Origin of the sequence: Nostoc parmelioides FACHB-3921, assembly GCF_014696625.1 — a bacterium.
Lineage (GTDB): Bacteria > Cyanobacteriota > Cyanobacteriia > Cyanobacteriales > Nostocaceae > Trichormus > Trichormus parmelioides.
In genome coordinates this window covers 1-57,671 of sequence record NZ_JACJQL010000024.1, presented here as the reverse complement: position 1 = coordinate 57,671, position 57,671 = coordinate 1, and the positions used below count along the sequence as shown (strand labels likewise).

Annotated in this window: 58 protein-coding genes and 1 tRNA gene; 27 read left to right on the top strand and 32 right to left on the bottom strand. The window is 40.2% G+C overall.

The features are described from left to right. Positions 1–127: 127 nt before the first annotated feature. A complete protein-coding gene (locus H6G14_RS16790) occupies positions 128–907 on the bottom strand; it encodes an ABC transporter ATP-binding protein (RefSeq protein WP_190568486.1) in 780 nt (259 codons plus the stop codon). Between the two features lie 86 nt (positions 908–993). Beyond that, on the bottom strand, positions 994–2,031 hold the full coding sequence (locus tag H6G14_RS16785) for a FecCD family ABC transporter permease (protein ID WP_190568485.1): 1,038 nt from the start codon (positions 2,029–2,031) through the stop codon (positions 994–996). A 568-nt stretch (positions 2,032–2,599) separates the two neighbouring features. Between H6G14_RS16785 and H6G14_RS16780 the strand changes: the two genes are divergently transcribed. Further along, entirely contained in the window at positions 2,600–3,001 is a 402-nt protein-coding gene (locus tag H6G14_RS16780) for a response regulator (RefSeq protein ID WP_190568484.1), read from the top strand. Here the strand turns inward: H6G14_RS16780 and H6G14_RS16775 are convergent. Both H6G14_RS16775 and H6G14_RS16770 read right to left on the bottom strand, forming a co-directional pair. Next, positions 2,964–3,368 (bottom strand): Na-translocating system protein MpsC family protein, encoded by a 405-nt coding sequence (locus H6G14_RS16775; RefSeq protein ID WP_190568483.1) that lies wholly within the window; start codon positions 3,366–3,368, stop codon positions 2,964–2,966. The genes H6G14_RS16780 and H6G14_RS16775 overlap by 38 nt on opposite strands. A gap of 611 nt (positions 3,369–3,979) precedes the next feature. Next, positions 3,980–4,156, bottom strand: coding sequence for a hypothetical protein (locus tag H6G14_RS16770; protein WP_190568482.1), 177 nt, complete (start codon positions 4,154–4,156; stop codon positions 3,980–3,982). Positions 4,157–4,454: 298 nt separating this feature from the next. On the opposite strand from H6G14_RS16770, the gene H6G14_RS16765 reads away from it, so the two are divergent. Then, on the top strand, positions 4,455–4,925 hold the full coding sequence (locus H6G14_RS16765) for a tetratricopeptide repeat protein (RefSeq protein ID WP_011321551.1): 471 nt from the start codon (positions 4,455–4,457) through the stop codon (positions 4,923–4,925). 244 nt (positions 4,926–5,169) lie between these two features. Here the strand turns inward: H6G14_RS16765 and trpC are convergent, their stop codons facing one another. From trpC to H6G14_RS16750, 3 genes are all read right to left on the bottom strand, one after another. Next, positions 5,170–6,012, bottom strand: coding sequence for an indole-3-glycerol phosphate synthase TrpC (trpC, locus tag H6G14_RS16760; RefSeq protein WP_190568481.1), 843 nt, complete (start codon positions 6,010–6,012; stop codon positions 5,170–5,172). A 279-nt stretch (positions 6,013–6,291) separates the two neighbouring features. Continuing rightward, on the bottom strand, positions 6,292–6,537 hold the full coding sequence (locus tag H6G14_RS16755) for a HetP family heterocyst commitment protein (RefSeq protein ID WP_190568480.1): 246 nt from the start codon (positions 6,535–6,537) through the stop codon (positions 6,292–6,294). Positions 6,538–6,675: 138 nt separating this feature from the next. Next, positions 6,676–8,862, bottom strand: a complete 2,187-nt coding sequence (locus tag H6G14_RS16750) for an anthranilate synthase (protein WP_190568479.1) — start codon at positions 8,860–8,862, stop codon at positions 6,676–6,678. A gap of 1,552 nt (positions 8,863–10,414) precedes the next feature. Here H6G14_RS16750 and H6G14_RS16745 point away from each other — a divergent pair. Continuing rightward, entirely contained in the window at positions 10,415–11,281 is an 867-nt protein-coding gene (locus tag H6G14_RS16745) for a response regulator transcription factor (RefSeq protein ID WP_190568520.1), read from the top strand. A gap of 81 nt (positions 11,282–11,362) precedes the next feature. Here H6G14_RS16745 and H6G14_RS16740 read toward each other — a convergent pair whose 3' ends face one another. The 3 genes from H6G14_RS16740 to rsmA all read right to left on the bottom strand — a co-directional run bounded on the left by H6G14_RS16740 (position 11,363) and on the right by rsmA (position 13,592). Next, complete coding sequence (locus tag H6G14_RS16740) at positions 11,363–11,680, bottom strand: DUF3082 domain-containing protein (RefSeq protein WP_010997382.1); 318 nt, start codon at positions 11,678–11,680, stop codon at positions 11,363–11,365. Positions 11,681–11,683: 3 nt separating this feature from the next. Beyond that, entirely contained in the window at positions 11,684–12,637 is a 954-nt protein-coding gene (gene ispE, locus H6G14_RS16735; RefSeq protein ID WP_190568478.1) for a 4-(cytidine 5'-diphospho)-2-C-methyl-D-erythritol kinase, read from the bottom strand. 139 nt (positions 12,638–12,776) lie between these two features. Beyond that, entirely contained in the window at positions 12,777–13,592 is an 816-nt protein-coding gene (gene rsmA, locus H6G14_RS16730; RefSeq protein ID WP_190568477.1) for a 16S rRNA (adenine(1518)-N(6)/adenine(1519)-N(6))-dimethyltransferase RsmA, read from the bottom strand. 167 nt (positions 13,593–13,759) lie between these two features. On the opposite strand from rsmA, the gene H6G14_RS16725 reads away from it, so the two are divergent. Further along, positions 13,760–14,023: a helix-turn-helix transcriptional regulator gene (locus H6G14_RS16725; protein WP_190568476.1), complete on the top strand. Its 264-nt coding sequence runs from the start codon at positions 13,760–13,762 to the stop codon at positions 14,021–14,023. Here H6G14_RS16725 and H6G14_RS34040 read toward each other — a convergent pair. Beyond that, the gene (locus H6G14_RS34040) at positions 13,995–14,123 is read right to left on the bottom strand and encodes a hypothetical protein (RefSeq protein ID WP_277884319.1); all 129 of its coding nucleotides are present in this window, start codon (positions 14,121–14,123) and stop codon (positions 13,995–13,997) included. The two genes, H6G14_RS16725 and H6G14_RS34040, sit on opposite strands and share 29 nt — an antisense overlap. 156 nt (positions 14,124–14,279) lie before the next feature. Between H6G14_RS34040 and H6G14_RS16720 the strand changes: the two genes are divergently transcribed. The 4 genes from H6G14_RS16720 (at position 14,280) to H6G14_RS16705 (ending at position 17,677) form a co-directional block, all read left to right on the top strand. Continuing rightward, positions 14,280–14,672, top strand: coding sequence for a Pepco domain-containing protein (locus H6G14_RS16720; protein WP_190568475.1), 393 nt, complete (start codon positions 14,280–14,282; stop codon positions 14,670–14,672). 1 nt (position 14,673) lies between these two features. Further along, positions 14,674–16,476 carry an SUMF1/EgtB/PvdO family nonheme iron enzyme gene (locus tag H6G14_RS16715; protein WP_190568474.1) on the top strand — a complete coding sequence of 601 codons (1,803 nt, stop codon included), beginning with the start codon at positions 14,674–14,676 and terminating at the stop codon, positions 16,474–16,476. A 191-nt stretch (positions 16,477–16,667) separates the two neighbouring features. Beyond that, positions 16,668–16,793, top strand: a complete 126-nt coding sequence (locus H6G14_RS16710) for an SUMF1/EgtB/PvdO family nonheme iron enzyme (protein WP_190568519.1) — start codon at positions 16,668–16,670, stop codon at positions 16,791–16,793. A gap of 314 nt (positions 16,794–17,107) precedes the next feature. Further along, positions 17,108–17,677 carry an REP-associated tyrosine transposase gene (locus tag H6G14_RS16705; RefSeq protein ID WP_190568473.1) on the top strand — a complete coding sequence of 190 codons (570 nt, stop codon included), beginning with the start codon at positions 17,108–17,110 and terminating at the stop codon, positions 17,675–17,677. Positions 17,678–17,924: 247 nt separating this feature from the next. On the opposite strand, the gene H6G14_RS16700 is transcribed toward H6G14_RS16705, so the two are convergent. Continuing rightward, a complete protein-coding gene (locus H6G14_RS16700) occupies positions 17,925–18,569 on the bottom strand; it encodes a Uma2 family endonuclease (RefSeq protein WP_190568472.1) in 645 nt (214 codons plus the stop codon). Positions 18,570–18,703: 134 nt separating this feature from the next. On the opposite strand from H6G14_RS16700, the gene H6G14_RS16695 reads away from it, so the two are divergent. Beyond that, positions 18,704–19,279 (top strand): Uma2 family endonuclease, encoded by a 576-nt coding sequence (locus tag H6G14_RS16695; RefSeq protein ID WP_190568471.1) that lies wholly within the window; start codon positions 18,704–18,706, stop codon positions 19,277–19,279. A gap of 15 nt (positions 19,280–19,294) precedes the next feature. Here the strand turns inward: H6G14_RS16695 and H6G14_RS16690 are convergent, their stop codons facing one another. Together H6G14_RS16690 and H6G14_RS16685 are read right to left on the bottom strand one after the other, a co-directional pair. Continuing rightward, positions 19,295–22,210 carry a PAS domain-containing protein gene (locus H6G14_RS16690; RefSeq protein ID WP_190568470.1) on the bottom strand — a complete coding sequence of 972 codons (2,916 nt, stop codon included), beginning with the start codon at positions 22,208–22,210 and terminating at the stop codon, positions 19,295–19,297. Between the two features lie 88 nt (positions 22,211–22,298). Next, positions 22,299–23,753 carry an integrase gene (locus H6G14_RS16685; protein WP_190568469.1) on the bottom strand — a complete coding sequence of 485 codons (1,455 nt, stop codon included), beginning with the start codon at positions 23,751–23,753 and terminating at the stop codon, positions 22,299–22,301. Positions 23,754–23,828: 75 nt separating this feature from the next. On the opposite strand from H6G14_RS16685, the gene H6G14_RS16680 reads away from it, so the two are divergent. Then, on the top strand, positions 23,829–24,002 hold the full coding sequence (locus H6G14_RS16680; protein ID WP_190568468.1) for a hypothetical protein: 174 nt from the start codon (positions 23,829–23,831) through the stop codon (positions 24,000–24,002). Next, the gene (locus tag H6G14_RS16675; RefSeq protein WP_190568467.1) at positions 23,950–24,471 is read left to right on the top strand and encodes a GerMN domain-containing protein; all 522 of its coding nucleotides are present in this window, start codon (positions 23,950–23,952) and stop codon (positions 24,469–24,471) included. Before H6G14_RS16680 ends, H6G14_RS16675 begins: the two co-directional genes overlap by 53 nt. A 142-nt stretch (positions 24,472–24,613) precedes the next feature. Here the strand turns inward: H6G14_RS16675 and H6G14_RS16670 are convergent, their stop codons facing one another. Both H6G14_RS16670 and H6G14_RS16665 read right to left on the bottom strand, forming a co-directional pair. Further along, on the bottom strand, positions 24,614–24,916 hold the full coding sequence (locus H6G14_RS16670; protein ID WP_190568466.1) for a CopG family transcriptional regulator: 303 nt from the start codon (positions 24,914–24,916) through the stop codon (positions 24,614–24,616). A 36-nt stretch (positions 24,917–24,952) separates the two neighbouring features. Further along, positions 24,953–25,543: a ParA family protein gene (locus H6G14_RS16665; protein ID WP_190568518.1), complete on the bottom strand. Its 591-nt coding sequence runs from the start codon at positions 25,541–25,543 to the stop codon at positions 24,953–24,955. Between the two features lie 457 nt (positions 25,544–26,000). On the opposite strand from H6G14_RS16665, the gene H6G14_RS16660 reads away from it, so the two are divergent. Beyond that, entirely contained in the window at positions 26,001–26,459 is a 459-nt protein-coding gene (locus tag H6G14_RS16660) for an orange carotenoid protein N-terminal domain-containing protein (protein ID WP_190568465.1), read from the top strand. Positions 26,460–27,155: 696 nt separating this feature from the next. Continuing rightward, positions 27,156–28,823: an MBL fold metallo-hydrolase gene (locus tag H6G14_RS16655; RefSeq protein WP_190568464.1), complete on the top strand. Its 1,668-nt coding sequence runs from the start codon at positions 27,156–27,158 to the stop codon at positions 28,821–28,823. Positions 28,824–29,173: 350 nt separating this feature from the next. Here the strand turns inward: H6G14_RS16655 and H6G14_RS16650 are convergent, their stop codons facing one another. The 8 genes from H6G14_RS16650 to H6G14_RS16615 form a co-directional block, all read right to left on the bottom strand. After that, positions 29,174–29,485 carry a DUF6679 family protein gene (locus H6G14_RS16650; RefSeq protein ID WP_190568463.1) on the bottom strand — a complete coding sequence of 104 codons (312 nt, stop codon included), beginning with the start codon at positions 29,483–29,485 and terminating at the stop codon, positions 29,174–29,176. A 214-nt stretch (positions 29,486–29,699) separates the two neighbouring features. Continuing rightward, entirely contained in the window at positions 29,700–29,858 is a 159-nt protein-coding gene (locus H6G14_RS16645) for a hypothetical protein (RefSeq protein WP_010997369.1), read from the bottom strand. 325 nt (positions 29,859–30,183) lie between these two features. Beyond that, a complete protein-coding gene (locus tag H6G14_RS16640; protein ID WP_190568462.1) occupies positions 30,184–30,399 on the bottom strand; it encodes a hypothetical protein in 216 nt (71 codons plus the stop codon). 294 nt (positions 30,400–30,693) lie between these two features. Then, positions 30,694–31,485, bottom strand: a complete 792-nt coding sequence (locus H6G14_RS16635; protein WP_190568461.1) for a Nif3-like dinuclear metal center hexameric protein — start codon at positions 31,483–31,485, stop codon at positions 30,694–30,696. Continuing rightward, on the bottom strand, positions 31,485–32,231 hold the full coding sequence (locus H6G14_RS16630) for a hypothetical protein (RefSeq protein WP_190568460.1): 747 nt from the start codon (positions 32,229–32,231) through the stop codon (positions 31,485–31,487). The genes H6G14_RS16635 and H6G14_RS16630 overlap by 1 nt, the downstream gene beginning before the upstream one ends. Before the next feature lie 203 nt (positions 32,232–32,434). Beyond that, positions 32,435–32,848, bottom strand: a complete 414-nt coding sequence (locus H6G14_RS16625; protein WP_190568459.1) for a secondary thiamine-phosphate synthase enzyme YjbQ — start codon at positions 32,846–32,848, stop codon at positions 32,435–32,437. 22 nt (positions 32,849–32,870) lie between these two features. Continuing rightward, positions 32,871–33,944, bottom strand: coding sequence for a glycosyl transferase (locus H6G14_RS16620; protein ID WP_190568458.1), 1,074 nt, complete (start codon positions 33,942–33,944; stop codon positions 32,871–32,873). Between the two features lie 606 nt (positions 33,945–34,550). Further along, positions 34,551–35,843 (bottom strand): lipase family protein, encoded by a 1,293-nt coding sequence (locus tag H6G14_RS16615; RefSeq protein WP_190568457.1) that lies wholly within the window; start codon positions 35,841–35,843, stop codon positions 34,551–34,553. Positions 35,844–36,497: 654 nt separating this feature from the next. On the opposite strand from H6G14_RS16615, the gene H6G14_RS16610 reads away from it, so the two are divergent. After that, positions 36,498–36,728 (top strand): EF-hand domain-containing protein, encoded by a 231-nt coding sequence (locus H6G14_RS16610; RefSeq protein ID WP_190568456.1) that lies wholly within the window; start codon positions 36,498–36,500, stop codon positions 36,726–36,728. A 368-nt stretch (positions 36,729–37,096) separates the two neighbouring features. Here H6G14_RS16610 and H6G14_RS16605 read toward each other — a convergent pair whose 3' ends face one another. Then, positions 37,097–38,275 carry an aminotransferase class V-fold PLP-dependent enzyme gene (locus H6G14_RS16605; RefSeq protein WP_190568455.1) on the bottom strand — a complete coding sequence of 393 codons (1,179 nt, stop codon included), beginning with the start codon at positions 38,273–38,275 and terminating at the stop codon, positions 37,097–37,099. A gap of 84 nt (positions 38,276–38,359) precedes the next feature. On the opposite strand from H6G14_RS16605, the gene H6G14_RS16600 reads away from it, so the two are divergent. The 6 genes from H6G14_RS16600 to gltX all read left to right on the top strand — a co-directional run bounded on the left by H6G14_RS16600 (position 38,360) and on the right by gltX (position 46,725). Then, on the top strand, positions 38,360–39,844 hold the full coding sequence (locus tag H6G14_RS16600; protein ID WP_190568454.1) for a TM0106 family RecB-like putative nuclease: 1,485 nt from the start codon (positions 38,360–38,362) through the stop codon (positions 39,842–39,844). Positions 39,845–40,141: 297 nt separating this feature from the next. After that, positions 40,142–41,320 carry an esterase-like activity of phytase family protein gene (locus H6G14_RS16595; RefSeq protein ID WP_190568453.1) on the top strand — a complete coding sequence of 393 codons (1,179 nt, stop codon included), beginning with the start codon at positions 40,142–40,144 and terminating at the stop codon, positions 41,318–41,320. Between the two features lie 311 nt (positions 41,321–41,631). Continuing rightward, positions 41,632–43,236, top strand: coding sequence for a serine/threonine protein kinase (locus tag H6G14_RS16590; protein ID WP_190568452.1), 1,605 nt, complete (start codon positions 41,632–41,634; stop codon positions 43,234–43,236). Between the two features lie 55 nt (positions 43,237–43,291). Further along, positions 43,292–44,818 carry a protein kinase domain-containing protein gene (locus tag H6G14_RS16585; protein ID WP_190568451.1) on the top strand — a complete coding sequence of 509 codons (1,527 nt, stop codon included), beginning with the start codon at positions 43,292–43,294 and terminating at the stop codon, positions 44,816–44,818. A 228-nt stretch (positions 44,819–45,046) separates the two neighbouring features. Further along, positions 45,047–45,120, top strand: a tRNA-Asp gene (locus H6G14_RS16580). A gap of 162 nt (positions 45,121–45,282) precedes the next feature. Further along, a complete protein-coding gene (gltX, locus tag H6G14_RS16575; protein ID WP_190568450.1) occupies positions 45,283–46,725 on the top strand; it encodes a glutamate--tRNA ligase in 1,443 nt (480 codons plus the stop codon). Positions 46,726–46,858: 133 nt separating this feature from the next. On the opposite strand, the gene H6G14_RS16570 is transcribed toward gltX, so the two are convergent. The 6 genes from H6G14_RS16570 to H6G14_RS16545 all read right to left on the bottom strand — a co-directional run bounded on the left by H6G14_RS16570 (position 46,859) and on the right by H6G14_RS16545 (position 51,675). Next, the gene (locus H6G14_RS16570; protein ID WP_190568449.1) at positions 46,859–47,239 is read right to left on the bottom strand and encodes a DUF423 domain-containing protein; all 381 of its coding nucleotides are present in this window, start codon (positions 47,237–47,239) and stop codon (positions 46,859–46,861) included. A gap of 11 nt (positions 47,240–47,250) precedes the next feature. After that, positions 47,251–47,739 carry a hypothetical protein gene (locus tag H6G14_RS16565; protein ID WP_190568448.1) on the bottom strand — a complete coding sequence of 163 codons (489 nt, stop codon included), beginning with the start codon at positions 47,737–47,739 and terminating at the stop codon, positions 47,251–47,253. A gap of 158 nt (positions 47,740–47,897) precedes the next feature. Beyond that, positions 47,898–48,824: a nucleoside hydrolase gene (locus tag H6G14_RS16560; protein ID WP_190568447.1), complete on the bottom strand. Its 927-nt coding sequence runs from the start codon at positions 48,822–48,824 to the stop codon at positions 47,898–47,900. Positions 48,825–48,955: 131 nt separating this feature from the next. Further along, positions 48,956–49,642: a magnesium protoporphyrin IX methyltransferase gene (gene bchM / locus H6G14_RS16555; RefSeq protein WP_190568446.1), complete on the bottom strand. Its 687-nt coding sequence runs from the start codon at positions 49,640–49,642 to the stop codon at positions 48,956–48,958. Between the two features lie 119 nt (positions 49,643–49,761). Next, positions 49,762–50,367, bottom strand: a complete 606-nt coding sequence (locus H6G14_RS16550) for a Uma2 family endonuclease (RefSeq protein WP_190568445.1) — start codon at positions 50,365–50,367, stop codon at positions 49,762–49,764. Between the two features lie 252 nt (positions 50,368–50,619). After that, positions 50,620–51,675, bottom strand: a complete 1,056-nt coding sequence (locus H6G14_RS16545; RefSeq protein ID WP_190568444.1) for a hemerythrin domain-containing protein — start codon at positions 51,673–51,675, stop codon at positions 50,620–50,622. 259 nt (positions 51,676–51,934) lie between these two features. Between H6G14_RS16545 and H6G14_RS16540 the strand changes: the two genes are divergently transcribed. From H6G14_RS16540 to H6G14_RS16530, 3 genes are all read left to right on the top strand, one after another. After that, the gene (locus H6G14_RS16540) at positions 51,935–52,681 is read left to right on the top strand and encodes an LmeA family phospholipid-binding protein (RefSeq protein ID WP_190568443.1); all 747 of its coding nucleotides are present in this window, start codon (positions 51,935–51,937) and stop codon (positions 52,679–52,681) included. Positions 52,682–52,691: 10 nt separating this feature from the next. Further along, positions 52,692–53,252: a DUF2231 domain-containing protein gene (locus H6G14_RS16535; protein WP_190568442.1), complete on the top strand. Its 561-nt coding sequence runs from the start codon at positions 52,692–52,694 to the stop codon at positions 53,250–53,252. Positions 53,253–53,485: 233 nt separating this feature from the next. Continuing rightward, positions 53,486–53,713: a DUF167 domain-containing protein gene (locus H6G14_RS16530; protein WP_190568441.1), complete on the top strand. Its 228-nt coding sequence runs from the start codon at positions 53,486–53,488 to the stop codon at positions 53,711–53,713. 257 nt (positions 53,714–53,970) lie between these two features. Here H6G14_RS16530 and H6G14_RS16525 read toward each other — a convergent pair whose 3' ends face one another. Then, the gene (locus H6G14_RS16525) at positions 53,971–54,603 is read right to left on the bottom strand and encodes a glutathione S-transferase family protein (protein ID WP_190568440.1); all 633 of its coding nucleotides are present in this window, start codon (positions 54,601–54,603) and stop codon (positions 53,971–53,973) included. 202 nt (positions 54,604–54,805) lie between these two features. Between H6G14_RS16525 and H6G14_RS16520 the strand changes: the two genes are divergently transcribed. The 4 genes from H6G14_RS16520 to H6G14_RS16505 all read left to right on the top strand — a co-directional run bounded on the left by H6G14_RS16520 (position 54,806) and on the right by H6G14_RS16505 (position 57,284). Continuing rightward, positions 54,806–55,507: an SOS response-associated peptidase gene (locus tag H6G14_RS16520; RefSeq protein ID WP_190568439.1), complete on the top strand. Its 702-nt coding sequence runs from the start codon at positions 54,806–54,808 to the stop codon at positions 55,505–55,507. A 70-nt stretch (positions 55,508–55,577) separates the two neighbouring features. After that, positions 55,578–56,099 (top strand): photosystem I assembly protein Ycf3, encoded by a 522-nt coding sequence (locus tag H6G14_RS16515; protein ID WP_190568438.1) that lies wholly within the window; start codon positions 55,578–55,580, stop codon positions 56,097–56,099. A 48-nt stretch (positions 56,100–56,147) separates the two neighbouring features. Continuing rightward, a complete protein-coding gene (gene gatC / locus H6G14_RS16510) occupies positions 56,148–56,438 on the top strand; it encodes an Asp-tRNA(Asn)/Glu-tRNA(Gln) amidotransferase subunit GatC (RefSeq protein WP_190568437.1) in 291 nt (96 codons plus the stop codon). Between the two features lie 321 nt (positions 56,439–56,759). Next, positions 56,760–57,284, top strand: a complete 525-nt coding sequence (locus tag H6G14_RS16505; protein WP_190568436.1) for a DUF937 domain-containing protein — start codon at positions 56,760–56,762, stop codon at positions 57,282–57,284. The last annotated feature ends 387 nt before the right edge of the window (positions 57,285–57,671 follow it).

Sequence of the window (57,671 nt, the reverse complement as noted above, 5' to 3'; positions counted from 1 at the left end):
TTACTTTAGGTAGATGCTTATTTATTATCAATGTTTAGTATACCATTTTTTTGATAATGATTATCATACTTACCGTATAGATATCATTTATATTTACTTACGTATGTATATATTACCGACGAAATTTTTATTGAATTGGAGCTAAGGGACAAATTTGCAATCCTACAGGAGTATTTAAGATGGCAACTTCTACGCCTAACACTTCAGCTAAATTTTCTGGGGTGAGAACAATTTCTGGTTCTCCTAAAGCAAAAATATTACCTTGATAAAGTAGAGCAATCCGAGAACTATATCTAGCAGCTAAGTTGATTTCATGTAAAACGGTTAAAATCGTAATACCTGGCTTTTGATTCAAATTTTTCAATAGTTCTAATAGTTCTAATTGATAGCGAATATCTAAATAAGTTGTGGGTTCATCTAATAACAAAATTTGCGGGTCTTGGGCTAAAGCCAGTGCTAAAAAAGCTCTTTGTCTTTCACCACCAGAAAGTTGCTCTACTAAACGCTCCTGATAGCTTTCCATCTGAGTTAAATGTAAAGCCTCAGCAATTTTTTCTCTATCTTCTACATTTAATTCCCATTGCCACCAAGGTTGGTGTGGAGTACGCCCTAATGATACCAATTGCCTGACTGTTAAACCTGGGGGAATTGCTTGCTGTTGGGGTAATAAGGCTAGTTTTTGAGCGACAATATTGGCGGGTTGAGTATGAATTGCTTTCCCATCTAATAATACAATTCCTGTTTGGGGAACTAATAAACGACTCATGAGTTTTAGTAGGGTAGATTTACCAGAACCATTCGCACCTACTAAACTCAACCATTCACCTTTTTCAATTACTAAGGAGATGTTTTTAACTACAGTTTTCGCTGTATATCCACCCGTTAAGTTTTGCGTTTCTAGAGGCATATTAACAATTCAAGATTCAAAATTCAAAATTCGGAAAGCTTTCCCTAAACCCTTGATTTTCATTTTCATTCGTAATTTCTAGAAGTTCAAATTCCGCTTTTACGCCGATAAAGTAACCAAATAAATAACGGTGAACCTAGCAACGCGGTGACGGAACCAACTGGGAGTTCTACTGCACCCAGGCGGGAAAGTAAGTCTGCAATGGTCATGACTAATGCACCTCCCAAGGCGCTGAGTGGTAAGACGGCGCGATAATCTGTGCCTACTAGTAAGCGGATACCGTGGGGGACAATTAAACCAACAAAACCAATCAAACCGCCAATACTGACGGCACCTGCGGCTAATAGTGTAGCAACTCCGCCGATGAAAATGCGCGATCGCCCCAAGGAAACCCCTAAACTGACGGCTAGTTCATCCCCCAGGTTCAATAAGTTGACAGATCGCGCTAATAAACATCCCAAGACTAATGCCACACTAATATAAGCACCAGCCGTAGTCACTTCTGCCCATCCCCGGCCATTTAAACTGCCAATCAGCCAATTTAAGGCGGACTGTATCCTGCCATCTTCTGTTAATAGCAGCAAAACAGACTGTATCGCCCCAAACATGGCGCTTACTGCCACACCACCCAAAATCAGCCTTTCTACAGAAATACCATCTCCAGTTCTGGCTAAAAAATAGACAATCACTGTCGTCAGTACTCCCCCGACCCAGGCCGCCAAGGGAACCCAAGCTAAGAATACCCCTAAACTAAACATGGCGATCGCTACCAAACCAGCACCCGCAGAAATCCCCAGTAAAAAGGGGTCGGCTAGTCCGTTGCGTAACATTCCCTGGAGTAGGGAACCTGACATTCCTAAAGCTGCACCCACCAAAATCGCTGCTATGGTTCTTGGTAGGCGCAAGTCCCACAGAATGGTTTGATAAATTTGCTCTCCCTGTCGCCAAATCGCTAGCCACAATTGTTCTGGTGTCATGGGGACAGCACCAAAAGATAAAGAAGCGCCTATTGCCAAAACGAGAACAACAACTAAAAATAAGGTAGCTAAAAATACCCGCGCTTCGTTTCTAGAAGCAGCGCTAACATTCTTGAACATTTTTTGCTGTCGCTGCTTTAGTTTCATGGATTAATCTGGACTGCTGATAATAAATACTTGACTTAATAAAAATATAGTGGTAACAGATATCAAATCTACTAAGAATGAGAATAATTCTAATTAAATACCTGTGTCAAGAGACGGGTTGTCGTAGAAGTGATGAAATATTGGCAATTCATACTATTAATATTAGCTCTCCTGAATAGCGATCGCCGAAAACTTGACAGCTGTTGCACTACAGGTTTAGCATATCCAAAAATATAGTATTAAAGCAGCTACTCTGTACTAATGAATAAATTAATACATAGGAAAGTTGCAACTACCATTGACCGGGAAGGAATTTAGAATCAAGATATTACATTGATGTACTTACTAGCTTGTTACCGTTTACCCTCAACACCAGCGTAATATATTCAACCTAGTCGAGAACATACGAGCCAGTCATATCAAGCCGCACTCAGCCGCATGAAGTCAGCCTCGTACATCCATCAAATCACTTACTAAAGAATATGACCACTATTGGGAGTGATTTATAACACTCAACCGAGTAGTGAATTTTGGGTGTATAGCCTTGCATGAAGGGTGACTATTTTTTATGGATAGACGGTCATTGATTTTAATTGTAGAAGAAAATCTGCATAATTTGGAACTGTTAAATTCCCACCTAAAAACTTTAAATTATGATTGTATTTGTGCCAAGCAAGGAGTTAGCGCAATTATTTTGGCACAAACTCAAAAACCGGATCTCATCATACTAGATATGATATTGTCGGATTTAAGTGGTAGCCAAGTAATTAATCACCTCAAACAAGATTCAAAAACAGCAAACATTCCCATTATTGCTGTTATACCTTTTATTTTGGTGCAGAATCAAGACCACCTTTTTCTTACAGGTGCTGATGACTACGTTACCAAACCATATAATTTTGTTCAGTTAAATACTTTGATTACTCATTATGTTACTCGGCTGCATTCTTCCAATTTGCTTTCGGAATAGATTCTGGATTGCGTACTGCGGGTAACTCGTCTAAAATCACGATAATGCCTGTACGACCTGTGGCTAAATTTGTATTGCTCATCACATCAAGAATAGGCTTGCCAATCACTTTCTCGATGAGAATTTGTATTTCTGTTTTAATTATTTTATCTAGCAATAGTCTTATTTGTTCGACTAAAGTTTCATGACCTTCATCCAACAGTGTACGCTCAGTTTGGGTAACTGAATTTTCTAAAGAAATAACCAATTCAGAATCAAAGAAGTGACAAATGATTTGCTTGGGTCTTTGCCCCAGCTTCTCGCTATACAGAGAACTGACACGTTGTGAAATCTCTCTTTCTAATTGTCCAATAGTTGGGTTTCCCATTATTCTTTAAGTGCAATCAACCAATTTTGTTACTGAAGCAATCAATAATTATTCAAGTTACAGGTAAATGAAAAATACTTCATAAATATACATAGCAAGCAGATAGTATACTTAAAAGCTCTGATCCTTCAGTGTTGTGGTCACTTTTTACCTGTACTTATTGGCTAACTGTTATATTTTACTATTGGAATTTAAAATTTATCCCGTGATATCATACCTATATTTTTTAAATTTTTTATATGAAAAATATGTAAACTTGATGAAGATGATGATTCAGTTACGCACTCAAATTGAGTGCCATGATTTGTCCTCTGCACAGCAATTACTTAAATAAATAAGCTACATATATAAAATATTATAAGTACGCCACAGCGTATATTTATCATTTTGCTCAGGTAGGAGAAAAAAGTTATGATTCATCTCATCTTGATATTGACTTAATATCATTAAGTTTATTTGTGTGTTCCTACTTAATATATCAGCTTAATTGACTTGGTGAGTGAGAAATAATGCTTTATGTGCTGAACTTGATAAATTGGTTGTGTCTGCTTATTCACTAATTTTATACTCAAGAGGAACTAGGGTAAGCTATGACGCGTTTAAAATCATCGTCACTTGTAGGCTGCGTTGATTGCTGACGGTTGATAGTTAACTATCAACGCGAAAAGATGTGCAATGGGATCAGCGTATGAAGATGATTCTCCTGTGGAATGTACACTCCGTTGGTTGCGGATAATAGGGATGTAAGTACGATATCGCCCGTTAAAGCTGTTTGGTTTCAGCATCATTACTATCGGTTTGTAATTTTTTTATGAACCATTTATTACTGAGAATGTGTGAATCACTAATAGTCAGTTTTTGTTTTTAAAACTTTGATGTTCTAATTCCTTCCTACTTAAGGGTACATCTGCCCATCTATGGCTCAATAGTATTACTTAATACCAAGAATTCCATATTTATTGCTGAATTTGCCAATATCATCGAAGAATTTTTATGAGGAATTTAAAATTGACTTAAGCAATTTCCGACGAAAGTTGATACCTTGATAAAAGGACACAATTACTGATAAACATCATTCTAAAATTCATGGATTCTTCATCAATCAACTCTTTACTTGAAGATTTGAAACATTCTGATGCTTTAGTTCGGGAACAAGCAACAAAAAAACTCTGGCGGATTTGGTTTCAACAAAAGGGAATGTATGGGTTGGAGAAAATTGATCAGAGTCAAAAATTACTGGATGCTGGGGAAATTACTGAAGCTGAAGTAATGCTCACACAATTAATCCAAGAACAACCAGATTTTGCGGAGGCTTGGAATCGCCGGGCTTTTCTCTATTACAGTATGGGGGAATATCAAAAATCTTTGGCTGATTGTCAAATGGTTATCCAAATCAATCCAGTACATTTTGGCGCACTTCATGGTATTGGTTTATGTTACGCGGCGCTAGGTAAGTATGCTAAAGCCATCAAAGCTTTTAAACGTGCCTTGGAAATTCAGCCATACTCTTTAGTAAATCAAAAATTAATTTTAGAATGTACTTTCCGACTCAGCTAAAACTTGATGAATCGATTCAAAATTCAAACGTCCAAGTGGCATACTACCAGAATCAAGAGTAATGAGTAAAATAAAGACCCCTGGTTTTTCCAGGGGTCAGGGTTTCGCTGAGATAAGTAGTTGATACTACAATTTCTTCCCAGCTATTTCCTGATAATTACAAGAAATTTTTCTCCAGGGTGGTGATGGGTAATAGCTAATTGCTAATTGGTTTTTACTAATCAGAGTTCAACAGGACATGATATTATTTATCCCCTGTTAGCAGGTGACGTACAGCTTGCTCGATATCTTGTTCTTTAATTAAAGATTCTCCGACTATTACGGCATTTGCGCCAGCTTCCGCGACTAAGGATAAGTCGGTATGTGTATACAATCCAGACTCGCTGACAACGGTGATACCCAAGTTTTGTAGATGCGATCGCCTGGCTGTTAATAAGTGTTGGGTGGTACTGATATCTGTGGTAAAATCTTGCAAGCTTTGGTTATTAATTTCGATTAAGCGAATATCGTCTAATTTTAGTATCCTATCTAGTTCAGCTAAACTATGAACTGCGACTAAGGCATTCATCCCCAAAAAGTGAATTATTCGCAAAAAATCTTTCAATTCTCTGTCTGTGAGAATGGCTGCAATTAATAGTACCGCATCGGCTCCTGCTGCTCGTGCTAAATAAATTTGGCAGGGGTCGATAATAAATTCTTTGCATAATATGGGTAGTGGAACCCGTTGGCGGATAGCACGGAGAATTTCAAAACTGCCGTGAAAAAATGAACTATCTGTCACGACTGATAGACAAGCTGCACCACCTCGTTCATAAGCTTTGGCGATCGCTACTGGATCAAAATCAGCACGAATCATACCATGATTGGGTGAGGCTTTTTGTATTTCTGCAATCAGGCTAGGTTGGTAAGGATTTTGCTGCAAGGCTGTCAAGAAATCCCGCACGGTTGGCGCAGCAGTTAATTGGCGTTGTAAAGAAGCCAATGACATCTGTTGGTGTAGTTGTGCAACTTCTTGCTTTTTCTGCCAAACAATTTCTCTAATAATTGGTTGCAGACGGTTGGTATTAATGGCGCTGGGATACAACATTATGAATGGGTATAGGGGTATAGGGGTATAGGGGTATAGGGATGTGTAGATAAAGCCCTAACCTATGTTGACTAATCTCAAAAAATCAGCTTTGTGGTTGTAAGAAATTTAAGATAAATTCCTGACAACCACAATTTAGTTATTCAAAGCCACAGGAAATTAATATTCATAATTATTGTTGAAGTACACCTTTCTCTATCTCTCATTCTCTCGGTGTAGAGCGTGGCTTAATTATGAATTATCAATTGCCGTTGGAGTTGACTTTAATCTGGATTAGTTTCAGATCAAAATTTCTTGATTATCATTTCTGCTTTCCTGATTTTTACCACCCAGACAGTTGTTTTTGAGTAATCTAATATAAGTACGGTACGGGATGTAATCTATGGGGTTATAACCAGAGTAGCGCAGCAATAAAACGCAAGCCCAAGAATACTTTCCGGCAATTATTGATTTAATAATTTGGTCTACTTGTTCATTATTTATTTTCTTAACATTCTGTGAATTGTAAATGTCTTCCTGATACATAACTTCCCCTGATGATTTTATTTGATGGTTTGAAAATTGGTAATTGGTGATTAGTAATTGGTAATTGGTGATGGAGAAGAGAATTCCATTTATTCCCAATTACCGTTCGGCTGACGCTCACAGCGAAGCCAATTACCACTAAGAGCAAATTGATGTTTCTAAAGTTTGGGTATATGTCTGCACTACATTTTTAATGATTGTCTGACCAACTTCTCCTGCTAGGGTCATGATTGACTCCGGGTGAAATTGGACGGCGGCTATAGGTAGTGTTTGGTGTTCAATCGCCATAATTACATTGTCTTCAGAAATCGCGGTGACTTTGAGTTCACCGGGTATAGTTTGGGGTTGGGCAAACAAGGAATGGTATCTACCCACGATGAAGGATGCTGGTAAATTTTGAAACAGGACAGAATCAGGTGCAGTTACTGAAATCCGTGCGGGTTTACCGTGTTGGGGATAATCAAGCACGCCTAATTCTCCACCAAAAGCCTCCACTATGCCTTGTAATCCCAGACAAACGCCAAAAATGGGGATTTCTCGACCTACCAAAGCTGCAACCGTTTGGGGAACTCGGAAGTCACTGGGTCTACCAGGGCCGGGAGACAATACCACTAAGTCTGGGCGTTCTGTATCAAAATATGATTCAGCAAAACCATGACGTAGGGTGGTGACGGTTGCGCCGGTGGTGCGGATGTAATTGGCTAATGTGTGAACAAATGAATCTTCGTAGTCGATGAGGAGGATACGCTTATTGTGGGCGATATCCCCTGGGCGATGACTATCGTTCCCCTTGGTTTTATTTGCATTGCTATGACGGCGAATGGTCTCAAATAATGCAGTCGCTTTAGTAATTGTTTCCTCTTCTTCGGCTGACGGAATGGAGTCGTAAAGGACTGTTGCACCAACTCGCACTTCGGCGATGGAGTCTTGTAAACGAATTGTCCGTAAGGTTAATCCGGTATTCAAGTTACCATTAAAGCCTAAATAACCAACTGCTCCCCCATACCAACGACGGGCGCTGCGTTCATGCTGTTCGATGAACTGCATGGCGGCTCGTTTGGGTGCGCCTGTGACTGTAACTGCCCAAGTATGACTCAAGAAGGCATCTAAAGCGTCAAATTCCGGTCTGAGTATCCCTTCTACATGGTCTACTGTATGAATGAGGTGGCTGTACAGTTCAATCTGGCGACGACCAATCACCCTGACTGAGCCTGGTTCACAAATCCGCGATTTATCGTTGCGGTCTACGTCAGTACACATGGTTAACTCGGCTTCATCTTTATGGGAGTTAAGCAACTGACGAATTTGTACAGCGTCGCCTAAAGCATCTTCTCCCCGTCGAATAGTGCCACTAATGGGACAGGTTTCCACTCGCCTACCATCAACTCGCACAAACATTTCTGGTGATGCACCTATGAGATATTCACCACCCAAATTCAACAGAAATCCATAAGGACTAGGATTAATTCGCCTTAAGGTCTGGAATAGTTGACTGGGTGATTGTTCACAGGCGGTAAAAAAGTTTTGACTAGGAACTACTTCAAATAAGTCACCCCGGCGGAAGTAGTCGAGTGCTTGCTCAACTAGGTTGGCATATTCTCCTGGTTGATGGTCAGCAGTTTGGTTTGGTAGAAGACGTTTACCCTGGTAGTCGATGGACTGGCCTGTCCGTGGAAGATGCTCGGTGTTGCCATGTTCTGTGGCAAATTCATACTGGTGACGATATGCCTTTTGTAGATAGTAATCTACAACTATGAGTTCATCGGGTAGATACAGGACTAAATCCCGTTGGTCTGCGGGACGAGCAATTTTTTGGGGAATTGGTTCAAATTGAAATACTAAGTCGTAACCAAATGCACCATATAAACCTAAATGCTCATCTTCATCACTCGCAAAAATCTGGAGAATTTCGCGGATGACTGTAAAGGCTGACGGTTGTTTACTGCGTTGTTCTTCTGTGAATAACTGTTTTGTGGGTCGAATTTCACCTGTGATGTTGTCATGATTGAGGCTGATTTGTTGTAGTTGCGACTGGGCTGATAGATGCTGGAACAAGGTTGGTAGTAGCACCTGTCCGCGAGGATTGAGTGAAGAGATGGTAAATGCGTTCTCTCTTGTTGTCAGTTGTAATGGGGGATTGATGAATCCAATCGCCCATCTTTTGTATCGCCCTGGATATTCGTAACTACTGGTTAACAAACCTCCACGTACTTGATTTAGGTGAAAGAGAATTTCATCTAGTGCAGTGTCCATCTTCACCTCGGTTGTGCTACGAGATACGCGCACGTTACCAAGGGTTGTGTAAGCAAGTGTATAGTAATTCATTGTCTTTTCTTTTCTGTGTGTTGGAGGGAGTATAGCGCGAACGGTTCGCCCTACTTTTGGCGATCGCTGATTGAGGGGTGTAACCCATCATCCAACAATCAAACCAATTTCACTATCTCCAAAAGAAGATTTTGACACTACAGCATAGGAGAAACAGCACAAAACATTTCCTACAGAAGCCTTTGCAAATGCTCAACCACAGGTAAAAGTTGGACTTTTTCCGGTCGGTTGTAGGCGATCGCTATTTTTGAAAATAGGGGTGAATTTAACCAGTCAGCATTTTTATCTGCTTAATAAATATCTAGTTCAACCCGCCCCTAAAAATGAACCGTTTTGCAGAAGCAACTTCTTTGCTAAGATTACTCAATCTTTGACAGTAGATATATGATCAATTTTTTGATAGACATATCTCTTTTTTCTTTATTTAAATTTACTGGCTTTTTTTTAACTTTATTATATAAATAATGTGCATCGGAGTAAAATAATACCATTTAAACGCCAAATAAAAAATAAAAATTTCTATCTTTTTGTAAATCTGCAATTATTTCTACTTATACAACCAGACTTATATTAGGTTTCATATTCTCCTAGAAAAAAACTTATGCTGTGAGCATCATTATTTACCCTAGCAATCATCAATTATTGATTTTGTTACCAATAATCTAAGACATAAAAATATAGTACTGCTCGAAAAATTTAAACTTGATATATTCTTTTCTTTCTCAGCAAAATTTTTATGCCTGTTGATGCTTGTGAGTCAACTATTGAATATTTAGTACTCGATTAAAGAGATAAATTATACGCTGTTTCCTCTCCAATGAAATTAGAGCATATTGGAGAGGTTACATTTTTTTTGTGAAACTATAATCAGCTTATTAGGATGGTATTAACCTTTCGTAGTAGTTGTCGTACTTGTGGCTAAACAAGGCTAATTCGGGGTTAAATGTATATTTGGTTACAAAATAACTTAACATTTTATACTTCTTTCGAGAGATAAGCGATAACTACTCAGAGAGATGATGGGAAGATAAGGTACTCCTCCAGGCAGATGACTTGGACTGCTATTATATAGTTAAATCCGATATAAATTAAAATAGTAAAATATCCAATTTAGGAGCTAAAAATTTATTTGTTAGATAATAGATTATCTACAGGATTGTAATATTACTACTTGTTATCGACGAAGACAAATTACTTCTAAGCCCTTGAGAAATTTTGTAGGCAACCTATCGTAATTTCAGTTTAATATTAATTTTTCCATCTCTTTAGAGAAATCAAGTAAATATATATGCTAATTGGAGCCTTAAGCGTTTTACGACTATTTAATCGGTGGTTTCTACCTTTGGTTTAGGGAAACACCAAAAAATAAATTATTCCAATTGACGGTTATTAGAGTGCGTCAGTATGAATAATTTCTTGATACAGCTAGGTTTTCTCGCAAGTAGCGCACCCTAAATTTTGGATATTTTTTATCTGGAAGTTCCCAGTTTTTCAATATGGCTGATAGTTGCTATTGGTAACTGAAATGACCACCAATCTTAGTGATGGAAAAATGGCAAACGAATCATCGAAAACAATCCTTCTTATTGAAGATGATAGCGATAGTCGCAATCTCTTTTTAGCGGTGCTTGAAGCTAGAGGTTTTGATGGTATAGCAGCTGAAAACGGTGTGGCTGGTATTCAACAGGCACAAAAATATTTACCAGATTTGATTATCTGCGATATTATGATGCCTGATATGGATGGTTACGATGTTTTAAATGTTCTACGCCAAGATCCTCTGACGGCGATTATTCCCTTCATTTTTCTCACTGGAAACCATGATACAGCCGGTCTTCGCAAGGGTATGGAGTTGGGAGCTGATGACTATATTACTAAGCCTTCTACTATAGAGGATATACTCAAAGCGATCGCTATTCGTTTAGAAAAGCAAGCTTTACTCAGGTATTGGTATGCAACTAAATCTCATCAACTTACCGAATCCCTAGCTGTAGACTCTGAAGCAATTTTTCCCTCTATTCCCCACCTTCAGGAAGTTTTTGATTATATTGAAGCTCATTATCATCAAGGAATTACATTATCAAATGTGGCTGTTGCGGTTGGTTATTCACCGGCTTATCTAACTAGTAGAGTTGCGAGAGAAACGGGGGATACTGTGAACGGCTGGATTTTCAAACGGCGAATGGCCGCAGCGCGCCCTCTACTGAGGAATAGTAACAAAACCATCGAACAGATTGCGACAGCGCTGGGTTATCAAAATGCTTGTCATTTCTCTCGCCAATTCCGTCAACATCACGGTTTACCTCCCAAAGCTTGGAGGAAACAGCAACAATCGCTCCAGTCTGGTAGAAATCTGAAGCCACAACTGATTGCTGCTTGTCCTCAATCGGAAAAATGCTTATTGACTGGCCGGAGTTAATTAGGACTTACGCACCCAGATTGTCTGTTGAGACTGGGTGTAAGGGTATAGGGGTGTAGGGGTTTCAAACATTTATACCCTTTAATTACTTTTAGGTTTTATCAACTGCTGCACTAACAGTTGTACGGCTAATGCTAACAAACCAATTGTCACTATAGCAAATATCCCTGTTCCCAAGGCGACTATCCCAACTACCAAGGTACGCACAGCAGAGGTCAAGCTGATAACTAACTGATTATCAGAGTGGATGGGTTTTTTGGCAAAAGTTGTAGCGATGGATATCATGAGTAAATACAAAGCATATCCCATTCCGCCAGAAATACCTGCTCCTGTTATACAGCGTAACGGCGTAGGCGGAACTTGTCCTGATGTATCTGTTTGTTGAGTTTCGTTGTTCATAAGTTACCCATTACCCACAACTTGAATCCCATGTGTAATTGTGCGAGTTACAAATAATTCTAAATCTTCGTCGGGAATTGTTTGTCTTACTTGCTGCTGAATTTTTTCTGCTTGTTCCTGAGATGTACACAAAGCAAACACTGAAGGCCCGGAACCGGACATCATGGTTCCGATAACTCCTGGTTGAGATGCAAATAATTCTCGGAGGTGTAAAACTTGGGAATAGGAAGGTAATACTACTTTCTCTAAATCATTGTGCAGTTTTTGGGCGATCGCTACAGCATCTTTTTCTACAATCGCCTTAACTATACCACCTGAATGAACTGCGGCGGCGCGGGAGGCTAAGTCATTGGTATCTCTAAGATAAGTACTACCATATTCTTGACGATAGTTTTTATATGCCCAGGCGGTGGAAACTTCCAAGCTGCGATATTTGCCCAATACTATATATATATGATCTAAACTCGGTAAGGGGGAAAGTTGTTCTCCCCTACCTGTGGCGATGACTGTACCACCAGCCACACAAAATGGTACGTCGGAACCAAGAGTAGAGCCTAACTCTTCTATTTCTGTTTGGGTTAGTCCCAAGTTCCAAAGTAAATCTATCCCAACTAACACAGCTGCGGCGTTAGTTGAACCTCCAGCCAAGCCAGCTGCGACAGGAATATGTTTGTGAACGGTAATATCTACACCCCCATGTTTAGTGAAGGCTTCAGGAAATCTTTTCACCATCAGTTCGGCGGCGCGATATACCAAGTTACTTTTGTCTGTGGGAACTTGTGGGTGGTTACAATGAACGTGGATAGTTTCACTGCTGAGGGAATGTATTTCAATCTCGTCGGCTAGGTCGATACTTTGCAATATCATCACTAACTCATGATAACCATCGGATCTGTCGCCGATGATTTCTAGATACAAGTTAATTTTGGCGGGAGCAATTAATTTGTAGGAACGCATGGAATGGGAATTGGGGACTGGGGACAAAAAAGTAAAAAGTAAAAAGTAAAAAGGTAGAAGATTTTTTCTTTTGACTTTTGCTGGGGATTGGGGATTGGGGATTGGGATTTGACTTTTATCTAAAATCCAAAATCTAAAATTACTCTACTCCCAACAAGTTGGTTAATTCTACCCATTGCTGAGTGCTGATGTCTTCAGCTCTGGCTTGGGGGTTTATATTTAATTGTTCCAGCAATTGGCTCAGGCGATCGCGGTCTACCACCGATTGCAAATTATTCCGTAGCATTTTACGTTTCGCACCGAATCCTAACTTTACCAAATTCTCTAGTCGTTTTGGGTCATTAACAGGAATTTCTATCTGTCGAGGACGCAATCTGACAACTGCGGAATCTACTTTTGGTGGTGGATGAAATGCACTCGCAGGGACATCACAGATAAATTCACAATCAGCTAAATATTGTACCCTTACCGATAATGCTCCAAATGTGCGTGACCCAGCTTTAGCATATAACCTTTCGGCTACCTCTTTTTGAATGAGCAATACTATGGAATCAAATGGTTCGAGGTTAGGATTAGCAATTGTTCCTAATAGTTTTTCTATTATCGGCCCGGTAATGTTGTAAGGAATGTTAGCAACTACTTTATTTGGCTTTTGAAACTTCGGAAATGATCCTAAATTTGCGGCTAAATCTATTGTCAGGAAATCTCCCTGTAACAATAAAAAATTTTCTTTCTTTCCTAATTGTTTAGCTAACAGTTCACATAAATCTCTGTCTATTTCTACTGCAACTAAAGACTGTACTGAAGGTAATAAACGGCGAGTCATAATGCCTGTACCGGGGCCGATTTCTAGGATGCGGTCATTTGTACTACACTCTGCCGCCTTCACAATTGCGTCGAGTGCCTTCTCACTTTTGAGCCAATGTTGAGCAAACAGCTTGCGCGGTCGTACCATTAATTTTCCTTGCTATATCTAAATCTGGGCATTTCACAAAAAAATCATTTCTTACTTTTTGCTTACTTTTTTATGCTAGTTTTTCGGGCTTTTCATGGATTTTAATATTGACATTAAGTATTTTATGTGATATTTGATTTGATGCGATCGCCTGAAGCTAACTAGCAATGAGACTACCAAAATATCGTCCTCCTACCCATACCAGGGAAACTTTAGTCAAAGATTTTTTAGAACCTTTGGGAATATTACCAGATGAACTTGCTCAAATAATTAATAGTCCCAATGAGCATATAAATGAACTGGTAAATCAACAGCATAGAATCACACCAAGCACGGTGTTAAAGTTAGCAGAACTATGGGTAAACCTACAAGCAAATAGGGAGATATACCACGCCCTAAAATTTAATAATCTTGAGAACGAGCAACCTTAGTGACGGTAATTAATAAATCCTGTTCTTGGATGTGATAAACAATCCGATATTCATTGATAATAACTAAATATAAATTTTCCCCTGCCGTTGGCTCTTGCATAGTTTTTAGTCAATTGCAGCGATCGCTAATCACTCATCCTACTAGAATACCTCTCACCAGCGATCGCCATTCGCCATCTCTCTCGTTGCGCCTCTGCGTGAGATAATCCCTCTTATACATATATTTATGCGAAGATACTAAAAAACCCAGTGCAATATGACAGACACAACCTCAGACGTTATTTGGATAGTCACAGGCGAAGCACCAGAAACCTCCCCCCCTGGAAATTCTAAAGGCGCAAGTAGTAATACACACGGTTTAGCAGACAAAATGCTCGAAAAAATACTTATCCCTAAAGGCGTAGAAGATGCTTCCCCAGTCAAAGCGCAAGACTTAGAAAAGAACATGACACACTTTCTGCAACTAGTAGGGGGTTTGTTTAATCGTGCAGAACAGCAAGCCAACAACAACCCTGGGTTACAGCTAGAAGAAATTGAGTTATCAGTAGAAATTAGCGGCGAAGGTCAAGTCAAGTTAATTGGTAACGGCGTGAAAGCAGGCTCAAAAGGTGCAATTACACTGACATTTAGGCGACAAGAACCAAGGTAAGATGGCGAAAAATTGGGCGATCGCAATTGGAGTTAACCAGTATGATTGGTTGCAACCCCTAAACTATGCCAAGCGGGATGCAGAGTTAATGCAGGAGTTTCTTCGTAAGGAAGCGGGGTTTGATGAGGTGTTCTTCTACACTGATGGGGTAGAATCAAACCGCCCTAACCGCGCTAACTTACGGCAATTGTTAATAAAGGTATTTGACAAATCCTTTATGGGTGCGGGTGATAACTTCTGGTTTTTCTTTAGTGGTCATGGGATGCGCCATGATGGATGTGATTATCTCATGCCTTCCGATGGTAATCCCGATGACATTCAAGAAACAGCCATTTCCATTAATTTTGTCACTCAACGCCTGCGTCGTTGTGGTGCGGATAATGTGGTGTTAATTTTAGATGCTTGTCGCAATGAAGGTCAAAAAAATGGTCAAGGTATTGGGGGACAGACCGCAGAAACAGCCCGTGAACAAGGGGTTATCAGTATTTTTTCCTGTAATCCTCATGAATATTCTTACGAAATACCAGCCTTACAACAGGGTGCTTTTACCACTGCACTAATAGAAGGGTTAGGGATTAAAGGTAAATGCGCCACCGTGGAAAGGTTGAATCAGTATCTCAAGTCGCGTGTACCGGAAATTGTGCGTCAGCATCAAAATAGAAGACAAACTCCTTATGTGATTGCTGAACCTATAAATAAATCCCATCTGATACTTGTACCTAAATATGCAACTTTAGCTGATATTGCCACACTCAAAATTGATGCTTATCGCGCAAAAGATGAAGGTAATCTAGATTTAGCAGAACAATTATGGATTCGGGTACTAGCTGCGGCTTCAGGACAAGATGCAGATGCAATCGAGGCGATTAAAAAAATTGCGGTTGAGCGTGAACGGTTAGGTCGTGGGGAAACTCCAGTAACATCTTCATCAAATTCTAATTCTGGCAACTCTGGTAAGGGAGTATCTACAGTTGAACCCCCAGTCCCTAAAGTCCCTACTTTTCAATTTGAAGTGGTGACGGTAAACGCACAAGGGAAAATCACCAACCGCCAAAACCGGACAGCAAAATATTTTGCAGAAGACTTGGGGAATGGTGTCACCTTGGAAATGGTGCAGATACCAGGGGGAACATTTACAATGGGTTCACCGGAAAGCGAGAAAGACCGAGACTCAGATGAAAGTCCCCAGCGTCAGGTGACAGTCCCCGGTTTCTTCATGGGGAAATATGCAGTCACCCAGGCGCAGTATCGAGCAATTATGGGGAAAAATCCTGCTAACTTCAAAGGCGATGAAAAACCTGTAGAACAAGTCAGTTGGGATGATGCGGTGGAGTTTTGTAAAAAGTTGAGCCAGAAGACAGGAAGAACCTACAGACTACCAAGCGAGGCGGAATGGGAATATGCTTGTCGTGCAGGGACAACCACACCATTTTATTTTGGCGAAACCATCACCACAGATTTAGTTAACTATGACGGTAACTATCCCTACGGTGCAGCACCAAAAGGTAAATACCGTCAGGAAACAACAAATGTAGGAGAATTTCCGCCGAACTCTTTCGGTTTATACGATATGTGTGGTAATGTATATGAATGGTGCGAAGATGTATATAATAATAATTACCAAAGCGCGCCGATAGATGGAAGTGCGTGGCTTACTGGTAAAGATAATAACATGAGGCTGCTGCGTGGCGGTTCGTGGTTCGCCGATGCCAGATTCTGTCGCTGTGCTGATCGCTTCACCTACGCGCGCGCGAGTCGGTACAGAGATGTTGGTTTTCGTGTTGTCGCGGTGGCTATTCTGTGAGGATTCCTTGCCCTTTTCTCTCTTGCCCTTTTCCACTTTACACTTCTTAATCTTTACCCTTTGTTAGTGTAGCGAAGCGGAACGATCTTTTTTTAAAATTTGCTATTTCTGCCTACTAACCAATATACACTATATACAATCAGATTTCTCAATTAATTAAGAATCTGAGCATGGGATTAGGTTAACGTTAGCTGCTGCGTGGCGGTTCGTGGTTCGCCGATGCCAGGAACTGTCGCTGTGCTAATCGCAACAGAAACGCGCGCGCGAATCGGAACAACAATGTTGGTTTTCGTGTTGTCGCGGTGGCTATTCTGTGAGTACGCCCCAAAGTCAGAGTCGGTAAGTGGGAATTTATCGAGCGCACATTAGGGAGTCCAGACCTGTCCCAGCGAGGAAGGTGACGACCTCCAAATATAAAACCGGGTTGGATAGGTTGGTAGGTTGCAAAACCGAACACTTGTCCGACTCAATAATATTTCACCATTCGTTTAAAGAAACCGGGTTTCTCGTGCTGCAAACTGCTATTTTCGCAGTCAACCTAAAAGAAACCCGGTTTCTCGCTGGGGTTTCGCTGCTAGACGCTCGCTAATTGGCAAAGATATAACTGTAATCAAAAGAATTATCTAAGCAAATGCCAATTCGTGATGTAAAGTTCCAAGCAGGAAACTACTACCACATTTACAATCGAGGTAATAACCGCAAAGCGATATTCTTTGAGCGTCAAAATTACCTATTCTTCCTACGTCTCATGGAAAGACACCTTGTGAATAAGGGTGTAGAAATAGTTGCTTACTGCTTGATGCCAAATCATTATCACTTATTGGTTTACCTAAACACAGATAATTTATCAAACTTAATGCAGCCGTTTATGCTTGCTTATACAAAAGCTATAAATAAACGTTTTAAGAGAGTGGGTTCGTTGTTTCAAGGGCGTTTTCAGTCTATACACATAGATAGTAATGAATATTTATTGCATCTATCTCGATACATTCATTTAAATCCGGTTAATGCCAATTTAGTGAAAAATCCTCAAGACTGGGAATTTTCCAGCTATTCAGAATATATAATGCTACACAATCGTGAGATCATCAAAAATGATAAAGTTTTGCAGCACTTTGTTTCATTAGACAGTTACCGTCTATTTGTAGAATCTTCTAAAGAAACCGGGTTTCTCGTCCTACAAACAGATATTTTTGGGTAAACTTAAAAGAAACCCGGTTTCTCGGTTTCTCGTCCTACAAACAGATATTTTTGGGTAAACTTAAAAGAAACCCGGTTTCTCGGTTTCTCGTCCTACAAACAGATATTTTTGGGTAAACCTAAAAGAAACCCGGTTTCTCGATTTCTCGTCCTACAAACAGATATTTTTGGGTAAACCTAAAAGAAACCCAGTTTCTCGGTTTCTCGCTGCTACTATTATCCACCTGCTTAAAAAGAGGGGAAACTTCTTAGTATTTCTGTACCTTCTCTACCTGATTTCTCACCCAATCACGAAATAGCTTTACTAACTCCAAATAATCAATTATCTCAGCTTGTTGCAAAAATCCAGCAATTTCTGGAATAGGTAAATTTGTGAAAAATTGACTTGTTTGGCAAGTAATATAAGAGTTGTTTTCTAATTGCTTAATTACCAAAGATTCCCCGTTATAAATCCAAACTTCTGCTACACCCAAATCTGCATAAACCTGGAGACGACTTTGAGAACTACTAGTAACATCAATTTCCACGACTAAATCCGGTGCTGGAACTTGTGTTAAATCCAGTCGTTTCTTTCCCCGAACCAAAGCAATATTTTGAATGTAGAAACATTCATCTGGTTCTACACCACTCACCTCAGGACGCTTGAAGGTAGTTGAACCCAATGGTTCTATGGGTATGTCTAGTTCTTCAGCAATTGTCTCAACAAAACGCCCTGCAACTTTCTTAAATCTTTCATGTTCTGGGGATGGGGACATAATCTCTAGATAGCCACGATTATAAGTCAACCGCAGACGGCGATCGCTCAACTCGGACAAAAGTGTTTCATAAGTTTGCCAACTTATCCCCGACAAGTGAATGATTTCATCCGGTGGTGTCAGCAATCTTGCAGTCATAGGCTTAACCTAAATCTCATGGCTTTATTTTAAAGGATAAAGATACTGGCGTGATATTATTTAAACAAAAATTGAGTGCAGGCTTAGAAACTTGGCTGAATACACTAAAGTAACGTAGGCGGCGGGAAATATAAATGACAGCATATACAGTCAACCTCAACCCAATTATTAAACTCACCGACGACCAATTTTATCAACTATGTCGAGAAAATCCTGGTGTCAAATTTGAGCGCAACCATAAAGGAGAATTAATTATTATGCCACCTACAGGAGGAGAAACAGGAAATAAGAACTCAGAAATAAATGCTGATTTTGTTATCTGGAATCGTCAAACAAAATTAGGCATATGTTTTGATTCTTCCACCTGTTTCAAACTACCCAACGGTGCAAATCGTTCTCCTGATGTGGCTTGGATAAGAAAAGAAAGATGGGATGCACTCACACCAGAACAACAGGAAAAATTTCCCCCAATTGCGCCAGATTTTGTTTTAGAGTTAATGTCACCTAGCGACAGCTTGGAAGATACACAAGCCAAGATGCAAGAATATATAGATAATCAAGTAAAACTGGGCTGGTTAATTAACCGTAAAACACAGCAAGTAGAAATATATCGTCTAGGAAAACCCGTAGAACTATTAGCATCGCCTACAGAATTATCTGGGGAAGATATATTACCAGGGTTCATTTTGAGTTTACAAATAGTTTGGTAAAGCAGTCATCACAATTCACTGATGAATAGGAATCTCGATGACAAATTCTGCTCCTTCTCCAGGTATTGAATTGCAAGTTAATTTCCCATTGTGTCTATCCACAACGATTTGATAACTGATAGATAAACCTAAGCCAGTTCCCTTACCCACAGATTTAGTAGTAAAAAATGGGTCAAACAGTTTCGATAATATTTCTGGAGGAATCCCTACACCATTATCTGAGATAGTAATTCGTACCCAATTATTATTAATCATTTCGCTACGAATAGAAATTGTGGGTGTAGTAACCGACAAATGACCACCGATAACTGACTCATCTAAAGCATCAATAGCATTACTAATGAGATTCATAAATACCTGATTTAACTGACCAGGATAACAATCAATCAAAGGTAAATCGCCATAATCTTTAACAACTGCAATTTCTGGATGGTCTGACTTAGCTTTCAGACGATTTTGTAAAATCATGAGAGTACTATCGATACCTTCATGAATATCTACTTGCTTAAATTCAGCTTCATCAAGGCGGGAAAAATTGCGGAGTGATAAGACAATTTCTCGAATGCGTTGGGTTCCTATACGCATAGATTGCAGCAGCTTAACCAAGTCTTCTTTGAGGAAATCAAAGTCAATATCTATAATGAATTCCTGAATTTCTTCTGGTGGATAGGGAAAGTGTAGTCTATAAAGTTCTACTAGCTGTAACAAGTCTTGAGCATATTCACTGGCGGGAATCAAATTACCATGAATAAAGTTAACTGGATTATTGATTTCGTGGGCTACACCTGCAACCATATTCCCAATAGAAGACATTTTCTCACTATGGATAAGTTGAGTTTGGGTAAGTTGTAATTCACGTAAAGCGTTTTCCAGATTTTCGGTTTGCTGTCGCAATTGAATTTCATCTTGTTTGCGCTGTGTAATATCTAAAGTTGTCCCAACCAGGCAATAAATTCTACCAGCACTATTTCTTAGAGGATTAATTTTAGTTAACCACCAAGTTTCTTGATTGTTGACAGTTAAACAATCTTCAAAAGAAATGCTAACACCAGCCTCTACACAGTTTTTGTATCGTTGACGTACTAAGAGACCTTCAACACTACCAAAAATATCTTCAGGTGCTTTACCAATAGCATCATTGCGACTAATTCTTGTATACCTTTCTGCTGTGGAGTTCCAACCTGTATAACAAAAATCTAAGTTTTCTAAAACATCAACCACAAAGATAATTTGATCAACACCCTCATAAATATTACGTAAAAATTGTTCTTGTTCTTGCAGTAATGCTTCTACTTTCCTACGTTCCCGAATATCACGAGTAACTGTTGCTAAACACACAGATTTTCCAGTTTCCGGACTTTTAACAGTAAACATATTAAAGTCAACTGGTATTCCTTCATGAGTCTGATAGTTGCGGAAACGATATTCACCCTGCCATAAACCATCCTCATTTACCGCAGGAATGATGTTTTTTTCCAAATCTTCTTGATCTTCTGGGAAGAAAAAATCCATGATGTGGAGATTCTTCACAGCGTCTAAACTATCAAGACCAACTAACTTGAGTCCAGCTTCATTCAGAAATAATGGTTTTCCTGCTAAAGTCGCAAAACCAATAAAGTCACTGCTATTTTCAATAAGAGAGACAAACAATTGCCGTTCTTGTTCAGCTTGTTTGCGTTCTGTAATTTCCGTCGCTGTCACTACGAGTTGTGAAATTCGTGAATTGCTATCACCAAGAGGGGTAATATTGATTAGCCACCAAGTTTCTTTGTCATTTACTAAGAAATCATCCTCAAAGAATAGGCTTTTTCTCGACTTGATACATTGTTGATAGCGCTGGCGATATAAGTTGGCAATTTCGGGTGGTAGTGCTTCTGCCGTTGTCTTACCGATGAAAGATTCCAGAGGTATAGGACTAATGCGGTGCATGGCAGGATTGATTTGAACGTAACGAAACTCTGCTTCATCATCCAAAACATCCAAAACAAAGATACCGTAATCTACGCCTTCCCAAATACTTTGTAACAACTGTGCTTGCTGTTGCAATTGTTGGTCTGCTTGCTTGCGTTCACGGAGTGCGGCTTGCTGTTCGCTTATATCCAATAGATAACCATACCAAGTGATTTCGCCTCCTGGCTTACGTTCCGGTCGGGAAACTGCTTTGACCCATTTTAGCCGACCAGAAGAAGTGATAATACGCCACTCATGTTCAAAGTTTTGCAGAGTTTGTGCAGAGTTAAGCATCGCCTCTTGCAGCCCTATCATATCCTCAGGATGAGTATTGGGAAAAATGAGCGAGGCATCATCTTCTAACTCTTGGGGACTGCATTCTATCAGTTCTCGACACCCAGAGGAAACATAAGGGAAAGTCTTTGTGCCATCAGGTTGGAGACAAAATTCATAAAGCATCCCTGGCAGATTATCAGCTAGTCGCTGCAACCGTGCTTCCGCATCTCTTAAACGCCTTTCACTATCGGCTAAAGCAATTTCTGATTGTTTGCGTGCGGTAATTACCTCAGAGACAACAGCTAAACCACCCACCTCACCTGATGGTTCATACCAAGGATTTATTTCCCATTTCACCCAATCAATAGTCCCATCCCGACGGATGAAAATTTCTTCTTCAGATTTCTCCTTATTTCCCGCCAAACAACCCTCATATCTGTTTTGCCAACCCAAAGTTATTTCCGGACAAACATCATGATGAGAACGACCAACGATATTCTCATCAACTAAGTTATAGTCCTCTCGCCAACGCCGACTAGCCAGTAAGTAGCGCATCTCACTGTCGAAAATAGCGATCGCCGCAGGTATATACTCAATCAATAACCCTGGTTGTAAAGTCTTTGCTACTACCTGGCGTAGTCCTATGAGTTCCTGTTGAAGAGAATCATAAGTATTTTTATCTATAGTCACGAGATTGTCAGTCATAGGTATACTACTTACCAGCGACAAATTTGAAGTTAACTTCAGTATCTATCTTGCCCAATCTCCATCCAGCAATATCAATCGGCTATTTTTAACTCAGTAATTCACCCAGTTGGTGTTGTACTAATAAACTCCTAAGCGTAGCATTTTCAGCTTTGAGAGCCAAGTTCTCAGCTTCTAATTCATTGATTCTTTCTTTCATAGCCTCTTTACTAGTACCTTGTCTGTGAATCACCACCTCTTTATAAATCTCTAAATTAGTATCTTCATTCATCCATCTTTGATAACTTTTAGTATGCTCTTGTACTGTATGTCCCATATAATCTGCCATAGTCTTTATTGGCACCCGTAAACGATGACCTCGTATAGCATAAGCATGACGTAAATCATAAGGCCTAAAACCGATATCTGCATTTCTAAATTTGATATACAGTTTGGCAGTCTTATTATTTAACTTACCTTCGTTGTAGGGAAACCTAATATTCTTTAACTTGAATAAATCCACCCAATGAGGATGTAATGGGGGAATTCCACAACTCCGTTCACCGGTTTTAGTCCCTTCTGTCAAACTAGGATTTAAACTTACTAAATGAAAAGTATTTTTTGGATTGAGAAAAGCTTCTATATCTACAGCAAATAATTCATGGGGTCTTAAGCCATAGGTAGCCAGCATCCCGTATACCCATTGCCATTGTTCCGGCTGTGTAGTGTTCTCTTTACTCGTGTAGACTGATAGAGGCAGCCCAATTTTCTTAAATCCTTGGATAACTTCTTCATCTGAGGGAACTTTGCGAATAGCCGGATGGGGTTTAGGAGTTGCATAGGCATAAATTGTTTTAAAATCATCAATTCCACAAAACTCACAGAACTTCTTTAATTGCCATACCATAAAAAACCGCGCTGATGTATTCGGCTTGGTTTTTTCCAAAGCTATTGCTAATGCTTGAGTAGACATTGGTAAATCTTGAGGCAGTTTTTTTAAATGCCTAATATAATGAGTTTCCCAAGTCCGAATCCCTCGTCTATTTTGCTCATGAGTTTTCCAAAATTCACGCTCATATTCTTGAATTAATTCACCAATAAGTTTTCCGGAATTATTCTGTGTTGGTAACTCTATCTTTTGTGCCTGTTTACCTAGTAACTCTGGTGTCCACTGGAATTGTTTTGTAATTAACAATAAATCCAATTCTCGTGCCTTAAAAACAGCCATTTTCACCCCAGCATCATTAGCTGTAAAACCGCAAGAAATGGTATATTGTTTATTAGGACTACCCTGCTTTCCTACATCGCCGGGTTTACAAGGAAAAGTACCTTGTAAGGCGATACTTTTAGGGCTGGTAAGTTTTAATTTAATCTTAATTCTATCTAAACTTAAAGCCGCATTTGCCTGCTGTACGGAGTGTTTAATTCGCAAGTATTCCCGTTCTACCTTCGCCGATTCATCAGTTTGTTTAGCTTTCCATTGCTTCCATTTAGAGGGTTCCCACTTGTCAATTGGTGTACCATCCCACTCAGATGTACGTGGATCAAAAGTAATTGCAGGCATAAGCTACTCTCAAGCACTTTCTTGGTTTGAAGATAGCTAATAACAGTCAAGAAGTAAAGTTTAATTTATAGAAATATGAGAATAATGAGTGCTGGGGAAAGTGCAACCTCCAAGACTTATGAGAAATTTATGGCAAATTTATACGGAATCTCTAACAGCCATACTGAAGTCAAAAGAAACAGAGAAAAACAAAACTATGAAAATGAACAACAGGTGTCTTTTACCATTTATGATGGTGGCGATCGCTAGCCTCAGCAGTTGTAGTTCAAACCCCAGCCACACAACAAATACAATCTCCCCCAAACCTGCACCAAGCATGGCTCAACTGCGAGCCAAAACCAATAACACCGAACCTAAAGCCATCTCTGGCAAAACAGTAAACGTTACTCTTTATACCAGTGATGTCCAGTGTCAAGAATTTGTCCCGCAAAAAGTTACCGTACCCGCCACCCAATCTGTAACTAACGCTGTAGGTAAAATCATCAAAGAACGAGATACCGCCGACTTTAGCTTATCCGGTTATCGCGTCAGAGTCAGAAATGGCGTTGCCACAGTTGATTTAAGACTCTCACCCCAATCAAAGCGACAATTCGTTTCACTCTCTAGCTGCGAACAATTTGCTCTATTTGGTAGTCTCCGTAAAACCTTAACTAGTAATCCCCAATGGAAGATTCAAGAAGTGCGCTTCACCGAACAAGGCGAAGATATTGTGCTTTAGTTATTGGTCAAGTCGCTTCGCTCCAATTCAAAATACCCTTCGGGAAGGCTGCGCCAACAAAATTCAAAATTGAAGACCCCACGGATAAATCCGGGGGCTTGAATTAATGTTGTTTCACTTCTTTTTTTCGCCATAAATAAATTTAGGGGCTTGTATCCTTTTTTTGTTCGGTCATTAGTTCTTCCCCCTGCTTCTTTTCTAGCCACTGTTCAATCAGTTCCGTCACAATATCGCTCATTTGTCGCTCTTGAGAAGCTGCTGCTGCTTTAAGTTGGCGATGTACTTGCTTTGGTAAATAAATCGTTGTCCTCGTATAAGCTGGGTCAGTGCTTTTGCTTTGGGAAGTCGGCTTATCTGGCGTTGACTGTGGCTGGTCTCGGTGCTGACGGCTACGGGCAGCATCAATTAAATCATCGAAACGGCTGGTTTTTTTCTGATTATTCAAGGCATCTTACCCAATTTAAGAAATATAAATTACGCATCAGTCTAATATTTCCTTTCCCACCTCGGCGTAACATCGCCAAGCAATTTGAGCATAAGGGTCTTTAACCGCGTTGACTGGAACCCCTTCTAAAGCAGCACGTTGGAACACAGCCAAGCGGCGAATCCCTGATTTGAATACGGGTAGTTCCGCATTTAAAAGAGTTGTTCTCGCTTCCTCCCCGGTTTTATTGGGATTGGGTGGAACAATGGTAAGCAATATTTTATACTTAATTTTAATTTTACTCAGTAAATTAACTAGATTTAAAGTTGCAGCTAAAGCGATCGCATCTGGTGTTGTTGGTATTACCAATAAATCGCATCCTTTAGCCAAAGTTTTCAGTTCTTCTGTATCTGGACGAGCTGGCGTATCAATCACTATATGCTCATAAAGCCCCGCTAAACTGACCGCCTGCTTCTCATCAGCCACCTTAAAAGGTAAAGAACCCCGATTTGACCAATCTAAAGCACTGCGGTTTAAATCACCGTCCACCAACAGTGTGTCTGCTTTCATTTGCAAGTAAGTGGCTAAGTGCAACGCAGTCGTAGATTTACCGACACCGCCTTTAAACGCAGCTACCGTAATAATCATTTTTTCTACATAAAGAATATCTAACATCTTAACTGTACATCTAAACATCTGGACATTCGATCTAGCAACTAATGTTTAAATTTTTGGACATTTAAAAGTTTAGATGCTTAGATATCAAGATATTAGTAGCCGTAAATTATAGGTACTTATAATTTGTACATTAAAATAATGTATACAAAGTATATTCAGTAAACAGAGTGACAGAAGTATAGATTATTTCAAGTATTAATTGCGGCAAAAATTAAAATTGCACACCAGTTGCCACACCTTGTTTTTGATTGGTGTTTCTCTGGCGTGCAAATGTAATATTTACATCTGTCATAAGCTACGGTAGTCATTTCTACCTTCAGCAGGGTTAATCTCCCTAGCCCAATTTATAGGATTTTGTGAGTGAGGTGAGTTTAGTAACCTCAGTAAAATTAAACACACATTTCTTCCTCAGGAACCGGAGATTACCATGACTTACGCTACCGATGAACGCACTCAAAGAGCCATAGAACAGTTTCGTGGCTTTGATGTTGACACCCAATTAGCTTTACTGTGGTATGGCTATCTTGACCTCAAAGAGCAGTTAGATTCAGAAACAAATCAACCTTCCGTACAAGATACAGCTGCGGCTTTATACGATCAGATTCGAGCCTTACCACAAGAACAACAATTACAAGCCCAACGCGATATCGCTACTGGTGGCAACACAGATATTAGCCGTGCCTACAATGCTTTACACTCCAGCCCCAAAATAGAATTGTGGCTCAGACTTGCACGCGGTATGGAAAGCGGTGAGATTATTCAAGTCCCATCAGAATACGAGCTACCACAGGAAACCAAAAGCTTTGTTGATACAGTCAAAGGCTTAGACTTCTCGCAACGCATCGATTTTACCCGTAGCATCGTTTTAGAGTGGGGAGCAAAATAGTATAACCACAAGGGGAACCCAGTTCCCCAAATTCTTAACCCTTAATTTTGTTCGCGCAGCCTTTCCGGCAGAACGCTGCCGCGTACCCGTCGGATATTTTGAATTGATTCATCCCCACTTTGTAAAGGCATATTGCGTGAATAGACAGGTAATACCAAAAAGCTCTACAATCTGACTCAGTTGCAGTAAATTTACCTATTGCCCAATCAACCCAAGCATAGTAAAGATTTTCTAGCGATTCCGCTAGACGGGAAAATCACGCTATTAATATAAGTAAGTCTTAGTTAGAGAGTGAGAACCAATGGACGTAAAACTAATTTTAGTGGGTTTAACCGTAATATTTACTGTTTCGTGCCTATTCTTTGGGACGAAAAACGGGTTTTATGATTCAGATAACTATCATGGCAATGGCTCTGCCCATTGAAAGAAATCTGGTTGCTAACAGTAAGCGATCAGAATTTCGGATCATTACAAATGCAAGAGGCAAATTCCCTGATTCCCCAGTTTAATGGCTCCTCGTTATCCAACTTTTACGAACCAGTACGCGTTCGCAAAAGGTGTCCATCCCAATCAAAAATCCACATTCTTCAGCTTTAGGGGCGCACTACCGAAACTACCCCCAAGCTACAAAACCAAAATCTTCATGAATCTTGGTTTTTCGGATAGGTCAATGATGAGGTTGGAGGGGAGCAGAACATGAGGAATAATTTGTCCACATATTCCAATATTGAGACAGGGGAAGCAGCAACCGAACTAGAATGTTTTCCCTACAGCGTTCAGCATCATGATGAAGGTGTATGTTTATTAGTGCGGATGGGGCCGCATCGCATTCTGTTGGATTGTGGTTTAGCAGATATTTCATCCATCCAAAAGAGTTTAACTCCATCAGCAAAGCGGGGTACTCCACCTTTACCAGCAGATTTAGTTTTAGTTACCCATGCCCACCCAGACCATGCTAGAGGTTTGCTAGCACTGCATCAAGCTTTTCCTAATTTACCTATCTATGGTAGTGAAGTAACAAGCAAGTTGCTGCCTTTGAATTGGTTAGACCGCAACCCCCAGGAAATTCCCCAACTGTGTCACGCCTTACCGTTGCGATCGCCTGTAGAGCTACAAGATGGATTAGTTGCCGAAATCTTCCCCGCCGGACACTTACCAGGCGCAGTGGCAATTCTCCTCACATACACCACAGAACAGCGTTCTTACAAATTACTCTATACAGGGGATTTCTTTCTATCTAACTCTCGCTTAGTTGAAGGTTTGCGGTTAGAAGAACTGCGCGGTATAGATTTAAATGTGTTGATTATCGAAGGGACTTACGGCACATCCAGACACCCCCACCGCCGCAACCAAGAAAACCAACTAGCCGAGAGAATTAATCGCGCCATTAGCGATCGCTGTTCTGTTATCCTCCCCACCCCCGCCTTAGGCTTAGGACAAGAACTGTTGATGTTGCTGCGTTCTCATCACCACTTCACCGGTAGGGACTTAGATATTTGGGTTGATGGTGCCGTTGCTATTGGGTGTGATGCTTACTTGGAACTCCTACCCCACCTACCAGCATCAGTCCAAAACTTCGCCCGTCATCAACCCTTATTTTGGGATGAACGGGTGCGTCCCCGCGTGCGGCGTTTGCAAGCCGAAAACCGCAGCAGTGTGGGAAAATCACCTTGCATTGTCCTGACAGATGCCACATCTGATTTAGAACAGTACTGTCAGCCAGAAACCGGGCCTTGGCTTATCTTATTGCCAGAAAAAATTGATATAAAAGTTAATAAAAAATATTCAGCCCCCACCACAGTAGAAAGTTATCTGCTGGCTCAACACAGCGACGGGCCGGGAACTACCCAATTAATTCATAACTTACGTCCCCAGCACGTCGTTTTTGTCCACGGTTCTCCTTCGTACCTAGCAGATTTAACCTGTCTAGAAGAATTGCAAAACCGTTATCACATCCATTCACCGGCGGCTGAGACAATGGTAGAACTGCTTATCGGCGAAACCTTTTTACAACCAGCCCCCCCAGAAACAAATTATGAAGGTGAACTGACGGAGTTAGGAACAGTCATCACCATTAGCATCCCCGAAGCCATTACCGCCGATCCCCGTTGGCGACAGTTTGCGGACACTGGTTTAATCGAAGCCCGTTGGCAAGGGGAAGAACTAGTATTACGGGGATTAACCCAAAGAGAACTACTCAATCAAAATAGCGATCGCAACATTTCCCCCGACATTGATTGCTGCGGCACTTGTCGCCATCAAAGAGGACAGCGCTGCTGGAACCCCTCCTCTCCCCTATACAACTTTAGAGTGACGTTAGAAGGACACTGTCCAGCTTTTGAGCGGTTAGCGAATGGTGAATAGGGGGGTATAGGGGTATAGGGGTTAGGAGAAAAACCGTATTTATAGCCGTAGCCAGATAGATTAGGACATCAAGCCAAGATCAAACCCTGACAACACAAGACTTTCAAGTCTGTCAACCGTCAACTGTCAACTGTCAACAGCTATATGAGGTATCTTGATCTAATTATTAGTTGTTTTCCCTACACCCCTACACCCCTCCCCATGAAATAACGAATCCTGAGTAGGACGTATTACTCAGGATTCAGGACGTGGTCTAGTAAGGAGTAGGGAGAGGTATCGGATGTAGGTTGAAAAAGAGAAATCCTTTAGTAAACCTCCCCCTTGCTCCCTGCCCCCTGCCCCCTTGCCTCTTACTCAGGATTAGAATCGGGATAATGGTTACGGATACGCTCGGAATCTGGGCAATCTTCAGTTGTGAGGGGTTCTATATTACCGCGTGGAACTGAAGCTAATTTTTGAGTGACAGCGCCGATGCTTTCGAGACGAACCATCTCTTCCCAGGAGCAAACTTCGTCTTCTTCGTCTGTTTCATAGCGTAGGGTCACTAAGTCTCCCTCTATATCGAGGATGCGGGCGCGTTCGATCCAGCGTTGCTGGTCCCGCAAGAATACACATACCTCCCGCCCGTCGCAACACAGTTGATAAATCTTGCGGTGTAGCATGTACTGCTTCTGCCTTTTTAAACAACGTAGTTAAACCTTGAAATCTGGGTTTTATCCCAATTAAATAACACCCTTAGGAGTTGAGAAACCTGGTTTAGAATCAGTGTGTCTTTTGACCATACCCAGATACTTACTGATAATTTTCGGTTCTGGGAGAATATTGAGTCATAAACTTGTGGTTACTGCACCAAAATTCTATCTCTTTCAGGGTGATTCAGCTAATGTTTGTTTCATAGAAATCAAACATTTCTGGTGTTTTTCTCACCAAGTGAATGGGTTCCGGTAAGTTCTTTCTACCATTATGTAATAATAAATACTCCAAAACAAGCGATGATTCCGGTTGTTTAATTTGCCTACTTGTAATCATTAGCATTGCTGAGAAGCCTGGGGATTCGGCTTGACGTTTACCCCTACGTATTTGATCTTAACTCATTCTCTGGCTGACCTTCATAGTTTTCAACAACAAAGCCTCAATAGTTATGAGTTGAAGATTTTTATTTTATTGGGAGAAGTTAGGTTTAAAACCTCGCCCCTTGTGGGCGATAGCTCCCCTGCTCTCTTGCTCCCTTGGTTGAAGCCGAACTACGTTCCGCTTCGCTAACACCCCTTGTGGGTGGTTTTTCTCCCCTGCTCCCTGCTCCCTTGCTCCCCTGCTTTTTTACCTGGTAGCCTATCCTGCCTGTAAGAATTTGGTAGTTTTAGGGAGATTTGAAGCGTGATAGAGATTCTATAAGGCGTTGTGAAGATGCTTCTCGTTTAATGGTTCCCGCACTAACGGCATCATACAAAGATGCTAGAGACGGCACATCTTCGGGCTGATAGCACCTAGTAGCCAGCACTTGATTGAGTAGACCCTCAGATTCAACACTGAGATAACCAGTTTGAAAAGCAGATTCAACAAGTGCGCGAATCATCTTGTTTAGAGTGAAGTAGGCGGTTGGTCACCTCCAGTGTGGAATACTTTGGACTCTATCTAATTGATATAAAACAGCTATTATTAGTGATCTTCGTCAGTGTTGTCTGTGATCTGTATCACATCAATAAAAAGCTAAGGTATATATAGGAATTACGTTTTGATTCCAAAAGAGTTTACCTGAAAGAGTTACAGAAACATACTGTTAATTGCATATTAAAATTTATTACGTAAATTGACTTAAATAGAAAACAAAAAAACTAACATTAATATTTAATTACATCTCCCTGCTGCCTTATTTCACAAAAAATTGGCGAAAATCCTCATCTTGGTTGCTCAATTGCACCCAATGTAAATTTAAAGACCGCAATTTTTCTGCTAGGCGATCGCAAGCCGGGCGTTCAGTTGCATAATGTCCAGCGTCGATGAGAATTAAACCGCGATCGCGGCTTTCTTGAAACTGATGGAACTTGCAGTCAGAAGTCAGATAAGCTTCCGCGCCGGTTTTGGCTACCGCCGAGATAAAACTTGCGCCCGAACCACCCAACACAGCCACCCGTGAAATTATCTGCTGTAAATCCGCAGTGGGGGAAAAAATTAAATCAGGGGGAGCCAGGCGGTTTTGAATTACAGTTAATAACTCTTGTAAATTTAAAAATGGATCTAGCAAACCGACCCGCCCATAACCAAGTCCGCCTTGTGTCGGGACTATGGGAGTAACATCCTTAAGTCCTAAAATCTGCGCCAACACATCAGCCGTACCATCTTCTACTTGGTCAAAATTGGTGTGGGCGCTGTAGATACCGATATTTTTGGTAAAGGCTAACCTGGCTATATCCGCGATCGCTTCACCACGACGGAGAGACTTGGGAGGGCTGAAAATCAGGGGATGATGGGCAAAAATCAAATTGGCTTGGAGTGCGATCGCTTCCTCCATTACCGCCAAAGTTGGTGTTAAGCAAACCAAAACTCTAGCCTCTTCATGCAGTATTCCAGGTTCAATTTGCCAGCCGCAATTATCCCAATTTTCACACCAAGCCGGATTCGCCCAAGATTCAAACCAAGTAATTAAATCCGCAATTTTCATCAGTGTCTCTGTGGTTGAATATTTAATTTTAATGCTAATTGCTCACGCATCTCCTCAAAAGGCTGATTCCACACAGGAGAAGCATTCCAACTCCATGCTGGGACTGGAATCAATTTGTCTTGGGCCAGATGAGTAAATAATCGATATTCATCTTCTGGCTCGCGGGAGAAAGTAAAAGGATTACGAAAACCTGTTGCACATAACTTATAAGATTGGGAACGACCTTGATGAATACGTTGCCGCAATTCTTCACTTTTATCTAACAAGTAATCCAGAAAAATCAAACTAAAAGGCTCTATAGTTACACGATTTTTTGGATCTTTTTGTACCCATCTTGCCCAATCAAAACCATACGTGAAATCATGGACATAGCGAAATCTAATTTCATTTTTGCCGCCAAATAGTTCTGTTAAAGATACCATCTTTTGTCCAAAAACTTCTAGAAAATCAACAGCACCATCGTTTTCTAACAAAGCTAGTCTTAACATACTACTAACCATAAAATCAAAATCCCAGAAAATATTTCCTGGGAAATTTTTTAACTGAGCAGAAACTATAATTTCTAACGTGTTAATTAGGGCATTAATTATTTGAGAGTTTGTAGTTTCTTGCGTTATTTTATGCCCCAATTCCACAAAGCTAGTTATCATTCTTTTTTGTGGATTCAAGGTTAATAAATCAACTGAAGCTTGGGCTAGTATTTCATCGAGTAATTGAAAATTATTAATCGGTGCTATGTGCTGCATCGTTATCAAACTAGCCCAAATAGCTAGAAATAAATATTATTTTACATCTGTAATTACATGATGTGAAAAGATATTAAATAAAATTAACTCTTATATTGAACAAATTGGTAATTTGTGGGTTCAAACCCCCACTGATTACAATTGCGAATTGGTTTGACAGATCCCTAAGTCTTAAGAGCAGTTGGGGATCTGATCAATTCCGGTTATTGCGAAATATGCACAACTAATTCTCTGACATGACTGCGCTGACGATGTTCCCAAACATATATTCCCTGCCAAATTCCTAACACCAAATGACCACGATTTATAGGAATATTTTCAGAAGTGTGAGTCAAAGCCGTGCGGATATGTGCCGGCATATCATCAGCACCTTCAGCATCATGAATATATTTTCCTGATTCTGGCACAAGTTTAGCCATATAATTAGCTAAATCCACAAGTACATCTGGGTCGGCATTTTCTTGAATCACTAAACTGGCAGACGTGTGGCGTAAAAATAAAGTACAAAGTCCAGTTTCCACACCAGATTCTGCAACTATAGATTCAATTTTGGCAGTAATATTGTGGAATGATTTCCCGTTCGTAGAAACTCTCAGGAGTTTTTGGTAGTGAGTCATAGTTACAGATAGTTTTATGAGACTAGAAATAATTAATAATAGCTTGGGCGATCGCCACATTTCCATCCTTAGCAATTGGTTGAGTTTGCTTTGGTGGTTGCACTGGTTGATGGAGAAAATCCCAGTTACCTTGGAAGAATTCTTCTGGAGTCAAAATTTGATGGGAATTGTAATTGGCTATACCCTCCAATAACAAAGCAGCTTCCGCAAAATCATCACGGGGAATAGTTACCAGGGGTGCATCTAGTAGAGTAGCTTCCGAAAACGTGCTAAAACCAGGCTTAGAAACAACACGCCCACAAATACGCATAAAATCCACCGGGCGATATTTGCGGTCTTGAATTTGAATTAAATTAGGTAAGTTAGGGGCAGATTGATCGAAAACGATAAATTGCCAATCGGGAAAATGCTTCAGGTTTTCGTAGGGAATTTGTTGTAAACCCAGACCGCCAAAGGTAAGTAAAATAGTTTTATCTTTAGGTGCAGTAATACCCCAAAGAGAACGGATTTCCTCAACAGAGTAACGAGGAGAACCACCAGTTAAACCTACATCTGTAACTTTGGGGAAAGCTTGTAAAGGTTCGTGGAAGGGTAGACGAAACAGTTGATTGCATTGAGAATAACACTCACTAATCCAATCAGCAATCACCGCAAATTCCCCTCCCCAACTACGGTAGATAAAATCCCAGCCGAAATTACTCATCATCCAGCAAGGAATACCTGCGGCTTTAGCAAACAAAGGTGCGAGAAAAGGAATATCAGCTAATATCAAATCCACACGATTTTGGCGGATGAAATTTACTTCCGAAGCAATCAGAGAATTTTGCTGCTTTTTAATTTCCAACAACTTCGCTAAAGTCGCATCCTTATCCATATTGAGGCTATCCGACTGCACCACACCCAAATCAAAAGCACGCTGACGATGGATAAAATCACCTTCTATATAGCACTCTAGTAACCACCGAGGCGCAGTAGTCACCATAATTAAGAGAACGTCTGGACACAACTTTTGAATTGCCGCCGCAACTGAGGCTGTGCGAGTAGCATGACCAAAGCCGTGGTTTGTAATGGCTACGTATAAGATGGGGCGTTTCATAAAATTATAGTTGGTAGCATTGCCTATAGAAAAAATGGTTTGCTTCGGGCTTACCAGGGGTTGACCTGACCAATGCTCAAGGCTTAAATAGAATTGAACTTATACAGTACAACTAAAAATTCAACAATTACTCATAAAGTTTGGCATAAGTAAGAAACAAAGCTAGGAAAAATATTATTACTTTGCTAGGAAGCTTGACTTATAAGGATCATATAAACCAATGTGGCGCAACTTCCTTGCGATGTCGCACCTGTGAACGCTTGTAAGCGGAAATCAAGAGAAAAAAACGACTCCTAAAAATTCAGAAGTCGGTTAAAGAAAAGTTAGTTGTTATTTAAAACAAGGAGGACAAAAGGCTTAACTACACCGCCTCAAATTTCCATTTGTGCGATCAGCTTGCTGGTTAGCCCATTGCAGAACATTAGACTTCTTGCAAAAGTCAAAAAACTCTCAATGTCATTATGAACAGAACACAGTGTAGAGAAGAATCTCACAATATATTTCACTGAGTTTAAATGAAACATTTGGGATTTATGCAAGAAGTCTATTGCTTCCATTGGCAGTTTTCTGCGGGGTAATTCATACAACATGACAGTTGTTTAAGGATCACTCATCTACGTCAGGGCTTGCAGAGTATTCCAACAGCTTACCAATTACGCCTTCGGTAGCTTCTGGAACTACTTCTTGAAGCCTTAATTCGGGCGGCAGTTGTTTATCATTTATGATAAGCTCTGTGACCTCTGAAGGAAAATTTAGTAAATCAAAGTATGCGTCTATATGTTGTTGTTTAACTTGTGCCAAGAATTGCCGCAGTCCGTTGATATCTTGATCTGATACAGACACATTTTCTTTTGCTAGTCCTGATTTAAGAGCCTCTGTTAACTGAACATTTAGCTCTACTTGATTAGAACTTGTTTCGGGAGTTTGCTCTATAGGGCGCAATGTACCTTTTAATGGAGGGGTTAGCCGCTCAAGATGAGTATAATATCTTCCGACTGACAACAACTTACCTATATTTACGAACTTTTCAATCAGAGGATTAGAGGGGATCTGAGGCTCGTAAAGACTAGGAATTTTACTTAGCAGTTCTGGTTTCCAGGCATGGGGAACAATATCGAGACTATTCCAAATGCGCGTTGTTGTGTTGCCAAGTTTGAGCCTATAGCGTTCTGCAAAATAATAATTGCCTGGTGTAGGGCCAGCAAATGTAACAACCTTTAATCTAGCTCGATTATTTGGATCCCATATTGATTTTTTTTCATGTAACGCCAGTGCCAGAACAGGAGACAAAGCACCACCTAGACTAGCACCCGTTAGTAAAATCTCTATGTTTTCGTCTGCTGCTTTTAACAAGTTTGTGAGAAAGTCAATGATAGTTGCCGACGAGCCTGGATGTTGTCTTAAGAGATTGTCCAGACCTATCTTAGTTCCCATAGAAATTTTGGGACGAAATTGAGGTTCGTCTTCAGTATATTCTTCCCAATCCGCTAGTACTGCAACATACAAATCTTCAATCAACCAGTTTTGAAGAGACATAGGATTCGTACCAGCAACACCAATAACGTACTTATTGCATTGCTGTGCCACATAAATTGCATTAGTTGCATATTTATTGAACGGTGGTTGAGCCAGATAAACAAATGGCCCCCATACCCGGTTCCACTTCCCAATAACTTCTGTAAGCTTCGAGTCTTCCCCCAGATAAAAATCTATGCGGCGACCAAGTAAGTCTTCCAACTCCTGAGCAGGATTTGGAAAGATTCTAGAGTCGTTTGGTGACGAATCTGACGAATCTGACGAATTTACAGGTAGACCTGCAATGCCATTAATTATCCATCCAAGCGCCCACGCTGTCTGTTTCTCAACAAGAGTTAGATTTGCTGCTGTTGTGGTTACCATAGTTTAACTGTTTAAATTAGTAGATTTTGAACATGAGTCCGGCTTTTCCACTTTCTGTCAACGCATAGACAACTCAGCACAATATTTCACCACAAGACGTTAGTCTGGGGTACTTACTATTACAGCAGCTACAAGTAAGTGGCTGGCTTTATGTCAATACTGTTCAGTTACGGCAAAAAACATAAAGCTATGTAGGTTAGGTTTTGTTGGGTTGCGCTCCGCTTGACCCAACTTACAATTCTTCTTTGCTGGACTGTATTAGGCTGGATGTGTCTAGTTTGGAAAATGTTTTAGTGTTGCTTACTAGGCTCATATCAACATACTCTTAGATTGATCATAAACAGGCAAGGACAGTTAAGACAGATAAGCATTGAGTCAAGAAAAATATATCAAAAGGAGTAGGATGAAAACTGAGACCTCAATTAATTAGTACATTTTTACCTTTCGTTAACAGTAAATAAGTTCCTGCATCCTACACCCCACACCCTGCCCCTAACCAGAAATGCCATAAAAAGTCAGCTTTACAACGTGTCCCAATTAGAAAATAAAGACTTTATTAAATCTGTCTTAAATTTCTTAACTGTCTTAACTGTCATTGAGTTTTTTTAATATCCATGAAATATTAGAAAAACATACATTCAAAGAGTAAAATTTATGCAATTTCCAGAAGAACAGCTTCAAGAAATATTCAAGTTTGCAGATAAAAATGGGGACGGAAAAATAGATATTAACGAGATTACATTGGATAATTTCACAACAAGAGATTTACCAAGATTAACGAGAACTGATTTTCATAACATATTAAATCAGCACGATTCAGATAAAGACGGTAGTATTACTTATGATGAATTAAAGGCTGCTGTTGAAAAAGTAGAGGCTTCATAGCGGTTCTCATGCTAGTGAGGTACAAAAAAATAATTAACCGCAGATGAACGCAGATAAATTTGCACTTCAGCAGACTAGTAAAGGCTATAGACTAGTAGTAGAGTAAATATAGTCAGATAAACTAGAAACCTTGTCTTTATTGACGAGGTTTTTGTGTTGTCATAAACTAACACATTCAATTGTACTGACAGTCATTATATTAAAGCTGTCTAAACTTCATTAATCAGTTTTTACAGGTGCGACTGCATAATAGAGATGCACAGTCGCACTTGTCGTAAACCTTGAAAAATCTAAGTTTTCTCTTGAGATAGCAAGAAACCATTCCACTGTGTTTCTTACTGTCCAGCTTTTTGGCCAATCACTAATGACTAGAGTGAAAACCTAGCTACAGCTTCAACTAATTGGTCTATTTCTGATTCCAATGTTAAATAATGAACAGTTACCCGGATACAACTTGGGTCGGCAATTGTTCGGGTTAATATCTTTTGAGAATCGAGAAATTGCACTAGCTTGAGGGATGGGGTTTGGTTGAGTTGGAAAGAGACAATACCAGTTTCCGGGGGTGTATTGCGTAAACATTTGACATTGGGTATCGCCGCCAAACTGCGCCAGAGGTATTCGCTGTTATGACAAATTTGGGTGTAACGTTCCTGTGGTGTTCCCCATCGCTGATGCGTGGCGATCGCTTCCTTTAACCCCAGGTATAATGGATAAGCTAGGGTAGATACTTCATACCTGCGCCCGTCTGGTTTCCAGCTTACAGGTTGGGCTTGGTTATCTACAATAATTCCATACAAACCGATAAATGTAGGGTTGAGGCCGTCTCTGACCTCTGGTCGCACATACAAACCGCCCACACCCTCAGGGCCGCACAACCATTTATGACCAGTAAAAGCGTAAAAATCTACCCCCAACTCAGTTAAGTTGAGAGGTAACGCACCAACAGACTGGGCAGCATCAACTAATAGTAAAGAGTTATTATTTCTGCATACCTCAACAATTTTATCCAAAGGTAGTAACTGTCCAGTATTCCAGAAGACATGACTGAGGACTACCAAGCGAGTATTTTTGCGTAAATTCTGGGCGATAATTGCCGCCGGGTCGCCCTCATTTAACGTAGCTTTGAGGGGACAAGTAGTAACTTCCACCGCAAAGCGCCGACTAATTTCTTGAGTAGCAGCAATTACCCCTGGGTGTTCACAGTCCGATAGTAAAATATGGTCGCCGGCTTGCCAAGGGATGCCCCAAAGAGCGATATTACAGCCAACAGTGACATTATCTGTAAAAGTAATCGTATCAGAAGAGGCGTTTAATTCCGAGGCGATCGCTTCCCTCACAGCTTGAGTTTGCTTCGTTATCCAATTACCCGCCTCAGTCCCAAAAGGGCCGATTTGTTGGATATAAGTGAGAGATTGGGTAATAATATCCATTGCCCCTTGAGGCATCGGCCCCTGTCCACCATAGTTAAAATAGGTCTTATTAGCTAAAGCGGGGAACTCTTCCCGATGGCTGTGCAACCTAGTCTGTAAAGTAGAAATAGAAGTCATAGACAAATTAGAATTCAAAATAGTTATTTAGTCATTAGTCAACAGTCTATAGTCAATAGTCCCCAATCCCCAATCCCCAAATGAATGCTAATTAATGCTGAACACCTGCTGCAATACCAACGCTGTAAACGCCGTCCTATTTTAGATATTCACGCTGATAGAAGCCAAAGAGATGCGCCTAGTGAATTGTTGCTGAAATTACAACAAGATAAATATGCTCATCAAAAAAGTATCTTGGCTCAATTTGCATATCATCAACCAGAATATCCCAAAAGGAATTGGGAAGCAGGACAAGCAGCCACCATAGAATTGATGCAGCGTGGAGTTGAGTATATTTATCAGGGAGTATTGTTAGCCAATTACAACGAGTTAATAGATACAGATGACACAAAATATACCTGTTTGAGTCGTCCCGATTTGTTAATCAAGCAGCCAGGACAGTCCAGATTCGGTGATTGGGTATATGAACCAGTGGATATAGAACTGGGTAAGCGTCCCAAACAAGAATATCAAGTAGTTACAGCCTTTCATGCCCAAATTTTGGCAAGAGTACAGGAAGTTCAGCCCCAGAATGCTTGGTTGATGTTGCGGGGTAAAGAGACACCGTATTCAGTAGATTTATATAAATGGATACCCCAAATGCAGGGTATTTTACGAGAACTTATTCAAGACTTAGAGTCAGAGACTGCACCAGAAGTATTTATTGCCCGTCAAAAGTGTAATCTTTGTCTTTGGTACAGTCAATGTTATGCGATCGCTCAATCTGAGCAACACCTCTCTCTACTACCTGGCGTAACACCCATCCGTTACACCCAACTGCAAATCCTCGACATTACCAGTGTAGAATCCCTCGCCCATACCAGCCCAACTATATTAGAAAATCTCGTGGGTTTTGATTCCCAAGTTGCAGCAAAATTAGTAGTGCAAGCCCAATCAGTTCTACAAAGACGGCCGCTAATTCTGCCATTTCCACCACCCAAGGGAAATCTGATAGTCAACTCGCCTGTAGAAATATACTTTGATATTGAAGCGCAGCCAGATTTAAATTTAGATTATCTTTTAGGGGTTTTGGTAATTAACAAACAAAGCAACACCGAACAATTTTATTCCTTTGTCGCTGAAAAACCATCAGAAGAAGAATTGATTTGGCGACAGTTTCTAGACTTAGTGTGGCAATATCCCGAAGCCCCAATTTATCATTTTTGTGTGTACGAATTAGATACAGTTAAACGCCTAGCCAAGCTATACCGTACACCTTACACCTTAGTCAGCCCAGTATTATATAGATTTGTCGATATTTATGAACATTTAACCCAAAGCGTGGCTTTACCTATAGAAAGTTATGCCTTAAAAGCCATCGCGCGCTGGATGGGGTTTGAGTGGCGTGATAAAGAAGCGAGTGGTGCTAAGTGTATATACTGGTATGATCAATGGCTAGAAACAGGCGATCGCACCTTACTAGAAATCATTATTCGCTATAACGAGGACGACTGCCGCGCCACCCGTAAAGTTAAAGATTGGCTCGTCAACTTTCTACAAGATAAGTATAATTTACGACGTGTGGGTTAAAATTGAAAGTCCTGACTTTCATCGTATCTTAGTGATGAAAGGGAGTAGGGAGTAGGGATTGGGGAGTAGGGAAACTAAGCCGCCCACGTTCGCGTAGCGTCTCGCAGAGAGGGGCGGGGTTTCAACCTACCTTGCAATACAAGGATTTTATCGCCCACAAGGGGCGTTAGCGTAGCGGGACGCAAGTCCGGCTTTAAACCTTTTTCGGGGCTAATTTCTTCCCCTACTCCCTACTCCCGCCCCGAAGGAGTGGTAAAAATAATCAACCACTAAGAGAAAAAGACCAAGCAAGAAAATATGAAAATAATTAGAAAAAACTTAAATTTGCGAACCTTTATTTTCTTTACTATTGGAATTTTAATTACCAGCTTATTCTTTACCAATTTAATTACAGATGCTGTAGAAATCAGTAGTATAGAATTTATTGGGCAAGCTACCTTACCGAAAAGACTATCTTTTCAAAATACCCAATTAGGTGGGCTATCAGGTATCACTTATGATTCTAGTAACGATCTTTATTATGCTATTTCTGATGATAGAGGACAAAAAGCACCTGCACGTTTCTACACCTTCAAAATTGATTTAAGTCAAGGTAAATTACAAGATAGTAGCATTGTGCCTGTAGGTGTTACCACTTTATTAAAAGAAAATGGTCAACCCTTTGTTCCTGGGGAAACAGATACAGAAGGAATTGCGGTTACTCAAGTAGAAACAGTATTTATTTCTTCTGAAGGTGATGTGGATAATTCAATTTATCCTTTTATCAAAGAATTTCCTTTATCATCAGGTAAAGCAATTAGAAGTCTATCCATCCCCCAGAAATTTTTACCTGATAGTAAACAAGGTATTCGTAATAATTTAGCTTTTGAAAGTTTAACAATTACACCTAATAATAAATACTTATTTACAGCTACAGAAAATGCTTTAATCCAAGATGGAGAAGCAGCACAACCTGACATTGGTAGCCCTTGCAGAATTTTGCAATATAACTTACAAAATAATCAACCAGAAAAAGAATTTCTCTATCAAACAGAACCCATCTCACCTTTTTTGAATTTAACAGGTAAGTTTGCCAGTGGATTACCTGATTTAATAGCCTTAGATAATCATGGACACTTTATAAGTATAGAACGTTCCTTTGCTGGTTTAGGATTTGGTGTTTCTTTATTTCAAGTTTCTCTATCAGATGCTGATAACATCCAAAATATAAATAGCTTATTAGCAATTGACTCTAAAAATATCAAGCCAGTTGAGAAAAAATTGCTTTTAGATTTAAGAACATTAGATGTAGCACTAGATAACATAGAAGGCTTAACCATTGGGCCTTGGCTACCTAATAGACAAAAAGCGTTAATCCTCATCAGTGATAATAATTTTAATTCCATACAACGTAACCAAATCCTCGCCTTTCAACTCAAAATAGAATCATCTTTTATCAGGTTATTACGGGGAATAGTACAAAATTTTAAACTTTAAACTCTCTTAAAAGACTACATAACGAACCAAACAAACCTTACTATCAGCCGTTGTCAGTAAATTTACTGTTCATTCTTGAGAAATTAATTCATAAAAATCAGGGATTAAGTGGATTTCCTCATTTCTTTTGCTGAGTTATTATGTAACATAATATTTAGGAAATTTTCCATAAAATTTTGCAAAATTTTCAATAAAGAAAGCACTAATTTTTAGCGGATATAGATACATCTATAAAATTTTAAAATTGACCCAAGTTAAAGTTAAGTTTTCATTCAATAAAGTAGTTACTAGATAACCTCAAGTTACCAGTTATGGTAAACCCAAAAACAGAACCAGATATTTATATTGGAAAATTCTTAAATAATCGTTATTTAATCGTAGATTTTATTGGCAAAGGGGGAATGGGGCGAGTTTATTTAGCAGAAGATGCAGCTAAAGGCGGAAAGAAAGTTGCATTGAAAATTCTCATGTTGAATTTAGTTAATCAACATATATCTCAACGTTTTGCTAGGGAAATTTTTATTGGCGCACAATTAGGACGTAAAAGTAAAAATATCGTTCGTGTTTTAAGTTATGGTGTAACCGATGAGAAAACTCCTTTTTATGTAATGGAGTATCTCCAAGGAAAAAACTTAAAACAAATATTAAAACTTAAACCGTTAACAATAGAAGAATTTTTAGATATTTGTTATCAAATTTGTGTGGGTCTCAAATGCGCGCACCAAGGCATTATTCTCAAGGGTGAGACATATCCAATTGTACATAGGGATATTAAACCAGAAAATATATTTATTACGGAAAATAATAAACAAAATGAGAATGTAAAAATTCTTGACTTTGGCATTGCTAAGTTTTTAACAGAACGCAGTGGGATGACACTCACCGATTCATTTATCGGTAGTTTACCTTATTGCTCGCCAGAACACATGGAAGGACGTAAACTACTTGATGTACGTTCTGATATTTATAGCTTAGGCGTGCTAATGTTTGAAATGCTAACAGCTAAACATCCATTTCAAACACAAAATAATTCTTTTGGTAATTGGTATCAAGCCCATAGATTTCAAGTGCCACCTACACTGATGGAAGTAAATAACCAATTAAAAATACCTGAAGAATTACAAGATTTAGTTATGTGTTGTTTGGCTAAAGAAGTAGGCGATCGACCACAAAATGTTCAGGAAATAATCCAAGTATTAGAACTAGTTAAACAGCAAAATACGAGTATTACTTCTATTAGTAATGATATCTGGGAAACTCTACCTACAGTTCAATTAGTACCCGTAACTTCTATTACTGAAAAAGAATGTTTACAGAAAACTTGGCCAAAAAATAAACCAGTAGACCTGATTGGCTTTCCCCATCTTCTCCATACAACTCAAGGGTTAATACCAACTTTTTGGGCAATGTTGCCAAAGCAGGAAATAGCACAGTTCTTATCTAAGAATAATAGTATTAAATTTATTAATAAAATGAATGTTTATCCAATGATATTATGGGTAACATTACTATATGATGTTCAGCTATCTTTAATTAGATGGCTATCTTATTTTATTGATTTGCAAGAAAATAGAGGACAAAAAATAGTTAAAGCCTTAGCAGACACAGGATATTATCATCTCTTGTTTTTTGCGATAGAAGAACCAACTAATTGCGCGCAAGTGGTCACCTTAACTCTCACCGCTCAACAACGTCAACAACTGGCAGATTGGCTAGCATTTAAACAAAATATTAAATCTAATGAATTCGTTTCTGCTGAACAAGCCAGAAAAATATTAAAAACAGAATATGAAAAAATCAAGTTGGAAATATTGGAGAATTTAGCGGTCAATAAACCACAAGAACAAATGGAAATTAAGAGTTGGTTGACAAAACTAATAGATAAAGTCTTACAAATTTTTAAATATCAGCTATAAAACCAAAACTTGACATTTTAAATTGTCAAAAGCGGGCATAGGAGAGGTTGTCAAAGTGAATCAAAGTGCATTTACATCTCCACACAATACAGGACTACTTGCCAATCGTTATCAACTGCAAAAGTTGATTGGTATAGGTGGCATGGGTGAAGTTTTCTTAGCAACTGATATTCTATTAGGAGGAGCGCCAGTTGCAATTAAATTTTTGACTCAAACTGTATGTGATCCTAAGATTCAAAAAGACTTTGCCCGCGAAGCACTCATGAGTGCAGCCCTCAGCCAAAAAAGCCTGCATATCGTCAGGGCTTATGATTATGGTGTCAGTGACACAGGGAAACCATTTTATGTCATGGAATACCTCAACGGCAAAAGTTTAAAAGACTTAATTCCCTTACCTTTAAACCAGTTTGTCCATCTCACCCGCCAGATTTGTTTGGGCTTACAGTGCGCCCATCAAGGTATTCAAATAGAGGGTAAAGTTTATCCTTTAGTACACCGAGATATTAAGCCAGTAAATATATTAGTTATTCCCGATCCGATATTAGGGCAATTAGTAAAAATCCTCGATTTTGGTATTGCTAAATTTTTAAATCATGCAGTTACATTAAGTACGAATAGGGGATTTCATGGAACTCTACCCTACTGTTCACCAGAACAATTAGATGGTGAAAAATTAGATGGTCGATCTGATATATATAGCTTGGGTGTGATCATGTTTGAAATGCTCACAGGAGCAAAACCTTGGCAACCAGAAACTGATTTATTTGGTGCTTGGTATAAAGCTCATAACTTTGAGAAGCCAAGAGCGATCGCCGATGTCAAACCCCAATTAAAAATACCACAACAACTTAACGATTTAATTATGGCTTGTCTGGAAAAAAAAGCCAGCGATCGCCCACAAAATGTAGGAGAAATATTGCGAATTATTGACGGCTTAGAACAGTCTGACTGTGCTGGATTACCTACAAATATAAGCCCTCCATCATATCCCAAATTCATATCAGCCTCTGACGTAATCAGGGCGTTAGAACAACAATGCAAGGAACTTACTTGGCCGCAAGATAAACCCAAACAAGAGATTGTTTTCCCTCTACCATTAAACACACACCAAAAAAGATTATCCACACTCTGGCTGATGTTACCAACAAAAGAAATTCAGCAGCGTGCCAATTCTAAAATTTATAACCGTTTTATCTTTGTTACATCACCCCACCCCATGCTTTTGTGGGTGACACTACTCTACAACCAAGAACAAGAACCAAAGTGGCTACCTTGCTACCTAGATATGCAACATCCCCTCAATCGCACATTAGTACTATCCTTAGTTGAAAATGAAAGTTACCCCCTAATTTGCTTCACCCTAGAACCACCCCACAGATGTATTCAAGTCCTCAGCAGTAACATTGAAACTAGTCAAAGGCAAAAATTGAAAATTTGGGTAGAACAAAGCCAAAAACTCCCACCAACTTCTCAACCTCAGGCTAGTAAAAACCTGCTCAGGCAGCAGTATAAACAAATTCAAGCCCATATGCTTCAGAATTTGTCACCTACACGCCAGATGGAACAACTAGCCAAGGAATGAAGTTAAAGTTTGAGCTAAGGGACTTCCAGATAAAAAATTATCCAAAATGTAGGGTGCGTCAGTGCGATATGACCTAGCTATACTCAGAAATTATTCATACTGACGCACCCTACCAAACTGGAAAAATTAGCCAAGGGATGAAGTTAAAGTCCGAGCTAAAAAAGAAATTTCATAAATAAGGTTGACAAATCCTTGAAGGTTCGTCATAATAGGGAAGTTGCCAATTAAGGGACTGTAGTTCAATTGGTTAGAGCACCGCCCTGTCACGGCGGAAGTTGCGGGTTCGAGCCCCGTCAGTCCCGTTCTAATTTGTAAGTAATGATAGCTGAGTCCTGAGTAGTATACCTATGGGACGCGGGTAATTAATGTTTTTGTAAAGTCCGTGCTTCCTAGATTTATCTCAGGACTCAGAAGCTTAAGTATTAAGCTAAATTTATTCATGCTTTGCGAGAGAGAGAAATACTGTGACTGTTAGAGTCAGAATTGCCCCTAGCCCAACAGGGAATTTACACATTGGTACAGCTAGAACAGCCGTATTTAACTGGCTGTTTGCCCGCCACCACGGCGGCACATTTATTTTACGAATTGAAGATACAGATTTAGAGCGATCGCGTCCCGAATATACGGAAAATATCATGACGGGATTGCGTTGGTTAGGGTTGACTTGGGATGAGGGGCCATTTTTCCAATCCCAACGCCTCGACCTTTATCAAAAAGCCGTAAAACAACTTTTAGATCAAGGTTTAGCCTATCGCTGCTACACCACATCAGAAGAACTAGAAGCCTTAAGAGAAGGGCAAAAAGCTAAAGGTGAAGCCCCTCGTTACGACAACCGTCACCGCAACCTTACCCCAGAACAAGAAGCCGAATTTAAAGCTCAAGGACGCAGTTTCGTCATCCGCTTTAAAATCGATGATGAGCGAGAAATCATCTGGAATGACTTAGTACGGGGTAAAATGTCTTGGCGAGGTAGTGATTTGGGCGGTGATATGGTCATAGCCCGTGCTTCCGCAGACGGTGCTGGTCAGCCCTTATATAACTTCGTCGTAGTGATTGATGACATCGATATGCAAATCAGTCATGTCATCCGGGGAGAAGACCACATTGCCAATACCGCCAAACAAATTCTGCTATACGAAGCCTTTGGGGCAAAAATCCCAGAATTTGCCCATACTCCCCTGATTTTAAATATGGAAGGGCGGAAACTCTCCAAGCGGGATGGGGTGACATCCATTTCTGACTTTAAGCAAATGGGCTTCACATCTGAAGGTTTGGTCAACTACATGACCTTGCTTGGTTGGTCGCCACCAGATTCTACCCAAGAAATATTTACCTTAGAAGCAGCCGCCAAAGAATTTACTTTTGAGCGGGTGAATAAAGCCGGGGCAAAATTTGACTGGGCGAAACTAGATTGGTTGAACAGTCAATATATTCACAACACCCCAGTTGATCAGTTGACTGATTTACTCATTCCCTATTGGGAAGCGGCTGGATATTCGTTGGCTGGGGGACGTGATCGCCCTTGGTTAGAACAGTTGGTGGGTTTACTCAGCGCCAGCTTGACCAGGTTAACCGATGCAGTGGATATGAGTAAACTGTTTTTCAGTGAAACAGTGGAATTGAGCGAAGAAGGTAGCAAACAATTGCAGCAAGAAGGTTCTAAAGCCGTGCTTGAGGCAATTATCGCCGCCTTGGAGGCTCAAGCCCAACTCACAGAAACGTCTGCCCAAGACATAATTAAACAGGTGGTGAAAGCCCAAAACGTGAAGAAAGGTCTAGTCATGCGATCGCTCAGAGTCGCCCTCACCGGAGATGTGCATGGCCCAGACTTAATTCAATCTTGGTTACTCCTGAATCAGATTGGTTTGGATAAGCCACGCTTGAGTCAGGCGATCGCAGTTAGTTAGAACTGTAGGGTTTGCAATCAGTAGATTTGTCATGTGGTGGGCATTGCCCACCCTACGAAATAATCAGCTTTTTAGGCTATGATTTTCGCTACAGAGATAGTGGTGCAAGAGATGAATTACTCAGGACTGAGAGTTAAAACTTGATACTAAAAGCAGCAACAGCTAACGCGCCCCAGCCAAGCAAAAAGGCGACACCGCCCAGGGGAGTGATTGCCCCTAAGATTTTAATTCCAGTTAAACTCAGGGCATACAAGCTACCAGAAAAAATTGCTATACCGATGATGAATAACCACCCACTAGCTAACAAGGTAGTTGGTGGGGTTGGTGTACGACTGATGAGGAGAGCGACTAACAAAAGTGCGAGAGCATGATACATTTGGTAGCGAGCGCCAGTGTCGAAGATTTCCAGCGATCGCTCACTAATTCTTTCCCGCAGGGCATGGGAAGCGAAAGCCCCGGCGGCAACGGACAAACCGCCTAAAATGGCAGCTATGCTAACAAAAATCTGCGTCATTAGATGGGGAATTAGACATCAAAATGATATGATACCGAGCCTTCCTCATTGACCTTAAAATTAGCGTTGAATTCTTTAGCTTTATAGTCTAAATATTCTCTAGCAACGGTTGCAGGTAGTTGTGACTGCATCGCAAAACCTAAAACTGTGATTCGCCCTTGATTTTCTTGAATCATCTGATAAAAAACAGATTGTAGGCGATCGCTTAATTGTTGTTGAAGAGCCTTTTTGGAGTTTTTGTTTTCTAAATACATTCCCAAACCCAACCATACCCCCAAAATCATCGTGGGTACGCCGAAAATTACACCTTGGGTAGCAGTATTATCCAAGGCATTAAGAGCATCCCTGTTCACATACTCCTGTACTAACTCCTCATTTTCGCCCGTGGCAATGGGCTTGAGCATCGTATTTCTTTGAATTATCGCAGAGACAGATACCGTCAAAAACATGAATCCGAGTGTTAATAGCCAACCTGTAGCTAACTTTTCAGCAGTCTTCATGTTCCACTCCAGATTTACGCCTTGCTTGTGATTTTAACCTCACTTTGCCAAAGGTTCCAGTAACAATTCAAAATTCAAAATTCAAAATATCCTACGGGAAGTGCAAGCGCTACAAAATTAAAGGGAGTTAGTGTAATCTTTCCCTACTCCAATTCAGACTAGTGTAAACAAAAATACAAAATTTCCTTCCATCGCATCACATTTATTGACCAAATGACATTCATATTTGGATTTTTATTTAGCACTTCTAACTCATCAACGACTGTAGCACCCCTAGTTAGTTCGCTCGTAATTTCCACATCTACGAAGTATTTTCCTTGACGTGTAACAATATCTGGATCAAGAGCAACTGCGATCGCCACAGGATCAGCTAAGGTGAGACCCACAGCACCTTGCCTTTTCATGGCAACATCCAAGGCTGTCTTGTTACACTCCATCGCCAAACGCGCCCTTTCTGTACCGAAATTCATCACGGTTTCTACTTCTGCAAAAGTTAACGCCGCATCGTGACGGCTCAACTCCCAACCGACCATCTCCATCGGCATTCCACTATGAAAGACAATCTTAGCGGCTTCCGGGTCTACCCAAATGTTGTATTCGGCCGCAGGCGTGACATTGCCCACTGTATTCGCTGCACCACCCATGATTACGCAACGCTGCACTAGTTGGGCAATCTCCGGTGCTTTGAGTAGTGCAGTAGCAATATTTGTCAACGGCCCCAGCGTCACCAGGGTAATTTCACCAGGGTATTGTTTGATAATGTCAATAATTGCATCAGTGGCGTGTGCTGATTCAGGCTTGCTTTTTGCTTCTGGGTAGTACATATTACCCATACCATCTTTGCCGTGAAACCAATCAGCATAACGAGATTCCCGTAGCATTGGCTTGGCACAGCCGACATATACAGGAGTGGAAGCGTTGCATACTTCGATTGTGTATAAAGCGTTCTTCACCCCCTGCCCAACGGCAACGTTACCATTAACAATTGTCACCGCCACAATTTCCACATCCGGCCAGTGATGCGCCATAATCAGCGCGACAGCATCATCTGAGGCGGTATCTGTATCGATGATAAATTTACGCATTGGGAGTTGGGAATTGGGGATTGGGGACTGGAGACTGGAGACTGGAGACTGGAGACTGGACGAAAATCTTACAGTCATTTCTCCCCCTGCCTCCCCTGCCTCCCCTGCCCCCCTGCCCCCCAATCTCTACTTCAAGGGCGTGTTGCTTCTAATATGCGGGAGAAGTAGAAGCGAGTTTTAGTAAACTCTTTTCTTTGAATAGCAAAGCCGTTGCTTTCTAAAATTTTGATGACATCGGCTTCACGGTGTAGATAGGCGCGGGTGGTTTTGCTGGGGCCAGGAAAGAAACTGCCAATTTTCTTGAGTAAAGTCAAGGCGCAGGTTTTGGGTGCAAAACTGAGAATGATTCTAGACTGTGCCAAAGAACAGAGGTGAGAAATCATTTCATCAGCTTTTTCTTGGGGGTAGTGAATTAGTACATCCAAGCAAATAACAGTGTGATAACTACCACTCAAGGATTCCAAATCCTGCACAGCAAAGGTAGGATTTTCGGCATTTCCCAAGGTTTCTAAGGCTCGTTGCTTGCCTTCTTCCACCATTTTCTCGGAAATGTCACTGGCGTAGATTTTAGCGCCCTCTGTCGCTAGGGGAATGCTGAGACTACCCACGCCACAGCCAGCGTCACAAATTGATAACTCTGCTAAATTGCCATCATTTTTTAGCCAGCCGATGACACTATCCACCGTTTGCTGATGACCGTTGCGGATGTCGAGTTGGACTTTGTTGACTTCGCCATCGCCATAAATGCGTTTCCATCGGTCAAACCCCGTGGAATTGAAATACTCACGAACAATGGTTTTATCGTCGGCTGCGTTCATAAACTTCGATTGTTAAGGGTTCCCAATGCTTAAAATTATCATTCATAGGAACCGCCAAGAGCGATCGCTTTCACAGATTTTTTGCAATGTTGACGAGAATAGCACTTGAAAAATTACATTTAACGAGGCAAAACGTCATCTAAACGAAGTTGCAGTCCAGGGAAAAGCGGTGAGTTAATTGTTTGATTTAGTCGGTATTGTTGCTGAGTATAAGTATCTTCAACCAGTTGACAAACAGTAAACGTAGGTTGTTTAGGTTTACCAATAAATGTCACACCTCCCAACCCTCGATAATCAACAATCCAATATTCAGGAATTCCTAACAGAGCATATTCCTCAACCTTCCGAGCGTAGTCGGTTTCCCAGTTAGTACTGACCACTTCCACCACCAGTTTAATTGAGCGTCCCGTTGTAATTACAAGTTCCCTTGTCCAAAGGGGTTCACGGTCGAGAACAGTTTCATCGAGGACTACAATATCAGGACGACGAGCTGTAGCTGTATCTGCAAAGGGATAAATTAAACAAGTACGAGGAATAAACCAGGGGAGTTGTTCTGAGACGAGGTAAATCCCAATTTGGGTTGCCAACTTGCCACTCACCGTTTCGTGGGGGCCAGTGGGTTCCATATCAATTAATTCTCCATCTGCTAATTCATAACGGGGATTGTCTCGGTATTGACAGATAAAATCTTCACAAGTCAGGGTTTTTGGGGAGATGTGTGTCATGATGTCAATCTCCTGAGACCAAGTCCTATTAATTATAAGTTATACCAATTTGAAAAAAGAATGCGACAAATAAACCATCTGTAGAGACGCGATGAATCGCGTCTTCTTCTTCACCCCGCAATTTATCGCGTCTTTACCCAATGATGTGTTGCAATCATTAATTGAGTTGGTATTATAATCAATCATCAAAACAGCCCGCCCACTCCATAAAACAAGGAATGAACGGGCAACAAAAATGAAAATTGCTAAGTTCTAAACACCTGCACCGGTAGCTTGACCACCTAATCTTTGTTGAATTTTGCTCTTAGCAGCTTTAAATTCGGTAGCCCATTGCTCAGTTTGTTCAGAGCTGAGGTTGTTGCGAATAGCGGCAAACAAGGTGCTTTCTTCTTGGCGGACGTGATCCATCACAATATCAGCCAACTGTCTAACTCTATCTTTGAATTCAGGAGCAGAGGGGCTGATAGCCTTGATTTGGTCTAACAAGCGCTTCATTTCGGCTTGTTCGTCATACAGTTCTTGGGTGTCACCTTCACCGTAGAAAGAACGGACTCTGGGATAGAGGACTTCTTCTTCCGCTTCAGCGTGAGCAGTTAAATCCTTGTAGATTTGACCAAAGTACTCTTGGATTTTGTGAGGATCGTTGCTTTGTTGTAGTTCAGTAAACAAAATATTTACCTTATTGTGATCCATACGGATCACATCTTGAATATTCATATCTTGCTTATCAGAACCTTGGGTAACTGCGCTACCAACTGCACCACTAAATGCAGCGATCGCATCTTGAACTCGTCCCCAAATACCTTGGTCTGCATCTTGTCCGGTGAGTTCACGAACACCCAAAATTTCTAAAATACCTTTGAGTTGTTCTTGGTGAGCGCGGTTCTCAAAGTTAACTGTGTTTAAGGGGCCAATAGCTGCTAGCACATCAGCGCCTACTTTTTGGGCTGCTTTGTGAACCAGCAAACCACTCATTACTTGTTTGTGTTTCAGCAACTCATGCTGAGCGACTTTTTCAAAGAAACTTAGCTCGGAACCCTGCATCAGCTGGCGAATTTGGTCAACCATTTCGCGGACTATTTGTCCTGGTTCTTGCTGTACACCATATTGAACAATGACAGTCTCTATAATGCCCAAGTTTTTCCGGTCATCTTCGAGGAAATCACGAATGCGATTAGATATTTCATTATCAGTTGATTCTCTTAAAAATCTTTCCTCATTTTCAATGAGCAACTGTTGAAGTAATTTGGCATCTGCTAATTTTACGCCGATAGCATTACGCTTTGCATCATCTAAAGTTGATACCATTCTAAGTTCTCCTCAAGAAATTAGTCGGATTCTTAACTTCTCTCAGAGTGACATAGTTCTTTGTAGACTTTCCTCCTTCTTTTGAACGATTAACTAAGTAACTCAGGATAGAAAATAAATATTTTTTTACAGAGAAATACAGTTCTACTTTCAGGCAGACAAAAATTCAACATTTACTCCATCTTTAGATAGATAAAAATTATATTTAAGTTGTCTAAATTGACTCAAGGATATTTAAATTTTAGGAGATTAAATAATAATGCCGGATTCCCCCGGACTAGGAGAACAAGCACTGAATAAAGCGGTAGAAATTGGGTTGTCTAGCCAATTAGATGACGTAGATAACTTAGATGTGAGTATCAAAACTGATCCACTGAAACTAGTCCAAGGACAAGTGGATGCAGTCGAGATTAATGGTGAAGGTTTGGTTATGCAGAAAGACCTCCGCGTGGAGGAAATGAAAATGCAGGTCAATAGTGTTGCTATTAATCCTTTAAGTGCCGCATTCGGTAAGATTGAACTTACTAAACCTACAGTTGGTAGTGCGCGTGTTGTTTTAACAGAAGCAGATATTAACCGCGCCTTCAATTCTGAGTTTATTATCTCCAAAATTCAAAGCCAAAAAATCCATATTAATGGGCAGCTAAAAACAGTCACACCTCAACAAATAGACTTTCGCCTACCCGGTGAGGGAAAAGTTTCAATAAATGCCAGCATATTGTTAGAAGAAAACAGCGAACCGCACCAAGTTGCTTTTACAGCCGAACCCCATATTAGTGCTAATGGCACAACAGTAACGCTGGAGAATGTCACTTATGGTAACAGTGAAGAAATATCACCAGAATTGACACAAGCTTTAGTAGCACAAACGAGCGAGATTTTAAACTTAAGCAACTTCGATTTAGAAGGAATGAGCTTGCGAGTGCAGCAATTAGCAGCAGAAACAGGCAAACTCACCCTGCAAGCAGAAGCTTATGTAGAACAAATACCCACAGATGAAAACTAGGATACTTACTATGGAAACAACAGAAACAACTTCCTCTGCTTCCTCCGCTTCTTCACCATTTCCGAATATTCCCCCAGTGATTGAAACTGACGATCGCGAATATCGTGATACAGGTGTCCCCAGCACAGTAGCGATCGCCGGACACCCCCTACATCCCCTCAGTGTAATTTTCCCCATAGCTTTCCTAGCAGCAGCCCTGGGTAGCGATTTCGGCTACTGGTTAACCCGCGATTACTTCTGGGCGAGGGCTTCATTTTGGTTAATTGGACTGGGATTAGGTGGAGGTGCGATCGCCGCCGCTATAGGTTTAAGTGACTTCTTGAAAATTGAACGTGTCCGCAAACGTAATGCAGGTTGGGCGCATCTCATCCTCAATGTCTCTCTTCTGGTTCTATCACTAGTAAATTTCCTCCTCCGCATAGGCGACGCTGAAGCCAGAATCCTTCCTTGGGGCTTGCTAATTTCCCTAATTGTGGGTACTTTAACCAGCATTTCCGGCTGGTTTGGTGCAGAACTCTCCTATCGCCACAAAATTGGCGTAGTTGGTGCAGGTAGCAGAAGATACCCGTAAATCAATTCAAAATTCAAAATTCAAAATTCAAAATAAAAACTCCATCCCTTTATGGGTGGAGTTTTGTCAGTGGTAAGTAGTTAATAGTCAGTAGCAAAGCGAAAAGTGCGTCTTGGGTTCTGCCTAAAATGAAGAACTTTTCAAGAAGACACCTAAAAAACACCCACTCTTAGGATGGGGTATTAAACTAGATCCAAAACAACTGACACAATTGGTACTAAAGAACATAGATAATGCAAAAAAAGGTTAAGGTTAAACCTAATTCCAAACAACAAAAAATTGCCGAGCAAGATGATGGGAGCCTAACTGTACACTTAAAATCTCCACCAGTAGATGGTAAAGCTAATGAAGAGTTAATCAAGCTTCTAGCTGAAAAATTCGACGTGCCGAAATCTCACATCACAATTAAATCTGGTTTATCTTCCAGACAAAAACTGATTGAGATTGACACAGATATATAATGTAAATAGGTCTAGTTAACAATTCAAAATTCAAAATTCAAAATTCAAAATTAAAGACATTTTTAGACGGGGATTTAAACCCCACCTGAAAATGATACTACGTATAGACATAGGGGTCTTAAACCCTTTTATTTACGATAAAAGATAGATATAATTTAGTTATGAGTTAGTATCGATTTTGCCCAATAAGATAACGAATACTAACTCAACAATCCAAAATACATCGAGTGTTCTTAATTACGAATTACTTTAGCTAGTTAATAATCGTAACATAATTGTGGTTCATGAGTAATACTAATATATCCAGACTGGGCTTTGACTCTGTCTATCCAAGCTTGAATAGCAGGAAATTGCGTTAAATCAAAACCACCTTCATCCGCAACATGGGTATAAGCAAATAAGGCAATATCAGCAATTGTGTAACGCTCATCTACGAAAAAATTATGGTATTGCAAATGATTTTCCATCACCTTGAGAGCTGCATAACCAGGTTCACGTTTTTCTTCTAAAGCTGTACGATATTCTGACGCTTTACCTAAAATAGAAACCCAAAAACGAGATGTAGCAATATATGGTTCATGGCTATATTGTTCAAAAAATAACCACTGCATTACCTGGGCTTTTAAATAGCGATCGTAAGGTAAAAATTCTGTATATTCGCTCAAGTAAAGCAAGATAGCATTTGATTCTGCTAAATACTTCCCTGGTGCAACTTCTAAAACAGGTATTCTCCCGTTAGGGTTTTTACTTAAAAATTCTGGTGTGCGACTCTCTCCCTTTAAAATATTCACTTCTGTTCGTTCAAATGGTATGCCCATTTGTGTTAATAGAAGACGAACTTTATAGCCGTTGCCTGAGGGTAAAAAATCGTACAGATGTAAGTTTTCCATGTAGAAATTAGAATGCAGAATATATGGCAAAATTAGGTCTAAAATACAATATCTTACAAAATTATTTTCAAAGAACAGGATGATTCTCAGATTTATAATTTTCACATATTTAGTTATTAATTATCTGAAAAAATAAAAATAATAGTATTAATTAATTCTGAATTTAAATGTTTGATTTGATGCAACGAGATAAAATAACAATATGTGTGGAAGATTTACTTTAAACCAGTCACCAGAAGCATTAGCTGAGTTTTTTCATATCCAGCCACTTCTGGATTTGGAAGCTCAATATAACATTGCACCTACGCAAACGGTGGTGACAGTTCTACATAACCCTGAAAGTAATAAACGTGAATTTCAACGGTTACGCTGGGGTTTGATACCGTCATGGGCTAAAGATCCAGCGATCGCCTCGAAGCTAATCAACGCCAGAGCCGAAACTCTTGCCGAAAAACCCTCTTTTCGTTCAGCATTCAAGCAGCGACGCTGTTTAGTAGTAGCTGATGGTTTTTTTGAATGGCAAAAACAGCAAGGTAAAAAACAACCCTTTTATTTCCGCCTGCAACACAGTCAACCCTTTGGCTTTGCAGGATTATGGGAGAAATGGCGAACACCTGCTGGTGAAGAAATTACCTCTTGTACAATCGTCACAACAGCAGCCAACGAACTGCTGCAACCAATTCATGACCGAATGCCAGTCATCCTCGCTCCCCAAGATTACGATTTGTGGTTAGATCCCCAAGAGCAAAAGCCCCAAGCATTACAACACTTATTATCCCCTTATCCAGCCTCACAAATGACCGCCCACCCAGTTAGTACCTTAGTCAATAGCCCAAAACACAACAACCCAGAATGTATTATCCCCATCCCAGAGCAGAATAGCTCCCTAAATCAGTTAAATTAGCTTTAGGTACGGGATCAGGGGAAGCACAGACATAAGTCCCCCACATAGCGGTACAACCATAGAAAAAAATATGCCAAGAACACAAAAAAACGATAACTTTGTTGACAAATCCTTTACTGTGATGGCGGATATTATTCTCAAGATACTGCCAACCAATAAAAAAGCTAAAGAAGCCTTTGTTTATTACCGAGATGGGATGTCAGCCCAAGCAGAAGGTGAATATGCCGAAGCACTAGAATATTACGAAGAAGCCCTGACACTAGAAGAAGACACCAACGATCGCGGTTATATTCTCTACAACATGGGGCTAATTTATGCCAGCAACGGCGACCATGATAAAGCTCTAGAACTATATCATCAGGCGATCGAACTTAATCCCCGCCTACCCCAAGCCTTGAACAACATCGCCGTAATTTACCATTACAAAGGCGAAAAAGCCAAAGAATCCGGAGACCATGACGGTGGTGAAGCGTTATTTGACCAAGCCGCAGACTACTGGATTCGTGCCATTCGCATGGCTCCCAATAACTATATAGAAGCCCAAAACTGGCTCAAGACTACTGGACGGATGCAAATAGACGTATTCTTTTAGTCGTTAGTCATTAGTTCTTGACCACTGACCACTGACCACTGATAAAACATGATTGACCGCGAACAAGTCCGCAAAGTAGCCCTACTTGCCCGTTTAGAATTGACTCCCGAAGAAGAAGAGCAATTTACCACTCAACTAGGAAGTATTTTAGATTACATCGAGCAACTCAACGAACTGGATGTGAGTCATGTACCTCCTACAGCGCGGGCAATTGATGTTAGCAACATCACCAGAGAAGATAACCTGCAACCCTATGCTGACAGAGAAGCTATCCTCAGCAGTGCGCCTGAACAAGAAGGGGAATTTTTTAAAGTACCAAAAATTCTCAACGTCGAGTAATCCACAGTTAAAAAAAGTTCTTACTTTAGTTAGAAGTCAGCGTATCTAGTAAGGGTTATTTTGCTTACTAGCAGTAGTAGTAATTCACTTTTTGGGAACTCTCAAACTACAAGGTAATAATCTGGAAATTTCAGACTTATTGGCTGCAAGTTCGGGAGATTCCCAATTTACTTAATTTCTGCGAAATAATTCCTAATCTTGCTCACCAAAATAATTACAAACTTTTCATCCTTAAGTTTCTAGTATTGCAGAGTTAATTTATTCATAATGACAACAACACTTTTGCCTTTATAGTATGAAAAACAAGGGAGAAAAACAATTATGGGGCTATTTGACCAAATTCTCGGCGCTGTTAGCAATCCCAATCAACAAGGCAGTTTAGGTCAACTGGGAAACATCATTAACACTGTCAATCAACTAAGTAATCAAACTGGCACAAATCCTTCGACAATGCAATCTGTCGTAGGTGTAGTAGGTAACTATGTACGTTCTGCTTTACAACAAAAGCAAGCCACAGAAGGTAATGAAGCAACCCAAGCATTAGTTAATGAATATGCCGGCACCTCTTCTAATCCTCAGGCAGTTAATTCTCTATTTTCTCCTAATATACAACAGCAGGTAGCACAAGTAGCATCCCAGCACACAGGTTTAGATGCTGGTACAATTCAGCAACTATTGCCAGTCATCGTACCTTTAGTATTGAATTTTTTGCAATCCGGCGCTAACACTCAAAATCCTCAAGGATCTGGAAATTCTGTTTTAAATTCTTTCTTGGATGCAGATAGAGATGGTGATGTAGATATTGCTGATGCTATGCAGTTAATGAGTCAATATGTTGGTAGATAGGTAACATCAGTGGTGATTTGTAATAGGTAAAGGCTAATAGCTATAAGCCTGGTTCATCTTTATGTATGGATAATTGTTAAAGTGTTTGGGGTAGAAAGATACAACAATTTTCTCTACCCTCTACCTAATTTTTGATTCATGAGAGTTGAAAAATACCCAATACCTCTCGGTTAAGGAATTGAGAGTGACTTTCACTCACGAAGTTATGATGGTTTCAGGCGTGTAACCTGCTCCATTTTTGAAAGGATTAGGGCTTAACCGAAAAGTATTGGAAAAATACCTAGAACACCGATTCAGTAATCGTAGAAAAAAAGAAAAATCAGCCTAGAGAGAAGTAAATAATGAAGCAGAAAGCAGAGAAAACGTTTGCCAGCTAAAGCTTATAGC

Coding starts and splice junctions, on each gene's coding strand:
- H6G14_RS16790 (WP_190568486.1), bottom strand. CDS start 907: ATGCCTCTAGAAACGCAAAACTTAACGGGTGGATATACAGCGAAAACT.
- H6G14_RS16785 (WP_190568485.1), bottom strand. CDS start 2,031: ATGAAACTAAAGCAGCGACAGCAAAAAATGTTCAAGAATGTTAGCGCT.
- H6G14_RS16780 (WP_190568484.1), top strand. CDS start 2,600: ATGGATAGACGGTCATTGATTTTAATTGTAGAAGAAAATCTGCATAAT.
- H6G14_RS16775 (WP_190568483.1), bottom strand. CDS start 3,368: ATGGGAAACCCAACTATTGGACAATTAGAAAGAGAGATTTCACAACGT.
- H6G14_RS16770 (WP_190568482.1), bottom strand. CDS start 4,156: ATGATGCTGAAACCAAACAGCTTTAACGGGCGATATCGTACTTACATC.
- H6G14_RS16765 (WP_011321551.1), top strand. CDS start 4,455: ATGGATTCTTCATCAATCAACTCTTTACTTGAAGATTTGAAACATTCT.
- trpC (WP_190568481.1), bottom strand. CDS start 6,012: ATGTTGTATCCCAGCGCCATTAATACCAACCGTCTGCAACCAATTATT.
- H6G14_RS16755 (WP_190568480.1), bottom strand. CDS start 6,537: ATGTATCAGGAAGACATTTACAATTCACAGAATGTTAAGAAAATAAAT.
- H6G14_RS16750 (WP_190568479.1), bottom strand. CDS start 8,862: ATGAATTACTATACACTTGCTTACACAACCCTTGGTAACGTGCGCGTA.
- H6G14_RS16745 (WP_190568520.1), top strand. CDS start 10,415: ATGGCAAACGAATCATCGAAAACAATCCTTCTTATTGAAGATGATAGC.
- H6G14_RS16740 (WP_010997382.1), bottom strand. CDS start 11,680: ATGAACAACGAAACTCAACAAACAGATACATCAGGACAAGTTCCGCCT.
- ispE (WP_190568478.1), bottom strand. CDS start 12,637: ATGCGTTCCTACAAATTAATTGCTCCCGCCAAAATTAACTTGTATCTA.
- rsmA (WP_190568477.1), bottom strand. CDS start 13,592: ATGGTACGACCGCGCAAGCTGTTTGCTCAACATTGGCTCAAAAGTGAG.
- H6G14_RS16725 (WP_190568476.1), top strand. CDS start 13,760: ATGAGACTACCAAAATATCGTCCTCCTACCCATACCAGGGAAACTTTA.
- H6G14_RS34040 (WP_277884319.1), bottom strand. CDS start 14,123: ATGCAAGAGCCAACGGCAGGGGAAAATTTATATTTAGTTATTATCAAT.
- H6G14_RS16720 (WP_190568475.1), top strand. CDS start 14,280: ATGACAGACACAACCTCAGACGTTATTTGGATAGTCACAGGCGAAGCA.
- H6G14_RS16715 (WP_190568474.1), top strand. CDS start 14,674: ATGGCGAAAAATTGGGCGATCGCAATTGGAGTTAACCAGTATGATTGG.
- H6G14_RS16705 (WP_190568473.1), top strand. CDS start 17,108: ATGCCAATTCGTGATGTAAAGTTCCAAGCAGGAAACTACTACCACATT.
- H6G14_RS16700 (WP_190568472.1), bottom strand. CDS start 18,569: ATGACTGCAAGATTGCTGACACCACCGGATGAAATCATTCACTTGTCG.
- H6G14_RS16695 (WP_190568471.1), top strand. CDS start 18,704: ATGACAGCATATACAGTCAACCTCAACCCAATTATTAAACTCACCGAC.
- H6G14_RS16690 (WP_190568470.1), bottom strand. CDS start 22,210: ATGACTGACAATCTCGTGACTATAGATAAAAATACTTATGATTCTCTT.
- H6G14_RS16685 (WP_190568469.1), bottom strand. CDS start 23,753: ATGCCTGCAATTACTTTTGATCCACGTACATCTGAGTGGGATGGTACA.
- H6G14_RS16680 (WP_190568468.1), top strand. CDS start 23,829: ATGAGAATAATGAGTGCTGGGGAAAGTGCAACCTCCAAGACTTATGAG.
- H6G14_RS16675 (WP_190568467.1), top strand. CDS start 23,950: ATGAAAATGAACAACAGGTGTCTTTTACCATTTATGATGGTGGCGATC.
- H6G14_RS16665 (WP_190568518.1), bottom strand. CDS start 25,543: ATGATTATTACGGTAGCTGCGTTTAAAGGCGGTGTCGGTAAATCTACG.
- H6G14_RS16660 (WP_190568465.1), top strand. CDS start 26,001: ATGACTTACGCTACCGATGAACGCACTCAAAGAGCCATAGAACAGTTT.
- H6G14_RS16655 (WP_190568464.1), top strand. CDS start 27,156: ATGAGGAATAATTTGTCCACATATTCCAATATTGAGACAGGGGAAGCA.
- H6G14_RS16650 (WP_190568463.1), bottom strand. CDS start 29,485: ATGCTACACCGCAAGATTTATCAACTGTGTTGCGACGGGCGGGAGGTA.
- H6G14_RS16645 (WP_010997369.1), bottom strand. CDS start 29,858: ATGCTAATGATTACAAGTAGGCAAATTAAACAACCGGAATCATCGCTT.
- H6G14_RS16640 (WP_190568462.1), bottom strand. CDS start 30,399: ATGATTCGCGCACTTGTTGAATCTGCTTTTCAAACTGGTTATCTCAGT.
- H6G14_RS16635 (WP_190568461.1), bottom strand. CDS start 31,485: ATGAAAATTGCGGATTTAATTACTTGGTTTGAATCTTGGGCGAATCCG.
- H6G14_RS16630 (WP_190568460.1), bottom strand. CDS start 32,231: ATGCAGCACATAGCACCGATTAATAATTTTCAATTACTCGATGAAATA.
- H6G14_RS16625 (WP_190568459.1), bottom strand. CDS start 32,848: ATGACTCACTACCAAAAACTCCTGAGAGTTTCTACGAACGGGAAATCA.
- H6G14_RS16620 (WP_190568458.1), bottom strand. CDS start 33,944: ATGAAACGCCCCATCTTATACGTAGCCATTACAAACCACGGCTTTGGT.
- H6G14_RS16615 (WP_190568457.1), bottom strand. CDS start 35,843: ATGGTAACCACAACAGCAGCAAATCTAACTCTTGTTGAGAAACAGACA.
- H6G14_RS16610 (WP_190568456.1), top strand. CDS start 36,498: ATGCAATTTCCAGAAGAACAGCTTCAAGAAATATTCAAGTTTGCAGAT.
- H6G14_RS16605 (WP_190568455.1), bottom strand. CDS start 38,275: ATGACTTCTATTTCTACTTTACAGACTAGGTTGCACAGCCATCGGGAA.
- H6G14_RS16600 (WP_190568454.1), top strand. CDS start 38,360: ATGCTAATTAATGCTGAACACCTGCTGCAATACCAACGCTGTAAACGC.
- H6G14_RS16595 (WP_190568453.1), top strand. CDS start 40,142: ATGAAAATAATTAGAAAAAACTTAAATTTGCGAACCTTTATTTTCTTT.
- H6G14_RS16590 (WP_190568452.1), top strand. CDS start 41,632: ATGGTAAACCCAAAAACAGAACCAGATATTTATATTGGAAAATTCTTA.
- H6G14_RS16570 (WP_190568449.1), bottom strand. CDS start 47,239: ATGACGCAGATTTTTGTTAGCATAGCTGCCATTTTAGGCGGTTTGTCC.
- H6G14_RS16565 (WP_190568448.1), bottom strand. CDS start 47,739: ATGAAGACTGCTGAAAAGTTAGCTACAGGTTGGCTATTAACACTCGGA.
- H6G14_RS16560 (WP_190568447.1), bottom strand. CDS start 48,824: ATGCGTAAATTTATCATCGATACAGATACCGCCTCAGATGATGCTGTC.
- bchM (WP_190568446.1), bottom strand. CDS start 49,642: ATGAACGCAGCCGACGATAAAACCATTGTTCGTGAGTATTTCAATTCC.
- H6G14_RS16550 (WP_190568445.1), bottom strand. CDS start 50,367: ATGACACACATCTCCCCAAAAACCCTGACTTGTGAAGATTTTATCTGT.
- H6G14_RS16545 (WP_190568444.1), bottom strand. CDS start 51,675: ATGGTATCAACTTTAGATGATGCAAAGCGTAATGCTATCGGCGTAAAA.
- H6G14_RS16540 (WP_190568443.1), top strand. CDS start 51,935: ATGCCGGATTCCCCCGGACTAGGAGAACAAGCACTGAATAAAGCGGTA.
- H6G14_RS16535 (WP_190568442.1), top strand. CDS start 52,692: ATGGAAACAACAGAAACAACTTCCTCTGCTTCCTCCGCTTCTTCACCA.
- H6G14_RS16530 (WP_190568441.1), top strand. CDS start 53,486: ATGCAAAAAAAGGTTAAGGTTAAACCTAATTCCAAACAACAAAAAATT.
- H6G14_RS16525 (WP_190568440.1), bottom strand. CDS start 54,603: ATGGAAAACTTACATCTGTACGATTTTTTACCCTCAGGCAACGGCTAT.
- H6G14_RS16520 (WP_190568439.1), top strand. CDS start 54,806: ATGTGTGGAAGATTTACTTTAAACCAGTCACCAGAAGCATTAGCTGAG.
- H6G14_RS16515 (WP_190568438.1), top strand. CDS start 55,578: ATGCCAAGAACACAAAAAAACGATAACTTTGTTGACAAATCCTTTACT.
- gatC (WP_190568437.1), top strand. CDS start 56,148: ATGATTGACCGCGAACAAGTCCGCAAAGTAGCCCTACTTGCCCGTTTA.
- H6G14_RS16505 (WP_190568436.1), top strand. CDS start 56,760: ATGGGGCTATTTGACCAAATTCTCGGCGCTGTTAGCAATCCCAATCAA.